The sequence below is a fragment of the Vibrio sp. Vb2131 genome (assembly GCF_033338535.1).
GTDB lineage: Bacteria > Pseudomonadota > Gammaproteobacteria > Enterobacterales > Vibrionaceae > Vibrio > Vibrio alginolyticus.
Genome location: NZ_JAWOSW010000002.1, coordinates 346029 through 403699, shown reverse-complemented (window position 1 = coordinate 403699; position 57671 = coordinate 346029). Strand labels below are relative to the sequence as shown.

At 43.4% G+C, this 57671-nt stretch carries 50 protein-coding genes and 1 riboswitch (2 of these 51 cut by a window edge); of the genes, 24 read left to right on the top strand and 26 right to left on the bottom strand.

The window, feature by feature from the left end:
- The 4 genes in view from msbA to kdsB are tightly spaced (at most 5 nt apart) and all read left to right on the top strand, a layout consistent with a single transcriptional unit that may run on beyond the window.
- Nucleotides 1–768 carry the 3' portion of a lipid A ABC transporter ATP-binding protein/permease MsbA gene (msbA, locus tag R7E38_RS03940; protein WP_213866959.1) on the top strand. It extends 981 nt beyond the left edge of the window, so only the last 768 of its 1749 coding nucleotides appear in the window; its start codon lies beyond the left edge, outside the window; the stop codon is at nt 766–768.
- Between the two features lie 5 nt (nt 769–773).
- The gene (gene lpxK / locus R7E38_RS03935) at nt 774–1781 is read left to right on the top strand and encodes a tetraacyldisaccharide 4'-kinase (RefSeq protein ID WP_065274294.1); all 1008 of its coding nucleotides are present in this window, start codon (nt 774–776) and stop codon (nt 1779–1781) included.
- On the top strand, nt 1762–1941 hold the full coding sequence (locus tag R7E38_RS03930; RefSeq protein WP_005378451.1) for a Trm112 family protein: 180 nt from the start codon (nt 1762–1764) through the stop codon (nt 1939–1941). The genes lpxK and R7E38_RS03930 overlap by 20 nt, the downstream gene beginning before the upstream one ends.
- Nucleotides 1941–2696, top strand: a complete 756-nt coding sequence (gene kdsB, locus R7E38_RS03925) for a 3-deoxy-manno-octulosonate cytidylyltransferase (protein WP_005378450.1) — start codon at nt 1941–1943, stop codon at nt 2694–2696. Before R7E38_RS03930 ends, kdsB begins: the two co-directional genes overlap by 1 nt.
- 80 nt (nt 2697–2776) lie before the next feature.
- On the opposite strand, the gene R7E38_RS03920 is transcribed toward kdsB, so the two are convergent.
- The 9 genes from R7E38_RS03920 to R7E38_RS03880 all read right to left on the bottom strand — a co-directional run bounded on the left by R7E38_RS03920 (nt 2777) and on the right by R7E38_RS03880 (nt 15762).
- On the bottom strand, nt 2777–4336 hold the full coding sequence (locus R7E38_RS03920) for a SpoVR family protein (RefSeq protein ID WP_005378449.1): 1560 nt from the start codon (nt 4334–4336) through the stop codon (nt 2777–2779).
- Between the two features lie 11 nt (nt 4337–4347).
- On the bottom strand, nt 4348–5619 hold the full coding sequence (locus R7E38_RS03915; RefSeq protein WP_005378448.1) for a YeaH/YhbH family protein: 1272 nt from the start codon (nt 5617–5619) through the stop codon (nt 4348–4350).
- A gap of 47 nt (nt 5620–5666) precedes the next feature.
- Nucleotides 5667–7601, bottom strand: coding sequence for a PrkA family serine protein kinase (locus R7E38_RS03910; RefSeq protein WP_005378447.1), 1935 nt, complete (start codon nt 7599–7601; stop codon nt 5667–5669).
- 493 nt (nt 7602–8094) lie between these two features.
- Complete coding sequence (locus R7E38_RS03905) at nt 8095–8595, bottom strand: YfbU family protein (RefSeq protein WP_005378446.1); 501 nt, start codon at nt 8593–8595, stop codon at nt 8095–8097.
- Between the two features lie 136 nt (nt 8596–8731).
- On the bottom strand, nt 8732–9397 hold the full coding sequence (locus R7E38_RS03900; protein WP_104978939.1) for an energy-coupling factor ABC transporter permease: 666 nt from the start codon (nt 9395–9397) through the stop codon (nt 8732–8734).
- Nucleotides 9398–9551: 154 nt separating this feature from the next.
- The gene (pflA, locus tag R7E38_RS03895) at nt 9552–10292 is read right to left on the bottom strand and encodes a pyruvate formate lyase 1-activating protein (protein WP_005387854.1); all 741 of its coding nucleotides are present in this window, start codon (nt 10290–10292) and stop codon (nt 9552–9554) included.
- A 211-nt stretch (nt 10293–10503) separates the two neighbouring features.
- A complete protein-coding gene (locus tag R7E38_RS03890; RefSeq protein WP_226082838.1) occupies nt 10504–11481 on the bottom strand; it encodes a lipid A deacylase LpxR family protein in 978 nt (325 codons plus the stop codon).
- Between the two features lie 153 nt (nt 11482–11634).
- Complete coding sequence (pflB, locus tag R7E38_RS03885) at nt 11635–13911, bottom strand: formate C-acetyltransferase (RefSeq protein WP_005378442.1); 2277 nt, start codon at nt 13909–13911, stop codon at nt 11635–11637.
- Nucleotides 13912–14214: 303 nt separating this feature from the next.
- Nucleotides 14215–15762 carry a DUF3360 family protein gene (locus tag R7E38_RS03880; protein ID WP_005378441.1) on the bottom strand — a complete coding sequence of 516 codons (1548 nt, stop codon included), beginning with the start codon at nt 15760–15762 and terminating at the stop codon, nt 14215–14217.
- A gap of 453 nt (nt 15763–16215) precedes the next feature.
- Here R7E38_RS03880 and R7E38_RS03875 point away from each other — a divergent pair, with 453 nt between their 5' ends.
- The 6 genes from R7E38_RS03875 to R7E38_RS03850 all read left to right on the top strand — a co-directional run bounded on the left by R7E38_RS03875 (nt 16216) and on the right by R7E38_RS03850 (nt 23961).
- Nucleotides 16216–17691: a hypothetical protein gene (locus tag R7E38_RS03875; RefSeq protein ID WP_017820023.1), complete on the top strand. Its 1476-nt coding sequence runs from the start codon at nt 16216–16218 to the stop codon at nt 17689–17691.
- Between the two features lie 264 nt (nt 17692–17955).
- On the top strand, nt 17956–18726 hold the full coding sequence (locus R7E38_RS03870) for an ABC transporter ATP-binding protein (protein ID WP_005378438.1): 771 nt from the start codon (nt 17956–17958) through the stop codon (nt 18724–18726).
- Between the two features lie 83 nt (nt 18727–18809).
- On the top strand, nt 18810–19580 hold the full coding sequence (locus tag R7E38_RS03865) for an ABC transporter substrate-binding protein (protein ID WP_005378437.1): 771 nt from the start codon (nt 18810–18812) through the stop codon (nt 19578–19580).
- A gap of 81 nt (nt 19581–19661) precedes the next feature.
- Nucleotides 19662–20402, top strand: coding sequence for an ABC transporter permease (locus R7E38_RS03860; RefSeq protein ID WP_171344556.1), 741 nt, complete (start codon nt 19662–19664; stop codon nt 20400–20402).
- A gap of 3 nt (nt 20403–20405) precedes the next feature.
- On the top strand, nt 20406–21083 hold the full coding sequence (locus R7E38_RS03855; RefSeq protein ID WP_053303243.1) for an ABC transporter permease: 678 nt from the start codon (nt 20406–20408) through the stop codon (nt 21081–21083).
- Between the two features lie 154 nt (nt 21084–21237).
- Nucleotides 21238–23961 (top strand): ImpA family metalloprotease, encoded by a 2724-nt coding sequence (locus R7E38_RS03850; RefSeq protein ID WP_226082842.1) that lies wholly within the window; start codon nt 21238–21240, stop codon nt 23959–23961.
- Nucleotides 23962–24054: 93 nt separating this feature from the next.
- Here the strand turns inward: R7E38_RS03850 and xthA are convergent, their stop codons facing one another.
- The 5 genes from xthA to dinG all read right to left on the bottom strand — a co-directional run bounded on the left by xthA (nt 24055) and on the right by dinG (nt 28538).
- Nucleotides 24055–24861, bottom strand: coding sequence for an exodeoxyribonuclease III (xthA, locus tag R7E38_RS03845; RefSeq protein ID WP_213965359.1), 807 nt, complete (start codon nt 24859–24861; stop codon nt 24055–24057).
- A 95-nt stretch (nt 24862–24956) separates the two neighbouring features.
- Nucleotides 24957–25121, bottom strand: a complete 165-nt coding sequence (gene rsmS, locus R7E38_RS03840; RefSeq protein ID WP_005378432.1) for a pleiotropic regulatory protein RsmS — start codon at nt 25119–25121, stop codon at nt 24957–24959.
- Complete coding sequence (locus R7E38_RS03835) at nt 25121–25666, bottom strand: primosomal replication protein (protein ID WP_033905048.1); 546 nt, start codon at nt 25664–25666, stop codon at nt 25121–25123. Before R7E38_RS03835 ends, rsmS begins: the two co-directional genes overlap by 1 nt.
- Nucleotides 25663–26448, bottom strand: coding sequence for a sulfite exporter TauE/SafE family protein (locus R7E38_RS03830; RefSeq protein ID WP_005387866.1), 786 nt, complete (start codon nt 26446–26448; stop codon nt 25663–25665). The genes R7E38_RS03835 and R7E38_RS03830 overlap by 4 nt, the downstream gene beginning before the upstream one ends.
- Before the next feature lie 14 nt (nt 26449–26462).
- Nucleotides 26463–28538, bottom strand: a complete 2076-nt coding sequence (gene dinG, locus R7E38_RS03825) for an ATP-dependent DNA helicase DinG (protein ID WP_226082844.1) — start codon at nt 28536–28538, stop codon at nt 26463–26465.
- A gap of 515 nt (nt 28539–29053) precedes the next feature.
- Between dinG and R7E38_RS03820 the strand changes: the two genes are divergently transcribed.
- On the top strand, nt 29054–30133 hold the full coding sequence (locus tag R7E38_RS03820; protein WP_005378424.1) for a porin: 1080 nt from the start codon (nt 29054–29056) through the stop codon (nt 30131–30133).
- Between the two features lie 76 nt (nt 30134–30209).
- Nucleotides 30210–30887: a DUF2057 family protein gene (locus tag R7E38_RS03815; RefSeq protein ID WP_017820027.1), complete on the top strand. Its 678-nt coding sequence runs from the start codon at nt 30210–30212 to the stop codon at nt 30885–30887.
- A gap of 85 nt (nt 30888–30972) precedes the next feature.
- On the opposite strand, the gene R7E38_RS03810 is transcribed toward R7E38_RS03815, so the two are convergent.
- Complete coding sequence (locus R7E38_RS03810) at nt 30973–31674, bottom strand: pseudouridine synthase (protein WP_005387874.1); 702 nt, start codon at nt 31672–31674, stop codon at nt 30973–30975.
- A gap of 311 nt (nt 31675–31985) precedes the next feature.
- On the opposite strand from R7E38_RS03810, the gene R7E38_RS03805 reads away from it, so the two are divergent.
- Nucleotides 31986–34211 (top strand): NADP-dependent isocitrate dehydrogenase, encoded by a 2226-nt coding sequence (locus R7E38_RS03805; RefSeq protein ID WP_005378404.1) that lies wholly within the window; start codon nt 31986–31988, stop codon nt 34209–34211.
- Nucleotides 34212–34394: 183 nt separating this feature from the next.
- Here the strand turns inward: R7E38_RS03805 and cspD are convergent, their stop codons facing one another.
- Nucleotides 34395–34613, bottom strand: coding sequence for a cold shock domain-containing protein CspD (gene cspD / locus R7E38_RS03800; protein ID WP_005378407.1), 219 nt, complete (start codon nt 34611–34613; stop codon nt 34395–34397).
- A 704-nt stretch (nt 34614–35317) separates the two neighbouring features.
- Between cspD and clpS the strand changes: the two genes are divergently transcribed.
- Together clpS and clpA are read left to right on the top strand one after the other, a co-directional pair.
- Entirely contained in the window at nt 35318–35638 is a 321-nt protein-coding gene (gene clpS / locus R7E38_RS03795; protein ID WP_005378419.1) for an ATP-dependent Clp protease adapter ClpS, read from the top strand.
- A 50-nt stretch (nt 35639–35688) separates the two neighbouring features.
- A complete protein-coding gene (gene clpA, locus R7E38_RS03790; RefSeq protein WP_226082845.1) occupies nt 35689–37956 on the top strand; it encodes an ATP-dependent Clp protease ATP-binding subunit ClpA in 2268 nt (755 codons plus the stop codon).
- A gap of 133 nt (nt 37957–38089) precedes the next feature.
- Here the strand turns inward: clpA and infA are convergent, their stop codons facing one another.
- The 3 genes from infA to aat all read right to left on the bottom strand — a co-directional run bounded on the left by infA (nt 38090) and on the right by aat (nt 39795).
- Nucleotides 38090–38308 (bottom strand): translation initiation factor IF-1, encoded by a 219-nt coding sequence (gene infA / locus R7E38_RS03785; protein ID WP_001040192.1) that lies wholly within the window; start codon nt 38306–38308, stop codon nt 38090–38092.
- An 81-nt stretch (nt 38309–38389) separates the two neighbouring features.
- The gene (locus tag R7E38_RS03780; protein ID WP_005378346.1) at nt 38390–39091 is read right to left on the bottom strand and encodes an arginyltransferase; all 702 of its coding nucleotides are present in this window, start codon (nt 39089–39091) and stop codon (nt 38390–38392) included.
- Nucleotides 39088–39795, bottom strand: coding sequence for a leucyl/phenylalanyl-tRNA--protein transferase (gene aat / locus R7E38_RS03775; RefSeq protein WP_005387881.1), 708 nt, complete (start codon nt 39793–39795; stop codon nt 39088–39090). The genes R7E38_RS03780 and aat overlap by 4 nt, the downstream gene beginning before the upstream one ends.
- Nucleotides 39796–39834: 39 nt before the next feature.
- Between aat and R7E38_RS03770 the strand changes: the two genes are divergently transcribed.
- Together R7E38_RS03770 and aroA are read left to right on the top strand one after the other, a co-directional pair.
- Nucleotides 39835–40311, top strand: a complete 477-nt coding sequence (locus tag R7E38_RS03770) for a glycine zipper 2TM domain-containing protein (protein ID WP_005378348.1) — start codon at nt 39835–39837, stop codon at nt 40309–40311.
- Nucleotides 40312–40600: 289 nt separating this feature from the next.
- A complete protein-coding gene (gene aroA, locus R7E38_RS03765; protein ID WP_005387883.1) occupies nt 40601–41881 on the top strand; it encodes a 3-phosphoshikimate 1-carboxyvinyltransferase in 1281 nt (426 codons plus the stop codon).
- 63 nt (nt 41882–41944) lie between these two features.
- On the opposite strand, the gene R7E38_RS03760 is transcribed toward aroA, so the two are convergent.
- The gene (locus tag R7E38_RS03760; protein ID WP_005387884.1) at nt 41945–42193 is read right to left on the bottom strand and encodes a YciN family protein; all 249 of its coding nucleotides are present in this window, start codon (nt 42191–42193) and stop codon (nt 41945–41947) included.
- A gap of 433 nt (nt 42194–42626) precedes the next feature.
- On the opposite strand from R7E38_RS03760, the gene topA reads away from it, so the two are divergent.
- The 4 genes from topA (at nt 42627) to R7E38_RS03740 (ending at nt 49443) form a co-directional block, all read left to right on the top strand.
- Complete coding sequence (gene topA, locus R7E38_RS03755; RefSeq protein ID WP_226082846.1) at nt 42627–45257, top strand: type I DNA topoisomerase; 2631 nt, start codon at nt 42627–42629, stop codon at nt 45255–45257.
- Nucleotides 45258–45865: 608 nt separating this feature from the next.
- Nucleotides 45866–47083 (top strand): glucose-1-phosphate adenylyltransferase, encoded by a 1218-nt coding sequence (glgC, locus tag R7E38_RS03750; RefSeq protein WP_017634726.1) that lies wholly within the window; start codon nt 45866–45868, stop codon nt 47081–47083.
- Nucleotides 47073–48530: a glycogen synthase GlgA gene (gene glgA, locus R7E38_RS03745; protein WP_017820031.1), complete on the top strand. Its 1458-nt coding sequence runs from the start codon at nt 47073–47075 to the stop codon at nt 48528–48530. The genes glgC and glgA overlap by 11 nt, the downstream gene beginning before the upstream one ends.
- A 109-nt stretch (nt 48531–48639) precedes the next feature.
- Complete coding sequence (locus R7E38_RS03740) at nt 48640–49443, top strand: alpha/beta fold hydrolase (RefSeq protein WP_017820032.1); 804 nt, start codon at nt 48640–48642, stop codon at nt 49441–49443.
- Between the two features lie 31 nt (nt 49444–49474).
- Here the strand turns inward: R7E38_RS03740 and R7E38_RS03735 are convergent, their stop codons facing one another.
- The 5 genes from R7E38_RS03735 to torD all read right to left on the bottom strand — a co-directional run bounded on the left by R7E38_RS03735 (nt 49475) and on the right by torD (nt 53821).
- The gene (locus R7E38_RS03735; RefSeq protein ID WP_017820033.1) at nt 49475–49795 is read right to left on the bottom strand and encodes a DUF2007 domain-containing protein; all 321 of its coding nucleotides are present in this window, start codon (nt 49793–49795) and stop codon (nt 49475–49477) included.
- A gap of 20 nt (nt 49796–49815) precedes the next feature.
- Nucleotides 49816–50502, bottom strand: a complete 687-nt coding sequence (locus R7E38_RS03730) for a TVP38/TMEM64 family protein (protein ID WP_005378366.1) — start codon at nt 50500–50502, stop codon at nt 49816–49818.
- Between the two features lie 114 nt (nt 50503–50616).
- Nucleotides 50617–51207 carry a TfoX/Sxy family DNA transformation protein gene (locus R7E38_RS03725; RefSeq protein WP_005378367.1) on the bottom strand — a complete coding sequence of 197 codons (591 nt, stop codon included), beginning with the start codon at nt 51205–51207 and terminating at the stop codon, nt 50617–50619.
- 116 nt (nt 51208–51323) lie between these two features.
- Nucleotides 51324–51413: riboswitch (cyclic di-GMP riboswitch) on the bottom strand.
- A 287-nt stretch (nt 51414–51700) separates the two neighbouring features.
- Nucleotides 51701–52705 carry an HTH-type transcriptional repressor PurR gene (gene purR, locus R7E38_RS03720; RefSeq protein WP_005378368.1) on the bottom strand — a complete coding sequence of 335 codons (1005 nt, stop codon included), beginning with the start codon at nt 52703–52705 and terminating at the stop codon, nt 51701–51703.
- Between the two features lie 468 nt (nt 52706–53173).
- A complete protein-coding gene (gene torD / locus R7E38_RS03715) occupies nt 53174–53821 on the bottom strand; it encodes a molecular chaperone TorD (protein ID WP_005378369.1) in 648 nt (215 codons plus the stop codon).
- A 266-nt stretch (nt 53822–54087) separates the two neighbouring features.
- Between torD and torR the strand changes: the two genes are divergently transcribed.
- Nucleotides 54088–54798 carry a two-component system response regulator TorR gene (torR, locus tag R7E38_RS03710; RefSeq protein ID WP_005378370.1) on the top strand — a complete coding sequence of 237 codons (711 nt, stop codon included), beginning with the start codon at nt 54088–54090 and terminating at the stop codon, nt 54796–54798.
- Nucleotides 54799–54870: 72 nt separating this feature from the next.
- On the opposite strand, the gene elyC is transcribed toward torR, so the two are convergent.
- Nucleotides 54871–55656: an envelope biogenesis factor ElyC gene (gene elyC / locus R7E38_RS03705; protein ID WP_005387893.1), complete on the bottom strand. Its 786-nt coding sequence runs from the start codon at nt 55654–55656 to the stop codon at nt 54871–54873.
- Between the two features lie 114 nt (nt 55657–55770).
- On the opposite strand from elyC, the gene cmoM reads away from it, so the two are divergent.
- Both cmoM and mukF read left to right on the top strand, forming a co-directional pair.
- Nucleotides 55771–56562, top strand: coding sequence for a tRNA uridine 5-oxyacetic acid(34) methyltransferase CmoM (gene cmoM / locus R7E38_RS03700; protein ID WP_025766915.1), 792 nt, complete (start codon nt 55771–55773; stop codon nt 56560–56562).
- A 2-nt stretch (nt 56563–56564) separates the two neighbouring features.
- Nucleotides 56565–57671, top strand: the 5' portion of a protein-coding gene (gene mukF / locus R7E38_RS03695) for a chromosome partition protein MukF (protein ID WP_017634722.1). 231 nt of this gene lie beyond the right edge of the window; only the first 1107 of its 1338 coding nucleotides appear in the window; the start codon lies at nt 56565–56567; the stop codon falls past the right edge of the window.

Sequence of the window (57671 nt, the reverse complement as noted above, 5' to 3'; positions counted from 1 at the left end):
AAAAACGAAGGTAAGTTGACAGTTAAACGCGCAAATGGCGATGTTTCAGTTAAAAACGTAAGCTTTACTTACACTGGTGCAGAAAAACCAGCATTGGAAAATGTCAGCTTCGATATTCCAAGAGGAAAAACGGTGGCGCTAGTTGGCCGTTCTGGCTCAGGTAAAAGTACCATCGCGAACTTGTTCAACCGCTTCTATGATGTTGACAGTGGATCTATCACATTAGATGGGCATGATATTCGTGATTACGAGCTAAAGAATTTACGTCAGCAATTTGCACTAGTATCGCAAAATGTTCATTTGTTTAATGACACGATAGCAAACAATATTGCGTACGCAACGGATGGTCAATATGAGCGCAGTGATATCGAGAAAGCGGCAACACTCGCGCATGCGATGGAGTTCATCGGCAAAATGGATGATGGACTTGATACCATGATTGGTGAAAATGGTGCTAGCTTGTCTGGTGGTCAACGCCAACGTGTTGCGATTGCGCGAGCTCTATTGCGTGATGCTCCAGTGCTGATTCTTGATGAGGCAACTTCGGCTTTGGATACCGAATCCGAGCGAGCTATTCAAGCTGCACTTGATGAGCTGCAAAAAGACAAAACGGTACTTGTAATAGCGCACCGCTTATCCACAATCGAGAAAGCCGATGAAATTCTTGTGGTTGATGATGGTGCCATCATTGAACGTGGCAACCACGCTGAGCTTATTGAGAAAAATGGTGCGTATGCACAATTGCACCGTATTCAGTTTGGTGAATAAGCGCGGTGATTGAAAAAATCTGGTTTGAAAACCATCCAATAAAATACCTCTTGTGGCCGCTTTTGTGGCCACTGAGTTTATTATTTGGAGCGATAAGCAAGTCAAAGCGAAAGCAATACCAAACTGGCCGCAAGCAAGCTTATAATGCGCCTATACCTGTTGTTGTGGTTGGCAATATCACTGCTGGTGGCAATGGTAAAACACCAGTTGTTGTGTGGCTTGTTGAGCAACTACAGCAAATGGGCTTTAAGCCGGGGGTTGTTTCTCGTGGTTATGGGGCAAAGGCTCCTGCCTATCCGTTAGTGCTAAAAGAAGATACGCCAGCGAAGCATTGTGGCGATGAACCTAAGTTGATTCATCGCCGTACAGGAGCACCTGTTGCGGTAGATCCTGTGCGTTCAAATGCAGTGAAAGCACTGCTAGATTTGGATGTGGATATCATAATTACGGATGATGGATTACAACATTATGCGTTAGGCCGTGATATTGAGTTAGTGATTGTGGATGGGAATCGCCGGTTTGGGAATGAAAGCCTGATTCCATTAGGTCCTTTACGTGAAGGTATTGAGCGACTTAAAGAAGTCGACTTTATCATCACCAATGGCGGTCAAGCGCATACGGGCGAAATCGCAATGGCTTTAGCACCCTCTAAAGCTATTAATCTTAAGACTAAGCAACATGTGGATGTCTCGGAGTTGAAAGATCTCGTCGCATTTGCGGGCATTGGGCATCCTCCGCGTTTTTTTCATACACTAAACTCGATGGACGCAGATGTTAAAGTCACAAAAGGTTTTGCTGACCATCAAGACTTTGATCAACAAGAATTAGAAGCATTGGCTCAACAAGGGACCAATGTGATTATGACCGAGAAAGATGCCGTCAAGTGCAGCCATTATGCGCAAGATAATTGGTGGTATCTGCCTGTATCTGCCCAGTTTGAATCAAACGATGCAGAGCAAATTTTAAATAGAATAAAAGAGGTTAAAGCGGCTTATGGATCACCGTCTACTTGAGATTGTAGCTTGCCCTGTTTGCAAAGGTAAGCTGACGTACGATAAAGATAATCAAGAGTTGATCTGCAAATTGGATCGCCTTGCTTACCCGATCAAAGAGGGTATTCCAGTTCTGCTAGAGCCTGAAGCTCGCACTATGAGCATGGATGAGGGACGCTAATGTCTTTTACGGTTGTCATCCCTTCGCGCTACGCATCGAGCCGTTTGCCTGGTAAACCGCTAGCGGATATTGGTGGTAAGCCTATGGTTCAGTGGGTTTATGAACAAGCGCTACAAGCGGGTGCGGAAGATGTCATCGTTGCAACTGATGACGAGCGTGTTGCGAAAGCGGTTTCGTCATTTGGTGGTAAAGTTTGTATGACCTCTCCCCACCACGAATCAGGTACGGAGCGTCTTGCAGAAGTTGTTGAAAAGATGGCTATTCCGTCAGACCACATTATTGTTAATGTGCAAGGGGATGAGCCTTTGATTCCGCCGTCCATCATTCGTCAGGTTGCTGATAACTTATCAGGGTGTGAAGCCCCGATGGCGACGTTAGCTGTAGAAATAGACTCGGAAGAGGAAGTGTTCAACCCGAACGCTGTTAAAGTTGTCGCAGATGAGCAAGGCTATGCGTTGTACTTTAGTCGAGCAACCATCCCTTGGGATCGCGATAACTTTGCTAAACAAGACAAAACCATTGCCAACCCATTAATGCGTCATATTGGTATTTATGCTTATCGAGCTGGTTTCATTAATACGTATGTCAACTGGGCACCAAGTGCATTAGAGCAGATTGAGTGTCTTGAGCAACTGCGAGTGCTTTGGTACGGTGAAAAAATTCATGTGGCGGTAGCGAAAGAAGCACCAGCGGCAGGGGTTGATACGCCCGAAGACCTAGAAGCCGTGCGCGCGATTGTTGCAAAGCAAGCGTAACAAATGCTCATATAGATTTAAGAATAAACAAGGCTCCTGAATTAGGAGCCTTTTTTGTTTTACTCGTATCGCGGTATTAGTTAAATGTTAGTGTCGTATTGGTTCCGTTTAGGGCAGGTCGCTAACACCTCTCGGTGACCGGTGTCTTTCACTTCTTGGAGAATGACATCAAAGCCCCATAATCGGTACACGTGCTTTAGAACTTCTTCGTAACTATCATCAAGTGGGATGCGGTTGTGAGGAACGTACTGCAACGTAAGCGATCGATCACCACGGACATCGACATTAAACACCTGAATGTTTGGCTCAAGATTAGATAAGTTATACTGAGCGGCTAAGGTTTCTCTAATGCGTTTATAACCCATCTCATCGTGTATAGCAGCGACTTCAATAAAGTTCTTATGGTCATCATCGTTGATCGCAAACAGCTTGAAATCACGCATTAATTTCGGAGAAAGGTATTGGCTAATAAAGCTTTCATCTTTGAAATTATGCATCGCGAAATGCACTGCATCTAACCAGTCGGTTCCTGCTAAATCTGGAAACCACTCCTTGTCCTCATCAGTTGGTTCTTCGCAGATACGCTTAATATCTCGGAACATGGCAAAGCCTAACGCGTAGGGGTTAATGCCATTAAAGTAAGGACTGTTATAAGGCGGCTGAGCCACGACACTGGTGTGGCTATGTAAGAACTCTAGAATGAACTTTTCAGACACCAAGCCCTCATCATAAAGATGGTTGAGTATGGTGTAGTGCCAGAACGTTGCCCAGCCTTCATTCATGACTTGCGTTTGTTTTTGCGGATAAAAATACTGACTGATCTTACGGACGATCCGAACAACTTCACGTTGCCATGGCTCTAGCAACGGCGCATGTTTTTCGAAGAAGTAGAGCAAGTTTTCCTGAGGCTCGCTTGGGAATCGCTCTTTAATGTCTTCCTCTTTCGTCTTGGCTGTTGGTACCGTGCGCCAAAGCTCATTAACTTGAGATTGTAGGTATGCTTCGCGTTCTTCTTGTCTTGCTTTTTCCTCTGTAATTGAGATTTTCTCTGGACGCTTGTAGCGGTCTACACCAAAGTTCATTAACGCGTGACAAGAGTCGAGCAGCTTTTCCACTTCTTTTACGCCATATCGTTCTTCACATTCGGCTAAGTACTTTTTGGCGAACAGCAGATAGTCGATAATAGAACTGGCGTCAGTCCACGTTTGGAATAGGTAATTACCTTTGAAAAAAGAGTTATGGCCGTAACACGCGTGTGCTATCACGAGTGCTTGCATTGTTACCGTATTTTCTTCCATCAAATAAGCAATACAAGGGTCGGAGTTAATCACAATCTCGTAGGCTAGCCCCATTTGACCATGTTTATAGTTCTGCTCTGTTTGAATGAATTTTTTACCAAATGACCAGTGGTTGTAATTGATTGGCATGCCGATGCTTGAATAGGCATCCATCATCTGTTCTGAAGTAATCACTTCTATTTGGTTAGGGTAAGTGTCTAGGCGATAATGCTCCGCGACACGCTTAATTTCTTTGTGGTATCGCTCTAACAGCTCAAATGTCCAATCTGGTCCATCTGGCAACACTTTACTGTTACGCTTCTTAGGCGCCTCTCCTGAGAGGTTTCTCGTTGCGGTATTCATCGCTAGCCTCCTTACGCCGTTTCTTTTTGGAATAGTTCACGAAAGACTGGGAAAATATCCTCCACAGAGCGAATGTTTTTCATTGCGAAATTAGGAAACTCTTCAGTGAGTTTTTCGTACTCATGCCATAGAGTTTGGTGCGAGCGCCGCGTGATCTCTATGTAAGAGTAGTACTGACAGTTTGGAAGTAATTTGTTCACTAACAGATCCCGGCATCTTGGCGAATCATCTGCCCAGTTGTCACCGTCGGATGCTTGAGCTGCATATATGTTCCACTGACCAATCGGGTATCGCTCTTTTACTATTTCATCCATTAACTTGAGCGCGCTAGATACAATGGTACCCCCGGTTTCTTGTGAATAGAAAAATTCGTGCTCGTCCACTTCCTTCGCTTGGGTATGGTGGCGGATAAAGACGACTTCGACATTCTCGTAGGTACGAGTTAAGAACAAGTACAAAAGAACATAGAAGCGTTTTGCGATGTCTTTCGTTGCCTGGTCCATCGAACCGGATACGTCCATTAGACAGAACATGACCGCTTGGCTTGATGGTACCGGGCGTTTCTCATAGTTCTTGAAGCGTAAGTCGAAGGTATCGATGAACGGCACGCTTTCGATTTTCTTGCGCAGTTCTTCAATTTCAGCCTTCAAGCGGTTCTCTTCAAACTGCTGAGCAGGTTCAATATTTTTGATGCGAGCAAGTTCGTCTTCTAACTCTTTAAGAAGTCGTTTCTTACCAGCAGTCATTGCAGTACGGCGCGCAAGAGATTGTTGCAGAGAACGTACTACGGCGATATTGGAAGGGATACCGGCAGTTTGAAAGCCTGCACGGTGCGTTTTCCATTCTGTGATTTTGGCAATTTGGTTTTTTTCTAGATTAGGCAGCTCGAGATCTTCGAACAAAATATCGAGGTACTCATCTTTTGATATTTGGAATACAAATTCGTCTTGGCCTTCTCCATCTGGACTGGCGTTCCCTTCTCCAGAGCCGCTACCTTGACCGCCACCTTTGGGACGCTCAATCTTATCACCAGTAATGAATTGGTCGTTACCGGGATGAACTCGTTCGCGAACACCACCTTTGCCTTGATGAAATATAGGCTCATTGATGTCTTTGTGAGGGATAGAGACGTCTTCGCCCGTTTCCGTATTCGTAATCGAGCGTCGATTCACTGCGTCTGCTACCGACTCTTTTATTTGCTCTTTGTGGCGCTTCAAGAAGCGCTGTCGATTAACAGCGCTCTTGTTCTTGCCATTGAGCCTTCGGTCTATAAATTGCGCCATGAAATAGCCCTCTTCATGTTTCACAAGCGACCTAACTCAATACTGGGTTAGGATGACTTACGTACTCGTAGGTACCACTCAGAAAGTAGGCGAACCTGTTTCTCGGTATAGCCTTTTTCCATCATGCGAGCGACAAAGTCGTCGTGCTTCTTCTGATCTTCAGAAGAGGTTTTCGCATTAAATGAGATAACCGGAAGTAGCTCTTCGGTATTGGAGAACATTTTCTTCTCGATTACTGTGCGCAGTTTTTCGTAGCTGGTCCAAACCGGGTTTTGACCATTGTTATTCGCTTTCGCACGAAGCACAAAGTTAACGATTTCGTTTCGGAAATCTTTCGGGTTAGAAATACCAGCTGTTTTTTCGATCTTCTCTAGCTCAGCATTCAGTGAAGAGCGATCAAATAGCTGACCAGTTTCTGGATCTCGGTACTCTTGGTCTTGAATCCAGAAGTCTGCATAGGTGACATATCGGTCGAAGATGTTTTGGCCGTATTCAGAGTAAGACTCAAGATAAGCGGTCTGAATCTCTTTACCGATAAATTCAACGTATCGAGGTACTAGGTAGCCTTTCAAGAACTCGAGATATTTCTCTGCTGTTTCAGCAGGGAACTGTTCGCGCTCAACCTGTTGTTCAATCACATAGAATAGATGTACAGGGTTGGCTGCCACTTCGGTTTGGTCGAAGTTAAATACGCGTGACAAAATCTTAAAGGCAAAACGTGTTGAGAGACCGTTCATGCCTTCATCGACACCAGCATAATCACGATACTCTTGATAGCTTTTTGCCTTTGGATCCGTATCTTTCAGCGTTTCACCGTCGTATACACGCATCTTAGAGAAGATGGACGAGTTTTCAGGCTCTTTAAGTCGAGAAAGAATACTGAATTGTGCCAGAGTCTCGAGCGTGCTTGGTGAACAAGGGGCTTGAGACAACTCACTGTTTTCAAGAAGTTTTTGGTAGATTTTGACTTCTTCTGAAACACGTAGACAGTAAGGTACTTTCACAATATAAACACGGTCCAAGAACGCTTCATTGTTCTTGTTGTTACGGAAGGTCTGCCACTCAGATTCGTTTGAGTGAGCCAGAATCATACCGTCGAATGGAATCGCAGAAAGGCCTTCTGTACCGTTGAAGTTGCCTTCTTGCGTTGCTGTTAACAGCGGGTGAAGCACTTTGATTGGTGCTTTGAACATCTCAACGAATTCCATTAAACCTTGGTTTGCTTTACACAGCGCACCGGAGTAGCTGTAAGCGTCTGGATCGTCTTGCGAATAGTGTTCAAGCTTACGAATATCGACTTTACCAACCAATGATGAGATATCTTGGTTGTTTTCATCGCCTGGTTCAGTTTTGGCAATACCGATTTGGTCAAGGATAGAAGGGCGTACTTTCACTACTTTAAATTTGGTGATATCACCACCAAACTCGTGAAGACGTTTAGCGGCCCAAGGAGACATGATCGAGCGAAGATAACGGTGCTCGATGCCATATTCTTTTTTCAAAATATCGCCATCTTCTGTGGCTTTGAATAGGCAGAATGGATGGTCATTCACTGGGCTGCGTTCGCCGTTAGCAGTAAGAACATAAATAGGCATCTGTTCCATCAGAGCCTTAAGCTTTTCTGCAAGCGAAGACTTACCGCCACCTACAGGGCCGAGTAGATAAAGAATCTGCTTACGCTCTTCTAGGCCTTGCGCCGCATGTTTTAGGTAAGACACAATTTGTTCTATGGCATCTTCCATGCCATAAAAGTCTTTAAAGGTTTCATAACGAGAGATAACACGATTCGAGAAGATTCGGCTTAGTCTCGGATCCTTTGCCGTATCGATTATCTCTGGTTCACCAATCGCCATCAGTAGGCGTTCTGCTGCATTAGCATAAGCGCTTTTGTCATCTTTACACAGGGCTAAAAACTCCTGTAACGACATCTCTTCATCTTTTGCAGCTTCATATCTTGATTGATAGTGGTCGAAAATACTCATGTCGCTTTCCCCTTTAATAGTCAGTCTACCGACGAACGTTGATTCAGGCTTTCCACCAACAGTTATGCTCGTTGTTGTTTGAATATACGTCCTGTTATCACATTTGGTTCGTACAGAATGTAAGATTGGCGACACCAAAGACTTTGCTTTATGGACGGTTTTTTCGTTACAACGGTGAGCGGTGGATATGAATTTTTCAATCACAGCCTTTCTCTACTTAAGCCTAGTCGGGGATTTGCAATTTTGCTTAACAATTATGAATTTATTGTAAAAGTGACATTTGAATCACTCTTTTATTAAGGACGAATTTATGTCGTGAATAGGTGCAATAGAAATCAAATATTTGGCAAAGACAGAAGAGTCTCAGTGATTCGTTGTTCTACATTGAGCAAGGTAAGTGAAAGAGGTAGGAAGAGAGCAAAGTCTTAGATAAGTTTGTGACAGGGTAAATAACAAGGAGAGCGGGCGCTCTCCTCATTCTTAGACGACCATTTTATGCGCTGAAGATTTGCGCTAGTTCGTTTTCACATAAATGATACTGACGAGGGCAGTTACGCCAAGTTTGCAGCATACGGCGGTATTTATCTAGCATCGGCATTTGGCTGTTAAAGTGATGATCTGCCTTGTCAAACTGAGGGTACAAACCTTCAGAATCGATGAGAAAACGTACGTAATGTACTTGTTGCGCTTCTGAAGCGATATCAAATCCCAAGAACTTCAAGCGGCGCTGATCTACGTTGCTGCGGTCTTCATCGTCTAGCATGTTGTAAGATTCTTGCATCGCATGATACATCTCCATAACGTCGATGATCTCACGACATTCTGCTTCTGAGAGGCAGCCGAAATCTTTGTTCAACTCTCGCATTTGTAGTTCATAACCACGTTCAACGATCGTTTGTAAGCGTTTGTATTTGGCCGCATTACTTGGATCAAGTTGAGACATAAGGTTGTATTGGTTTGATAGAATCAAACGTTGAGCGTTTGACATTTCCATGGTGACCTCACTAGATATCTAATACATTTTTAATGTGCTTAGGTTAACGCTTAAGACATGAGTGAAACATGATCTCAACACATATTTAATACTAAAAAATGGCAAGAACTGTCACTTTTGACCAGTTTGAAAACACTTATTTATGGTAATGATTGTATATGTAGTCTCGGTCTGAAAATACTCTCAGCCACTCTGGCTTGAATACGGTTAAAACCGCCAGTGCCATACCATTTAATAGACCTTCTGGAAAGGCGAGCAACGGCACAAAAACAAAGTAGTTATGTTGAATGGTTTCCCAATCGTAGTGACCAACTGATAGGTGATAAAAAGAGTTAATGATGAGGTGCAGACTTCCTGTTATCGCGCCATTGAAAAATCCAGCAACGAAGATGAAAACAAAAATGTTTCGTGGCAAGTAGTGGTAACTCAGAAGAAACACTAAGTAACTAATGAAAATCGGAATTAGGGCAGATAGAACTAACGACGTGGGTAAGAGTAGCAAGGACACATCATGTAGTAGGTGGTTGACCAACATAGCGGGAATGCTGAGTATAAATGCCATGCGCCAACCATACATCATCGTCAGCGTTGTTAGTGCAAGAAAATGAATCTGTAATCCTTCTTTTACACCTGCTTGAGCGGCCCATAAAATACTGAAAAAGAAGAGCGTTGCAAAAACGAGGTGCTGAAATCCTTTTTCTTTTTCCAGTTTGGGCCAAACGACTTTTTTCCAATCTGGTAGGCAGTAGACTACTACTATCCAAATTGAGACAACAAGAGAGCCTAAGTTAAACAAATCCATGTTACTTCCTTCCTATGCGAACATGACGCAATCATTTCTATCGTTCTTTTTATACCTAAATGACCGCAGAGAAACTCACTGATAAGGCTTAGATATAATCAAAAAAATACCAGCAATAAGCTGGTATTTTAAAGAGGTTAGTCTTGCGGTTCACTTAGTATTTTACGTTATCGTTGTATTGAGCAAGAATGGATTGAATTTCATCCATGGTTTCTTTCGGTGGCGGGTTTACGCCTTCGAGTGGGTATTCTAAGCCTAACGCTTCCCACTTATGAGCCCCTAATTTGTGGTAAGGAAGTAACTCGACCTTTTCGATGTTATCCATGTCTTTAATAAATTCACCAAGCATGTGTGCTGCTTCTGGGTCATCTGTGTAACCAGGCACGACGACATAGCGAATCCATGTTTTCTTTCCGATTTTTTGCAAGTAACGAGCAAAGTCCAATGTGCGTCGGTTGGATACACCGATGAGATCTTGGTGCACTTCGTCTTTCATGTGTTTGATGTCAAGCATGACTAAGTCTGTTGCATCCAGTACTTCATCGATAACATCAGTGTGCTTACGAACATAACCGTTAGTATCTAGACATGTATGAATGCCTTCGGTTTTAGCTGCGCGGAAAAAATCACGTACGAATTCCGGTTGAAGCATCGCTTCGCCGCCAGAACAAGTAACGCCACCACCTGATGCATTCATGAAGTGGCGGTAACTTTTCGCTTCGGAAATGATTTCTTCAACCGTGACTTCTTTGCCATCATGCGTGTCCCAAGTATCGCGGTTATGGCAATACTTACAGCGCATTAAACAACCTTGCAAGAAGACGATAAATCGAATACCAGGTCCGTCTACGGTACCACATGACTCAAATGAGTGAATACGACCAGCTGTTGACATCTTTTGCTCTCATTACTAGTAAATTCTAGCTGTTATTTTATTACAAAAAGCAGGGTTAAAACAGCTTTGTCGGTACTAAAGGCAAGGTTATTTGAAGAAAGAAAATAGATGGAGCCAATCTACATAAACGCTTGAACACGAGGTGGTTAATACCTACCCCGAGAACTTGCCGTGTATCTAGATTGACTTCGATGCTGGGATAATCCAGTTTTTAGAAAAAGGCGAACACGGAGAACGAGCCTGTCCCATAAACATCGGTTTGGGCTTCTTCATAATCCGGTGTTTTAATTGTAAAGGTGATGCTTGCACCGTAATTTTGGTTGTACCAAGATACTCCCGCGACGGCACTTGCTTGCCAATTTTGCAGTGTGACGTCGTATGGCGCTGACGGTTCAGGAATGCCAGGACGATCTCCTTCGATAGTCATGTCATTAAAGCGGTAACGACCTTCAAACCCGGTGAACAAGAACCAACTCGACGTGTTCTGAGCGATCATACTTGCTGAGAAAGGGCTTTCGACACTGATATTGGCGGCTCCGATGCTATTCGCTAGGTTTGTACCCCAACGAAACATGACGCCTTGAGAGACATCACTACGGAAGTTACCCGCATTGATGTCGTTAATGTTGGTGATCTCCCATTGTGTTTTTTGTTCTTCGCTGCGCATCAATTTGTTAAATACGCGGTAACCAAGGCTGAACGCAACTTTATCTTCAATCTGGTAATCCCAACCTTGAGGGTCCGTCGATCCTGTTATGCCGTGAACGATTTCTTGCGCCTTTTTTGATAGCGAACTTTCACCCGTAGCTCCTATGGTGAAATTGTACCGTACAGCTTTGTCACTCGTTAGGGAAAGGTAGTTGATTTCGGTGTGTAGGTAACCGGCATATGGGCGATCATTGATTAGTGGATAATCGGCTTCAATGTCGCTTGGAGTCCACATTTTGTGGCCAAGAACCAACTCTATTTTATCGATATTGGCGTGCTCTGAGTTAGCTAGACTCAGCCATTTCCATTGGCTTTCTTGTATCAGTTGGTCTGTCGCGTACGAAAGGAATACACCATTCGTATAGTCTTGATCGACGCCAAAAATACCATCGTTGTCGATGGTAAAAGAAACCGTAGACTTAGTGGATGCTATTGCAACTGGAGAAAGAAGGGTAAGAATAATTAATTTACTAAATCTCATAGACTTTATTTGCTAACTTTTTTCGCATCATACGTAAGAATGCGGGCAAAAGTCTTTCGCGATATCACAACTTTCATTCAAGAAATAAAAAAAGGCTGATGCTACTTAGCATCAGCCTTTGTTGTATTACTAGAACGTTATTTCGCTATAGTCTTATAGAGACTCAGTGAATGTACGTGCGATTACGTCAGCTTGTTGCTCTGCAGTTAGAGAGTTGAAGCGAACAGCGTAACCAGATACACGGATTGTTAGCTGAGGGTATTTCTCTGGGTGCTTAACTGCGTCTTCTAGAGTTTCACGGTTAAGAACGTTCACGTTTAGGTGTTGGCCACCTTCGATACCCGCTTCGTGGTGGAAGTAACCATCCATCAGACCAGCAAGGTTAGCGCGTTGTGAACCCTCATCTTTACCTAGTGCGTTAGGTACGATAGAGAATGTGTAAGAGATACCATCTTGTGCGTCAGCAAACGGCAGTTTAGCAACTGAAGTTAGTGATGCTACAGCACCTTTCTCGTCACGACCGTGCATTGGGTTTGCACCTGGAGCAAATGGAGCACCAGCACGACGACCGTCAGGCGTGTTACCAGTTTTCTTACCGTAAACCACGTTTGAAGTGATAGTAAGAATTGACTGAGTAGGGATTGCATCACGGTAAGTCTTAAGCTTACGGATTTTGCCCATAAATACAGAAACAAGTTCACATGCAATGTCATCAACGCGTGGGTCGTTGTTACCGAATTTAGGGTAATCGCCTTCGATTTCGAAGTCGATTGCTAGACCGTCTTCGTCACGAATTGGCTTAACTTTTGCGTATTTAATTGCAGATAGTGAGTCAGCTGCAACAGATAGACCAGCAATACCACAAGCCATAGTACGCTTAACGTCACGGTCGTGTAGAGCCATTAGCGCCGCTTCGTAGCTGTACTTATCGTGCATGAAGTGGATAGCGTTTAGTGCAGTCACATATTGTTTCGCTAGCCAATCCATGAAGTGGTCCATTTTCTCCCACAGTTCATCGTAGTTAAGAACATCGCCTTCGATCTTAGGCATTTGCGGGCCAACTTGGATTTTTAGCTTCTCATCCACACCACCGTTGATGGTGTAAAGCATTGTTTTCGCAAGGTTCGCACGAGCACCGAAGAACTGCATTTGCTTACCAACAACCATTGGAGATACACAACATGCGATCGCGTAGTCGTCAGAGTTCATGTCTGGACGCATTAGGTCGTCATTTTCGTACTGAATAGAAGAAGTATCGATAGATACTTTCGCACAGAACTTCTTGAAGCCTTCAGGTAGTTGCTCAGACCAAAGAACAGTGATGTTTGGCTCTGGAGAAGGACCCATAGTGTATAGTGAGTTTAGGAAACGGAAGTTTGTACGAGTAACTAGCGTACGACCGTCAAGACCCATACCACCCATAGACTCAGTTGCCCAGATAGGGTCGCCAGAGAATAGATCATCGTACTCAGGAGTACGTAGGAAACGAACCATACGTAGTTTCATTACGAAGTGGTCGATCATTTCCTGAGCTTGTTCTTCAGTTAGCTTACCAGCCGCGATATCACGTTCGATGAAGATGTCTAGGAACGTAGAAGTACGACCTAGAGACATAGCCGCACCGTTTTGAGATTTAACAGCAGCTAGGTAACCGAAGTAAGTCCACTGAATAGCTTCTTGCGCAGTTTCAGCAGGACGAGAAATATCACAACCGTATTTTGCAGCCATTTCTTTGATTTGACCTAGAGCACGGTGTTGCTCTGCGATCTCTTCACGAAGCTGCATTGTCATTTGTAGGTCTTCGCCGTTCTCAAAACGCTCTTGTAGAGAAGAGAACTGCGCGAATTTATCCTTCATTAGGAAGTCAATACCGTATAGAGCAACACGACGGTAGTCACCGATGATACGACCACGACCGTATGCATCTGGAAGACCAGTCAGTACGCCAGATTTACGACACGCCATGATTTGAGGAGTGTAGATATCGAAAACGCCTTGGTTGTGAGTTTTACGGTATTCTGTGTAGATTTTTTTAACTTGTGGGTCTAGCTCGCGGTCGTAGGCTTTGCATGAACCTTCAACCATGCGGATACCACCGTTAGGGATGATCGCACGTTTTAGAGGAGCGTCAGTTTGAAGACCTACGATAGTTTCTAGGTCTTTTTCGATGTAGCCTGCATCGTGAGCAGTGATGGTAGAGATAACTGAAGTATCAAAATCAACAGGAGCGTGAGTCGCGTTCTCTTGTTTGATGCCTTCCATTACCTTAGCCCAAAGCTTGTTAGTCGCTTCAGTACCTTCAGAAACTAGGAAAGATTCGTCGCCTTCGTACGGAGTGTAGTTCTTCTGAATGAAATCACGAACGTTTACTTCGTTTTGCCAGTCGCCTGCAGCAAAACCTTCCCAAGCTTTAGCAAATTGCTCTGCCATGACATACCTACCTTTTTAGTAGAAAAAAATACGTACTGCTTCGCCGTTGAGCCAGCTATCCCCAGATAAAAGAGGGGAACAGTACACTCTTATGAATAACAATATTTATAGTCTTAAATTTACGTATTCGATTTACAAAACTATAAATATTGTCACTAGTTTTAACGTTTCTCTTTTTAAGCAACAGTTAGAGGTTAAACTAAAATTTTTTTGCAAACCTTAAACTAAATCAATAAATTCTCAAAAATCTCGATAAAAATGGGGTAGCGACGAGCGCTACCCACAAATTTCTGGACTGCTAGCTTATAGCCAAGCTTGGATGCCATACTGGCCTTCAAGCATACCAACTGCAAGCATAGCAACTAAACAGATAACAAGTACGCTTACTGGGATCACAATCTTGTCTACAAATGATAGGCGAGACGCGCGCTCTTTATCTCCAATTAAACCGTTGTTATCTAAAAGCATAGTTAGTGCCCAAGCTAGAACTGGATTAACAACGGCAGAACCAAAGATACAAATGCCTGCTGCTTGTGAGTCTTTCGAGTCCTTCACCATCTGCATGCCAGCTTCAAGCAGTGGTAGAGATACACCAACGAGAAGAGCAACGCGCATAACTGGAGGCCATACTGCAACGTCCATAGGAAAACCAAGGATTGCAACAATAATACATAGAGAGCCTAGTAAGATGGCGCCAGCAGGAATAGGGCGTTTCGCGATTGCAGCAGGGATCATGTAAGTCCCCCAAGATGATGTGATGTTACCACCACCCACTGCAGTACCGACCATTTGGCGAACGGAACACATTGTCATTGTGTCATCAACGTCCATCAGCACTTTCTCACTCTTACGTGGGTAGTTCATCTCTTGGAAGATACGGTGACCCAAGAAGTCAGGTGACCACATTGCTACCGCAAGAATGGCGAATGGTAGTGAAGCGATGAAGTGTTCCATATTAGGAAGACCAAGCATCCAACCTTCTTCTGTTGAACCCCACCAGTAGATTGGATTTAGGTTTGGAAGGCCTGTCTCGGTTACGAATTTAATATCGAAGCCTGCGCCAAGAGCAAGTGCGATTGCAAGCCCAGTGAAGGCACAAACAGGGATCGCTAGCCAGCGTTTGTTCACTTTAGCAAGGAACGCGTATAAGCCAATGGTAACCGCAAGAACAATTAGACCGATGTAACCCATGCTACCAGCGGCAACCGTATCGGATTGCAAACCAACAGCCCAAGCTTGAATAGAGTTAATTTGGCTCATGGTTCCGGTTAAACCTAGGAAAATAAGAAGGCCACCAGCCGTACCTTCAGAGGTGAGGTTAACCAGTTTTGACCCACCTTTTAAGAGGCTCAAAATCAAACCAAACACACCAATGAGAATTGCTAATGCAAGAGGATGAGCACCAGCAAGAGCGATGGTACCAATAAGAGGGATCATTGGGCCGTGGTTGCCTGCTAGGTTGGCTTTAGGGTTAATAAAACCAGAGGCAAGTACACAGAAAAGAAGTGCAGGGATGAGCATTTCTACACGCGCAACTTCGATAGCAAAGTCCTTGCCTAAGTTTACGTGGTCCCATGCTGCAGTAAGACCTTCAGCCCAAGACATCATTACCGCAGAGTACATTGCGATAATACCGATAGTACCAGCAAGCGCTGGAACAAGGTCTTCAAGCTCAAAGCGGAAGTCACGACCTGGCAAGTTCAAGCCAAAACGACGTGGCTTCATAATTTGTAGTTCGTGGTCTAGGTAGTCTGAACGGCTTGCGAACTCAGATGCTGGACGATGAAGCTCACGGTAGCTCTTGGTCTCGATATCTGAATCAGAGTGCGTTTTGTTAACTGCGTCTGACATAGATTCCTCATATATTTAAAAGTTATGAATTCTTCATTCAATTGTGTTAATCCGCATCCTGCGGCACGCTTATGCTAGCTATTGTTAGATTTGTTACACGTCGACACTGTGCCTAAGCATAGCTAATAACTTATTGTGTTGAGGCACAAAAAAAGCCTCATCTTTTGGCAGGAGTCTAGCAAGATAGCCATTTAGGGTGATTGATTTAGATCACTTTAAGAATGGTTGTGAAATAAAACTACAGAAAGTTTCTGGCATGCGAATGAGATGCGGAGATCTTGTGTAATTTCATTACACAAGTTGCATAAAATTAGAACTTTTTGTCCTTTTGCACGAGATGCAGATTAAATGTCAATATTCACGGTGATTATATAAAGCTGGCTTTATTCTTGCTTTGGACAGAGCAAAGACAATTTTTTGGCTAATCATTGCCGCTCAGTTTAGGAAAAAGACATGAAACAGCTTAAAGTACTGCCACTAGTGGCAATCATCTCAGGGTTAATGGTCGGTTGCGGCGGCGGTGGCGGCGGTGGCGGTGGTGCAGCGCCGAAAACTGCGTTTACTTTTGATTTTGCTATACCAGCAACAATGACTGAAAGTGAAGCAACTACGAAAGGTTGTACTGTATATGACCACAAAACTGAGCTGAACGGCGATAAAACGGTTTTAACCTACAGTGCAGCGTCAAAAGAGCAAGTGACCAACTATGTTATCGGTTACTACTCTGATGCCGATGGCAAAAGATCCGGAGACATTATCAAACCTACCACTGATAACTTTAAGTTTTATCTTGAAGATATCCCTGACGGCGGCTTTGTAACGTTTCAAGCAATAGAATTTAACGGCAAAGAAGCTCGCGTAAACACGTTTTCAAAAGAGTTCTTGCAAGATAAGAAACTACGTAATGCTACTTTTGCACTAAACCGAGACTCTTTGAACAAATGCTTTACTGGCGGTAACTTAGCAAGCAATAAGTTTACTAACTTAGATTACCGAAACGCTGAATCAGGTGGCGGAGATTACAACTTTGTCTCGCAAACCGATATTTTCACGTCTCCGAACCCTGATATGTTGCCTACTGATGAACTGATGGGGCTTAAAGGTGAACCAACGGCATTGTTTCAGTATGAATCAGGTTCAAGCGACAAAGCGCTTTACCAGTATGGTATTGGTTCGTGGGGAACTGGTGAGATAGCCTTAGTTAGAGCGGATAATACGTCAAACATTTATTCGTCTTCTGACTATACTTACGACTCGCTCAACATTGGCTTTGTTACTAACGGCTTTGCATATGACGCGTTGAAGCTGGATAAAACGGCCGTTGAATATAATCGCCCTAGTGCAACGAATAAAGAAACTTGGGTATACATGGCGTTCTCAGAGAATCAAGTTAATGGTTGGGAGTCTCTACTTAACGAAACGATCTCTGACGGATGGGATATTGACGTTGATCCGAGTGCTTACTTAAATATTGATAACCTGCCGAACACAAAACCAAGTGTATCAACGCAAGGAAGTGCAGAGTCCGTGATTGATCTGGACATGGGCTTAACATCGTCTACTGAAGGCTTTACTCGTGTCGCTTACTTTGCAACTTCAGGCGACTACAGGGTCACACATCGCATTTTCACAACAAGTGATAGTGATTCTGTTGTTGTTCCAGAATTGCATTACTACAACTTCCCAACATCGGCCGTTAACGGTTTGAAAGTTTCAGCTTCGGACGATTTTAATCGCACTGCTTTGGTAGTGAATGAAGATAGTAATATTGATTCTAAAGTTTTCATGAGCTTCTTCTCCAATGGTGAAGCGTCAGAGCCTGAACTAGATGAAGACCTAGATGGCATCATTACTTCTGAAAAAGAAGGCTTAGAAAATGAGGTGACATTACGTACTTCAAACTCGTTGGTAGTCAGTCGTTTTAATTAATTCATTGCGACCTCGAATAGGTTTCAATTAACACTTTTGTAAATTTATTAAGCCCCTTTGAAAGGGGCTTTTTTATATTTAATATTCAACTTTTGAAGAATATGTTGCTATATATTGCATATTAATTTGTCTATCGTATCTTTCTATTCGAATTATTTAGGTTAATAATTTGTTGCAAGTTTCAGAGGGCGATGCTAATTTGTTCCGAATTAGAGAGGGCGGAGTCCCTTAATTGCAGTGACAAAAACACAGGGAGTAGGGCGCATGAATGATGTACCAGCGCTAGATATAAAAGACCTGCACAAAACATTTGGACAAAATGAAGTTTTAAAAGGCATTTCACTTGCCGCGCACAAAGGAGATGTTATCTCCATCATTGGCTCTTCCGGCTCAGGTAAGAGTACCTTTCTCAGATGTATCAACTTGCTAGAAACGCCTACCGCGGGCGAAATTTGGGTAAATGGTGAATTAATCCAAATGAAGAACAACAGAGCAGGTGAATCTGTTCCTGCTAATGAAAAGCAAGTCCAACGTATTCGTTCACGCCTGGCAATGGTTTTCCAAGGTTTCAACCTCTGGTCTCACCTAACCGTACTAGAAAACGTGATTGAGGCGCCTGTTCATGTCTTAGGCGTGCCAAAAGCTCAAGCGATTGAAAATGCAGAAGTCTTGCTTAAGAAAGTAGGCTTGTATGAGCGTAAAGATTATTACCCTGGGCACTTATCTGGCGGCCAGCAGCAACGTGCAGCTATTGCCCGTGCGCTAGCAGTTGACCCAGAGGTGATGTTGTTTGACGAGCCAACTTCTGCGCTTGACCCAGAACTTGTAGGAGAAGTTCTGGGGGTAATGAGAGATTTGGCAGATGAAGGGCGAACTATGCTGGTGGTCACGCACGAAATGGCGTTTGCGCGTGACGTATCAAACCATGTGATGTTTTTACATCAAGGCTTAGTGGAAGAACAGGGAAATCCAGCTAAGCTATTTACAAACCCGGATTCAGAACGATTACAGCAGTTTATCTCATCCATTTACTAATATTTGTTAGGCGGCAGACTATTGCCTCCTAAGCCAACACAACAAACAAAACGAAATAAAATAGCAATCACAGGAGTATGGAAATGAAAAAGTGGTTATTAGCAGCAACGATTGCTGCAACGGCAGTATCAGGTGTTGCCCAAGCGAAAGAATGGAAAACAGTTCGCTTTGGTATCGAAGGCGCTTACCCTCCGTTTAGCTGGACAGAAACTGATGGCTCAATAAAAGGCTTTGACGTAGACATGGCAAATGCACTCTGTGAAGAGATGCAAGTGAAGTGCAAAATCGTCGCTCAAGATTGGGATGGTATTATTCCTTCTCTGCTTGCACGTAAGTACGATGCCATCATCGCAGCAATGTCTATCACTGAAGAGCGCAAGAAAAAAGTCGATTTCACTGGCAAGTACGCACAAATTCCAAATAAATTTATCGCTAAGAAAGGTGCGGGTCTAGATTTTGATAATCTTAAAGATGTCAAAATTGGCGTGCAACGTGCGACGACACATGACAAGTACTTAACTGACAACTACGGCGATGATGTTGAAATTGTGCGTTATGGCTCTTTTGATGAAGCGTATCTTGATCTAGAAAATGGTCGAATTGCTGCTGTTTTAGGTGATGCTTCTGCTCTAGAAGAGGGTGTGATCAACAAAGCAGGTGGCGAAGCTTATGAGTTTGTTGGACCATCGTTAACCGATCCAAAATGGTTTGGCGAAGGTATGGGTATCGCTGTTCGTAAACAAGACAAAGATCTAACGAAGAAACTCGACGCAGCAATTATTTCACTACGTGAGAAAGGTGTTTACCAAGAAATTGCTGGTAAATACTTTAACTACGATGTGTACGGTGAATAAACCGTAATTAAGCGACCGTTGGCTTGTTCCTAGAAGTAGTCAACGGTCGATTTTTTGAGTTTAGGGATTAGGAACTCACCTATGCTAGATTTACAAGGATACGAAGCTTCGATTTTGAAAGGAGCTTTAGTAACAATAGAAGTTGCAGTGCTTTCACTCATTCTCGCCATGGTCTTAGGCATGCTTGGCGCATTAGCTAAGTTAGCACCTTACAAATGGGCAAGGGCGATTGCCACTCTTTACACCACCGTCATTCGCGGCATTCCAGATTTGGTTCTGATGATGCTAATTTTCTTTGGTGGACAAATACTTTTAAATAACAGCCTTTACTCCATCAACGAAACGCTCAACGAGTGGTTTGCCTCGAGTGATCCAAACCATGAATGGACGTCTTACTTACCTGATTATATTGATGTCAGCCCATTTATAGCTGGTGTACTCACGATTGGTTTTATCTTTGGCGCCTACATGGCGGAGACTTTTCGTGGAGCGATCATGGCGGTGGACAAGGGTGAATTAGAAGCGGCGAAAGCTTATGGGATGAGTTCTGCTTTATCGTTTAGAAGAATCTTACTTCCTCAGATGATTCGTCATGCATTACCTGGATTTGGTAATAACTGGTTAGTGTTACTTAAGACCACAGCGTTAGTTTCCATTATTGGTCTGGATGACATGGTGAGAATGAGCTCATTGGCAGCAGGTACAACGAAAATGCCGTTCACCTTTTACATGGCTGTCGCGATCATCTTTCTATTTTTTACCAGCGTTTCGACCGGGCTACTCAAGCTTGTTGAGCGTAAGTTCAGTATTCATGCGAGGTAAGTTATGGACTTTTCTTTGATTATTGAAAGCTTTCCAACTTATCTTCAGGGACTTTGGACAACAGTTTGGTTAGTGGGATTAGCGTTGGTTATTGGCTTGTGTGTCTCTATCCCATTAGCCGTGGCACGCAATAGTACCAATTACGCTCTAAGCTTACCTTCTTGGGGATTCATTTACTTTTTCCGTGGAACGCCGCTACTGGTTCAGCTGTATTTGATTTACTACGGCATGGATCAGTTTTTCCCTGTGAAAGATACCTTGTGGGAGAACGCTTGGTTCTGTGCTTTGGTCGCTTTTATTCTGAATACATCGGCTTACACCGCAGAAATTATTCGTGGTGCGATTAATGGTTTGCCGAAAGGTGAGGTGGAAGCTGCGAAAGCCTATGGCATGAGTAAGTTTATGACATACAGACGTATTATCTTGCCGAGTGCATTGCGTCGAGCATTACCAGCTTATTCCAACGAGGTCATATTTATGCTGCACGGAAGTGCAGTCGCGGGCATCGTTACCATCATGGATTTAACTGGTGCTGCGCGTCTAGTTAACTCGCGCTACTATGCACCATTTGAGTCTTTCCTGACGGCGGGGCTGTTCTACATGGCACTGACGTTTATGATTTTGTGGTGTTTCAAAGTGGCAGAGAGGCGTTTCTTAGCTTATCTACGTCCTTTAAGCTAATTATCAATAGAGGCAATAGCACCGGAATGGGTGCTATTGCTTTTGATAATTTTGTTATCTTCATTCCTATTTTTCCAGCCGATATAAAAGACTCTTTCTTATTATTCATTAACTTACATTAACATTCGGTAAACTCATTGTTTAGTAAGTAAAAATGAAAAAAACAATTCTATCGTTGGGCATTGCCGCCTTAGCCACAGGATGTGGTGGGGGAGAGGGAGAATCACAACCTAATGCTCAAGTAAAACCAACGCCAGCTCCAGTTCAACAAGCTCTGGAAACTGGTAATGCACTGCTCGTTTCTGACCCGAGCGATTTCATTCGTAAAAGTCATCAAGTTGTGCAAGCTCACAAGATGCAGTCGAATACGATCAAATCTGCAATTGCGAAAAGCCTTTCAGGTCTTTATTGGGATCCAACCCATGATGCCGCGATCTTGGCACCTCAGTATGGCTTCAACGACACCATCTTGATGACCAATAAGGCCATGGCAAGCGGTTACAAAGATCAAGCTCTGTCAATTGGCGTTGCCGGGGAAAAGTCTAATGGTCAACGTTACGCACTATTAGGTAGTAACCCATTTAGAACGGCACAACGTTTTCCCGACTCTTCCAACGCGGCGATGACGCAATGGTTAAGTAACCTGGTCACTTGGTTGTCGGGTGGAGTTACTTCAAACGTCGTCATCGCGCAAATGGATCAGTCTTATTACTTTCCGGATGAGCAAGCGACTCGGAATTGGCTGAAAGACAATGTTTCACAAGAGCTGGCGTTTAACGAGGCCAACCTATGCGATGGTTCGAAGCTACTTAGCTGCTTGCAAACCAATACTCCAAACTTATTGATCTTGTCACAGCATCTGCAATCTGGAGATACCAACAAACCAGTACTCGAAGCTTTGGAATACGCTGAGCAAGCCCAAATTCCTGTTCTATACCTGCATTGGGATGGAGGACTAACTGATCTTGGCCAAGACATTTTGGAAAAATTCCATGTTGATTATGTGGGAGATAACTATTGGCGTAAGTTAGGCTTGGTCGACTGGGAACCTTCATCGTTGATGAACGTTGTGCCGGATTCTGTTATTACACAACAAGCGTTGTTGTCTCGTTTTGAATCTCAAAACTTCAACGTTGACTTGTCACTGTGTGATGACAAATCCTGCCCTGACACTGCGAATATGGACAGTCAATTTTATGCAGGGGCAAACAGCATTCGCCATTGGTTGCAAAAGCTTGATGAACAAAAAGTAGATTTGTTTAATCAAAACGGCTACCAATACGAAAAACTCATGGTATTGCTGGCTGATCATTATCGTCAAACGGTTGTCTTCCCGATGGACAAACAATCAACCCAAACGACCGAATTCCTAAAGTCGTACTTTGCCGATTACGTGCAATACAACAGCCGAAGCGTAAACCCAAAACAACCAAATATGGGGAACTTCAGCCGTAGTGAGTTTAGCCCTGACATAAAGAGAATCAGTGCAACGATTAATATGGAATCAAAGCGTAACTTCCGTTCGGCTGGTGTGTATGCGCTTCCTGGGGAAACCTTTACGGTTAAACGTAATGACAGCAATGATGTGGCGACTAAGATTGTCATCAACACTTTAAGAAGTGGTGCAACTCATGAGTTCAGCAAAGATGGATACACGCGACCAAAACTGCTGACTTCATTCGGCTATGAAGTGAAGCCGGGTGAAACCATCACGCTGACTTCTCCTTATGGTGGTCCAGTACAGGTTCACTTTGACAAAAATGATGTTCCGGTTGAACTGAAATTTAATCATGTGGCACAGCATCCAGTTTGGAGAAGTGAGAAGGACAACGACGCTTTTATTCAACAGTTAGAAGCCAATTTATTCGATTGGGCTGAGCTGATCACTCCTGGGTTTGAAGTACACTCAAAGCGCGACAAAATGTTGGAGTCGGTCAACGATGAAATGTGGTCTACCCCTTCGGAAATGGCGCTTGCAACAGAAGAATATGTTCACAACTACCCGCATGTGCTGGCAGGTTTCCAAGGGCCGGGCATAGATGAAGTGCCTGAAATTATTCAATACGCCCAAAACCAAGGTTGGGAAATCGCCAATATTGATATAGTGAAGCACATGAACGCTGACCAAGCGACGTGTGGTTATGGTTGTTCGGGTAACCCTTACGATGCTTATTGGTCATTCAGTCCACTCGGTCACGGTGATTTACATGAGCTTGGCCATGGTTTAGAAAAAGGTCGATTCCGATTTTCAGGCTGGGAAGGGCATTCAACGACCAATTACTACTCGTATTACAGTAAGTCTCGTTTCTTCCAGAATACGGGGAAAGTTTCAACCTGCCAAAGCTTGGATTTCAAAGGCCAGTTTGAATTATTGCAAGCTAGCCGAACTCAAGCAGATCCAAACGCATACATGGCAGCGCAAAATCAAACCAGTTGGAGTTGGGGCGCTCGTGTTTACATTCAAATGATGATGGCGGCGCAGCATGAAGGTGTGCTTAAAAATGGTTGGCATTTATTGGCGCGCTTGCACCTGATTGAACGTGAGTTTAACCGCTTAAAATCGGACGATGCGCTTTGGGATGAGAGACGATTGAGTATTGGTTTCGCCAACTACTCTCGGGAAGAAGCAAATAGCATCTCGAACAACGACTGGTTGCTTATTGCTCTGAGCTACATTTCTCAGCGAGATATGACTAACTATCTCGATATGTGGGGGTTCTCGTTCACAGAAAAAGCGAAACAGCAGGTTGTGGCGCTGAATCTACCGCCGATGCCGCTCACTTACTTTGCAAGTAGTAATACAGGCTACTGTCTGAACGAATTTGCTCAAACACCGATAACTATTGATGGTCAAACGGTTTGGCCGCTGAATCAGTGATTAACTGGTAATTTGTATGAAAAAGGGAGACAGAGTCTCCCTTTTTATTGGACTAAGCTTAGCGTTGAGTCTCGCTTATAGCTTTGCAGTATATTACTTAAATGTTGACCAGATTGGTGCGTGATCTGAAGGCTTCTCGATACCACGAAGCTCATAGTCGATACCAGATTCAATACACTTTTCCGCTAGAGAAGGGGTTGCCAAAATGACATCAATTCGTAGGCCACGGTTATCATCAAAACCGCGAGAACGGTAGTCAAACCACGAAAATTGATCGTTCACCTCTGGGTATAGCTTACGGAAGGTGTCCACAAAGCCCCAGTCTAGTAAGGTTTTCAACCATTCGCGCTCTTCAGGTTGGAATGAACATTTACCTGTTTTTAGCCAACGTTTACGGTTTGGTTCGCCGATACCGATATCTGCATCAATAGGGCTGATGTTGATGTCACCCATAACAATCAATTGCTCGTCGTTATTGTGATGATCGTTTAGGTAGGTCATCAGATCTTTATAGAATTGGCGCTTGTATGGGAATTTGGTTTCGTGGTTGATGTTATCCCCTTGAGGGAAATAGCCGTTTAGCACAGTGACCTTTTCGCCGTTTTCATTTAAAAACGTTGCCATGATCATGCGCTTTTGATGTTCCTCGTTATCCGTCGGGAACCCTTTTTGTACGTGTAGAGGCTCTTGCTTACAAAGCATTGCTACGCCGTAATGTGCTTTTTGACCATGGAAATACACTTTGTAGCCCATGGCTTCGACAGCTTCAATCGGGAATGCTTCATCGTGAACTTTAATTTCCTGAAGACCAATCACATCAGGTTGGTGTTTGTCGATTAGCGCTTGGAGTTGGTGCAGTCGCGCACGTAGTCCATTGATGTTAAAGCTGATTACTTTCATTATTTATCCTTTTGGGGGCGTACTTTTTTATGAATAGTATCATTGTGTAAGAGCACTGAAAATGAGTCTTGGTGAAAGGATTGAAACGCTCTGAGCTACTTTGCTTTTAATTTGTTTTCTAAGTCGTTTTGCACGATCTTTAAAGCGTTAAGCGCAACTTCTGGATCTATCTCATTGCTCTCAAGCAAATAGATTAAATCGACAGCCAGTTTGATCTCTTCAGGTGCGTCATCTAAAGGCGAGGTTGGTTGGTCAGCCATTATTGATGTTTTTCCCTATGTGTAATTTGGTTCTCTAGCTTAAGAAGTGCTGCTTCACAACGCGCTAAACGTTGCTCGGTTGCTAGTAATACTTTTTGAGCGTCGGCACGCATAAAACTCGGAGCGCTTTCGACAGCACGTTCTTTTTCTAACACCATCTCGCGCAAGCGTCTTGCCCACTCTTGGTGTTGAGCGAGTTCCTGATAAAGCACGTTGATAGGCTTGCGGAAATAGCTGCTATGTTTGATTTCATTCTTACGAATTTTAGTGGTAGAAATCTCGCGTTGAATTGCACCGATTTGCGCCACTAACCGTTCAGTGAGGTACTCAGCACGCAAAGCGGTGAGCTTACCTTCATTTTGCTCACGCACAATCGCATCCAGCGTGGCTTTTGCTTCTTTTACGCAAGGAGTAAGTAAGCGAGAGCGGCAACCAAATAAACGCTCATCAAAAAGCGGAACATGATGTTCGCCTCTTTGACGGTCAAGAACAGCGGCTTGCTTCGCCATTTGTTCTAGATTTTCCTGGAGTTGAGAAATGTTCATGACAAACCTACAAACCATGCGTCATAAGCCAATTTAATAGCTAGTATGCTGACGACAGTAACAAATACAGGACGAATGAATTTAGAACCAAATCTAATAGCGGAGTGCGCGCCAACAAAAGCACCAGCCATTAAACATACTCCCATTGTTAAGCCTAGCACCCAGTTGATATGTCCGAGGAATGCAAAAGTGATCAAAGAGGTAAAGTTACTGGTAAAGTTCATTGCTTTTGCTAAGCCAGAGGCGAGCAAGATATTCAGCCGGTACAGCGCCATTGAACTTACTGTCCAAAAAGCCCCAGTTCCAGGCCCTGCGAGTCCGTCGTAGAATCCTATGGATAAGCCTTGCATGTACTGTTTTTTATGAAGTTTTGGGCAAGGCTCGGGTATTGGACTTTGATGAGCAGAGTGGGGTGTTTTATGAAAAACGGTATACAACGCTGCCGCCAAAATAACAAGCGGCAATCCTTTTTCCAGCCAATCCGTACTAATCGCATCTACAAATAGCGTACCTAATGTCGCTCCGACGAGTGTTGCCACGAATGCACGCCTCCAGCATTGAGGTTTGAATAGACGTTTTTTGTAGTACGTAAATGCTGCAGTAGAAGAAGCAAAGGTAGCGGCAAGTTTATTGGTGCCTAGTGCAATATGAGGCGGCAAGCCTAGCGAAAGTAGAGCAGGTACGGTAAGCATGCCACCACCACCGGCAACTGCATCAATAAATCCTGCGACAAAAGCGACAAGCGCCAACACCAACAGCATGGTTGGCTCAATCATTTCCATAAATGGTGATTCTTCTAATATTCTATTTTACGTTTAAATGGAGGTAGTGAGTCGATTAAGGCTTGTCCGTATCGCTTAGTGACTAGGCGTCGATCAAGAATCGTTACTCTACCAGAATCTCTCTCTTTACGCAGTAAGCGACCTACGCTCTGGATCAGCTTTTTGCTTGCGTCTGGTACAGTTATTTGCATAAACGGGTTTCCTCCTTTTTTCTCAATGTATTCGGAATGAGCCTGCTCAACAGGGGAGGTTGGAACGCCAAATGGAATTTTTGTAATCACCAAGTTTTCAAGTAATTCGCCAGGTAAGTCTAGCCCCTCAGAGAAACTGCCAGTACCAAATAAGACGCTGGTTTTATTTGATTCTATTAACTTTTTATGTTTTTTTAGAATTTCTTGACGTGAGCTTTCACCTTGAACTTGCAACGCCCAGCCTTTTTTTATGAACTCCGAAGAGAGTGCCTTCGCGACTTGGTTCATCTGCCAATAGGATGAGAATAATACTAAGTTGGCTTTCTTGTCTTCCAAGTACTTAGGCAAGATCTCAATAAGATATTCAGTAAATTGAGGCGCTGGTGGTTCATATTTCATCGCAGGGATGAGTAATTCTGCCTGGTTTTGGTAATCGAATGGTGACGCAAGCGCTAAAAACTGAGTGCCTGATTCTGGTTTTCCATCAATACCAACCTGATGGCAAAAGTAATGGAAAGAGTTTAATGCACGCATCGTTGCGGAAACCAAAATGGCGCCAATACATCTGCTCCAAATCTGTTGGTCGAGTTGCCATCCAATTTCAAGTGGCGAAACACTCACAATGAAATCACCCTCGCGATCGGGGTGGGTTTCTAACCAGCGAGCTAAAGGCGCACCTTTTTCACGAGTTGGTTCAGCCATTAAATGCCATACTTGCGCTAGGTTTTCTAACCTTTGAATGTAGAAACCGAGCTCTGCAAGCGCTGGTTCAGCCAACCTTGTCGCAAGCTCCCCGTCTTTTACTCTTTCCGCAATAAGGTCGGCAATTTTTGCCACACTCTGATTTGCTTTTTTACTGAACTGTTTTAGTTCTTTGGATTGGTTCTCTAGCCACTCAGGTAGTTCACCGTGTTCGAAGCGGTAGATACCCTCTTCAAATTGAGCTGGGTCGAACTGTTTGGGCAATTGAGTCAGTGCCGGTATCAAGTTCTGAACCGCGTCTTGAAGGTCGTTGCGAAATCGAGCTACGCGTTTCTCGTCTGCGAGTGATGAAAACTTACTAATCGACTGATTTAACTTCTCAAGCCATGCTGCCGCGCCTTTTAAACTCGCAGATGCTGAAGCATGGTCACGAGCGACGTGAGGTAAGTGATGTGCCTCGTCGAAGACGTATATCGTATTTTCTGGCTCAGGTAAAATCACGCCGCCACCTAAATCTGCGTCTGCCATGACGAGAGAGTGGTTAGCAATGATGACATCGTTTTTATCCAACTCTGAGCGCGCTTTTTGGAATGGGCAGCCGCGGTGGCCTGGTAAACTGTTATTGCAACTGTGTTTATCACTGACAATCAGTTGCCAAAGCTTATCGTCGATGGGTTTAGGCCAAGAATCACGGTCACCGTCCCATTTACCTTGCGCAAGAGAGCGATGCATTGTTTCTAACAGCTCTATATCTTTTTGCTTAGGTTTGGTTTCAAACATGGCTAACTGGCCACCATCAGCACCGCTAGTAGTAGCGAGCTTTTCTGCACAACAATAGCGTTGACGGCCTTTTGCCAAAATAAAAGAAAACTCTCGGTCGGTAATCCGACGAAAAAGAGGGAGGTCTTTATTTATGAGCTGCTCTTGCAGAGCGACGGTCGCCGTTGAGATAACCACTTTTCTATTGTTATGTACAGCCACGGGAATGGTCGCCATTAGATAGGAGAGCGATTTACCAATTCCAGTCCCTGCTTCTGCAACGAGTATTCGGTTAGATTTGTGATACTGACCGCACAGCGTTTTTGCAATCTCTGCAACAAGGTAGTTTTGTGCTCTTCTAGGCACAAAGTTATCAAGTTGATCTTGAAGGTTTTGATAGCTATTACGAATCGATTTTTGAATGTTACTGGTCAGCATACGGGCCTCAAATGCGTTGGAGGCGAATAGTAGCACACATCACTAGTTGTACAGTAGTTCACAAAACGGAATGCTTTTATAAGGAATGTAGATCTCCTTCACAAAAAAATATTGAACCTTATCTTAATGAAATTAATTTCATTATATGAAAAATATAAAACTCCAACTTGGTCTGATTTGTGGGTTTTTATTCTTTTTTTTGTTTTTTTAAATTTACTTATTGGATTAAAAAACCATTTGTTAATGATTTTGTAAATTACAAATAATAATGGAGATTGGTTAGATGTTCGTCGAATAAATAAAGGTAAACTTATCAAGTTGTTGTTTTATAATGGTATTTTGTTTTTTTTACATTGGTATTTAGAAAATTTGACAGCCAGAATAATCTTTTGCACTCTTAGCTCCAGATTTTGAGGAGGTGCTGTATAACGTTTTGTTAACGCTCTACCTCAAACATATAAAAAAAGGGAACCGGACAAGGATATCCCGAACTAAGAAAAGGCAGTGGATTAATTATGAAAAAAACTCTATTAGCACTAGCTGTAGTTGCGTCTGCAACTTCAGTGAACGCAGCTGAAGTATTCAAATCTGAAGAAGGTTCTGTAGATTTCTACGGTCAGCTACGTCCAACTCTTCTATTCACAGAAAAAACTGATCACACAGCAGAGCTAAACACTAGCTCTTCTCGTACTGGTGTGAACGCGGTTTACGTTGTTGACGAAAGCCTAAAAGTTCTGGGTGAAGTTGAAATCGGTGTTGCTCTAGGTGACAACTACGACGCAGGTGCTGATTCAAGCGAGCGTACAGATGACTCTGTATACGTACGTCGCCACATCATCGGTTTTGATATGGGTGATATGGGTACTCTTCGCTTCGGTAAAGAAGGTACTTGGGCTGATGACGTATACTTCGCAGATTACTCTTACTTCTTCGGTGGTAACGCAGCGGAAACTGCATACGGTCACGCTTGGAACAACGATTCTCAAATCAAATACGCTTACGAAAATGACGCGTTCTGGCTAAAAGCTGGTTACGCGCTAGGCGAAAAAGATTCTAACGAAGAAGTACTAGAAGTATTCGTTGGTAAATCTTTCAACGACCTATCTCTACACGCTGGTGTACTTACTGCGAACAACGACATCAACGTAACTAAAGAGAAAAAACTAGTTCTTAATGGTGTAGAGCAAACAGTTTCTCACACAGAGCGTACTGATAACGAAAACCTATCTTTTGAAGTAACTGCTGAGTACGCACTAAACGAGCACACTCTAGGTGCTACGTACTACTACAACGAAAACGAAGATAAGCTAGGTAAATCAACAGTTGATTCACACTACATCGTTGTAGCTGGTATGTTCGCTGTTGCTCCTAAAACAACTCTATACTCTGGTTACGAGTACCTAGCTCAGTCTACTGACGAAGCAGGTAAAGTAGACGCAGACTCTTCTTGGTTCTACGCTGGTGTTGAATACAAGTTCTCTAAATGGGCACGTGTATTCGCAGAAGCGGGTTACACTTTCGAAGGTACTGACTTCGACAACAAAGACACAGATGACGCAACTAACTTCGGTGTTGGTGCTCGTTTCTACTGGTAATCAATACCCAGTTTGATATTGTAAGACCCAGCTATATGCTGGGTCTTTTACTATGAAGATAAGGATGAAAAATTCTATGCAGTTATCATTAAAAGTGGCAATGGCACTGTCTATTTTTGCCAGTACAAACCTCTACGCTGCAACGACTTTAGTGGTTCCAGAAGACGTGAAGTTATTGGCCGTCAACATGGAGAAGCCAGATCTAGAAGGTGGTCTTTTTTCTAGTGAGAAGACAATCGAACTACCTGACGGAACGAATCAAATTGTCTTCAAATATCAACCTACATTCGAAATTAACGAAAACCTTAAGACGGTTTACAGTGATGTAATCGTTGCTAAATTTGATGCTGAAAACGAAAAGCTAACGTTTGAACTGCCAGAGTTTAAAACTCTTCGCCAAGCGCAAAACAACATCTCGCCTCTAGATTGGCAATTACTGGATACCAAAGGCCAACCTATTGCTTTGGTCGAAGATGTATTAGAGTCAGATGGTGTTCAAATTGGTCGTAATTACCCTCAAGAAACTCGTAACTACAATATTGCTGGCGGTATCGCGAGTGTTGCTGTTAGCTATGTAACTGTGAATCAGCATCAACAATCAGTAAGTGATATCGAGCCTCGAGTTGAGACTAGTGATACCCGTTCAACAGCCGCATCGAACGACAGCCCAATGGTTGATGTATTAAAGACGATGTACCAGAAAGCGTCTCCGGCGGAAAAAGAGGCCTTTAAAAACTGGCTTGCTGAGCAGTAATCCCTTAGTTCATTAGATAGGGCTTAACTGAAAAAGTACGAATCTAAAAAGCAGGCTTTAAGCCTGCTTTTATCTTTTCTGCTTATTAGAGAGAGATTTCTCTCCATTCACCAGGCATTAGGTCGTTAAGGACGATATCACCCATCGAATGACGAATGAGGCGCAAGGTAGGGAAGCCAATGTGCGCAGTCATGCGACGCACCTGACGATTTCTTCCTTCAATAATGGTAATGGCTAACCAAGTTGTAGGGATATTTGCTCGAAAACGAACAGGAGGCGTTCTGTCCCAGACTTGTGGTTCTGGAATAACTTCAACTTCGGCTGGTAGAGTCATACCATCTTTTAGCTCTACTCCCTTTCTCAATTTTTCAAGATCTTGCTCCTGAGGAGCGCCATCAACTTGAACCCAATAAGTCTTCGGCGATTTTGACTTTGGCTGCGTTAGCTTCGCCTGCAAGATGCCATCGTTAGTGAGTACCATCAAACCTTCGCTGTCTCGGTCCAATCGGCCAGCCGCATAGACATTTTTGATTGGGATATAGTCCGCTAACGTTTTGCGACCATCGCCATCGGTAAATTGACTGAGCGTATCGTAAGGCTTATTGAAAATAATGACTTTACGATCTTTAGGGGCCACTTTTGGCTTTTGGCTTTTTGTTGGGCGATTAGGGCGGCGGTCTTGCTGAGTACGAGTCTTCGAGCCATTGCGAGCTCCTGAGTGTTTAAAATGGCCCGTTTTAGACTGGTTACGACTGCGACCTTTTTCCTGACCTGTACGAGATGACATGTTAACTACCCTGCAAAAATGTAAATGAACTGTGTTTGAAAGTTTTAAGTTTTCTCATGATCGGATATGATTTGCGCGCCTAAAACTAACAAACGCGCACAGAATGATAGACTAATTCGTGTTATTTGTTTAATTATATCAGTGCACTCATGGATTCAGAGCTTAGAGCTTCAAACTACAACAAAGAGTGCGAACCGCATGTGGCGTTAGTGAGGAGACATGTACTGCTAACGCGCAGCAATGCGTCAATTAAACCAACTCAGACGCTGAGTTGATCAGCCAACAAGTTGATTAAAAAATAGGGAAATTTCATGCCTACAGAAAAACCTACAATTATCTACACCATCACTGATGAAGCGCCGGCGCTAGCAACTTATTCATTACTACCAATCATTCAATCATTCACAGCATCGTCTGGCATCAATGTAGATACTCGTGATATTTCACTAGCAGGTCGAATTATCGCTAACTTCCCAGAGCATCTAAAAGAAGAACAGCGCATTGGCGATGCGTTGACTGAGCTTGGTGAACTAGCTCAAACTCCAGAAGCAAATATCATCAAGCTACCTAACATTTCAGCTTCAGTTCCTCAGCTTAAAGCGGCGATTAAAGAGCTTCAGGCGAAAGGTTACGATTTACCAAACTACCCAGAAGAGCCGAGCACGTACGAAGAGAAAGCGATTAAAGCGGCTTACGACAAAATCAAAGGTAGTGCGGTTAACCCAGTACTTCGTGAAGGTAACTCAGACCGTCGTGCTCCGACTTCGGTTAAGAACTACGCGAAGAAAAACCCACACTCAATGGGTGCATGGTCAGCAGAATCTAAGTCTCATGTTGCGAGCATGTCAGACAATGACTTCTTTGGTAGCGAAAAGTCTACAACTATCTCTGGTGCAACAGAGGTCAAAATCGAGTTTGTCGGTAATGATGGTACAGTTAAAGAGCTTAAGTCTGCGTTCCCATTACTAGATAAAGAAGTCATTGATACTTCAGTAATGAAGAAGAAGGCGTTGGTTGAATTTTTCGAGAAAGAGATTGCTGAAGCGAAAGCGCAAGACGTGCTGCTGTCTCTTCATATGAAAGCGACGATGATGAAAGTTTCTGACCCTGTCATTTTCGGCCATGCCGTAAAAGTTTACTACAAAGACGTTTTCGATAAGTACGGTAAGCTGTTTGAAGAGCTAGGCGTTGATGTAAACAATGGCATCGGTGATGTTTACTCAAAAATTGAGTCTCTACCTGAAGCGCAAAAAGCAGAAATTGAAGCGGCCATTCAAGCGGTTTACCAAACTCAACCAGAACTTGCGATGGTTGACTCTGATCGTGGTATCACAAACTTACATGTACCAAGTGACATTATTGTAGATGCTTCTATGCCAGCAATGCTTCGCTCTTCGGGTCAAATGTGGGGACCAGATGGTAAACAAAAAGACACCAAAGCGATGATTCCAGATCGTAGCTACGCAGGTATTTACCAAGCGGTTATTGATTTCTGTAAAGAGCACGGCGCATTTGATCCAACCACTATGGGTAGCGTACCTAACGTTGGTCTAATGGCTCAGAAAGCTGAAGAGTATGGTTCTCACGACAAGACATTCATTCTAGACGCTGCGGGTACTGTTCGCGTTGTTGATGCTTCAGGTAACGTACTGTTAGAGCAAGCGGTTGAAGAAGGTGATATCTTCCGTATGTGTCAGGTTAAAGACGCACCAATCCAAGATTGGGTTAAACTAGCAGTGACTCGCGCACGTGCAACAGGTGTTCCAGCTGTATTCTGGCTAGACGAAAACCGCGCGCACGATGCTGAGCTCATCAAGAAAGTAAACGCCTACCTACCAGATCACGATACTGACGGTCTAGAGATTAAGATCCTATCTCCTGTTGAAGCTTGTAAGTACTCACTAGAGCGTATGAAAGCGGGCCTAGATACTATCTCTGTTACAGGTAATGTTCTTCGTGACTACCTAACAGACTTGTTCCCAATTCTAGAGTTAGGTACGTCTGCTAAGATGCTATCTATTGTTCCATTGATGAATGGTGGTGGTCTATTTGAAACAGGCGCTGGTGGTTCTGCTCCTAAGCACGTTCAACAAGTAGAAAAAGAGAATCACCTTCGTTGGGATTCTTTGGGCGAGTTCCTAGCGCTTGCAGCTTCGTTAGAGCATTTAAGTGTAGCGACAAACAATCCTAAGGCTCAGGTTCTCGCAGATACACTAGATAAAGCGACCGGTGAGTTTTTAGACACCAATAAATCTCCGTCACGCAAAGTGGGTGAGCTAGATAACCGTGGAAGCCACTTCTATCTTGCACTTTACTGGGCGAAAGCGCTTTCAGAGCAAACGGATGATGCGGATCTTGCTGCTGAATTTGCACCAATTGCAAAAGCGCTGTCAGAGCAGGAAGAAACGATCGTTGCTGAGCTAAATAATGCGCAAGGCGTGAAAGGTGAGCTAGGAGGTTACTACTTACTAGACGATGCATTGGTTTCTAAATTGATGCGTCCAAGCGAAACCTTTAACGCAATCATTAACAAGTAAGTTAGTGTAAAAACACGTCGTTTTCGGCGTGTTTCCTATCCTGTAAGTGCGCTGTAAGTGTTCCTTTTGTAACACGTGCTCTAAATAGTAAGAAACCCGCTATCTTGGCGGGTTTATTTTTCTCTTCAAAACATCAACGTGGCGTTTCGAGAGCAATATTTTTATATTTCGACAGCGCTCTAATTATTTGGCTTGGCCTTCAAGAGGCACGACGCTACTCGCGTGACAGCCTTTGGGACCTTTTTCAATCTCGTAAGAGACTTGTTGGCCTGCTTTCAGTGTACGATAACCGTCCATCTGGATAGTTGAGTAGTGGGCAAAGATATCTCCCTCTTCTTCATCTGAACAAATAAACCCAAATCCTTTGGCATTGTTAAACCACTTTACTGTACCTGTAGCCATGCTTTACATCCCTCATGCATTTTTTACTGATGTTGTTACTGCAACCAAGTTATACCTTTAACTTGGTACTACCATTGTCAGCGAATGCCAACAAACGTCAAATCAATGATAAGTCACATTCATCAAACCACTTAAAGAAGAGAGGTTTCAAAATGATGATTTATGCATCGACACTTTCCACTGTAGTCAATGAATTTCGACAGTCAATAGCAGTGAGCAACAAACAGAAACATAATTGAAAACAAATCACTTTTGAGATTAACAAATTTGCAAACAGTTTTTCGTATATACGCAGAAGTTTAGTCAATTTGCCTATGAAGTGGCTCATACTGAAAAAGCCATACTGTCCGTGTTGCTTATGGGAGAAGAATCCTCTGACTGAATAAAAAATGAAGTTTTCGTGATAATTACCGTATTCTCAATGAGGAAGTGTGATCCAGATAGAAGATGATGGGGTGGTTTGCAATAGTCCGAGAGCAATAAATAGAAAGTTCTTTTATAAGAAAAAATGTGTAACTTATCGACAAGCATCTTTTATTTGCGCCGTATCAAGACGTGCATTAGTCTCTATATTAGGTAGCAACTTTTATCGATCAAAGATCGAATTCGGTGCCATAACTCACTACACCGCGCTGCATGCTTGTGGTAGATTGTTTTTATAGGTCGAAAACATCAACCCTTTGATACGATATCTTTAGATTGCCATGAGTAAAAATTTTGAATGGGTCACTCCGGACTCTGATCTTCTGGAGCGAGAAAGTACGAAAGTCCAGCCACCTAAGCTGTACAATGTCGTACTCAATAATGATGACTATACACCTATGGATTTCGTCATAGAGGTGCTTGAGCGATTTTTCTCACATGATATTGATAAAGCAACTCAAATCATGCTTCAGGTCCACTATGAAGGAAAGGCAATCTGCGGCACATACAGCGCAGAAATTGCCGAAACAAAAGTAGCGCAAGTTACGATGTACGCAAGGGAAAATGAACATCCGCTACTTTGCACTATGGAGCAAGCGTAAACAAAGAAGACTTGCTCGAACAACCCCAGTTGTTTTTTCGGGAGGTACTTATGCTAAATAAAGAACTAGAGTCAAGCCTTAACGGTGCATTTGCTCGGGCGCGCGACAAACGCCACGAGTTTATGACTGTCGAACACCTCCTACTTGCATTGTTGGAAAATGATGCAGCTAAGGAAGCCCTTCTAGCTTGTAAGGCGGATCTTGACGCTTTACGCAACGAACTCGATATTTTCATCGATCAAACTACGCCTCTTATCCCAGATAGTGATGAGACGCGTGAAACGCAGCCGACTTTGAGTTTTCAACGTGTACTACAACGCGCCGTCTTTCATGTACAGTCGTCTGGTCGTAATGAAGTAACAGGCGCCAACGTGCTTGTTGCTATCTTCAGTGAACAAGAGTCGCATGCCGCTTACTTACTGAAGAAAAATGACATCTCCCGATTAGATATTGTTAACTTCATCTCCCACGGTATTACTAAAGCATCAGGTGCAGGTGAGGATTCATCATCAGACTCGTTTAGCTCAGAAAGTGTTGAAGAGCCTAATTCTGAAGAACGCCTAGAAAGCTTTGCGACGAATCTTAATCAAGTCGCTAAAGATGGAAACATCGACCCACTCATTGGACGTGATAAAGAGTTAGAGCGCACTATTCAGGTACTTTGTCGACGCCGCAAGAATAATCCACTACTAGTGGGTGAGGCAGGGGTTGGTAAAACAGCCATTGCGGAAGGTCTTGCATGGCGAATTGTCGAAGGGCAGGTCCCTGAGGTTATTCAAAACAGCGTGATTTATTCACTAGATATTGGTTCTTTGCTCGCTGGTACCAAATATCGCGGTGATTTTGAAAAGCGCTTCAAGGCGATTTTGAAACAACTTGAAAAAGAAGAAGATGCCATTTTGTTCATCGATGAAATACATACCATCATCGGTGCAGGCGCGGCATCTGGTGGTCAAGTCGATGCAGCAAATCTTATTAAGCCTCTTTTAAGTAGCGGTAAGTTGCGTTGTATTGGTTCGACGACATACCAAGAATACAGCAACATTTTCGAGAAAGAGCGTGCGTTGTCTCGCCGCTTCCAAAAGATAGACGTTGTAGAGCCCTCATTGGATGATACAACTAAAATCTTGATGGGCTTGAAGCCGAAGTACGAAGCTCACCATGAAGTACGTTATACCAATAAAGCACTGCGTGCCGCGGTAGAACTGTCGGCTAAATACATTAATGAACGCCATCTACCAGATAAGGCCATTGATGTCATTGATGAAGCTGGTGCTCGTAGTCGTCTTGCTCCTGCAAGCCGTCGTAAAAAAACGGTCGGAGTGGCTGATATCGAATCAATGGTTGCCAAAATGGCGCGAATTCCAGAGAAGTCGGTTTCTTCTTCAGATAAAGACATTTTGAAAAACTTAGATAGCAAAATGAAGATGTTGGTATTCGGTCAAGATAATGCGATTGATGCATTATCCGAGGCGATCAAGCTGACACGTGCAGGTTTAGGTGTAGACAACAAACCTGTTGGTTCATTCTTGTTTGCAGGCCCAACAGGGGTTGGTAAAACAGAGGTGACGGTGCAGTTATCTAAGCTTCTAGGTATCGAGCTACTTCGTTTTGATATGTCTGAGTATGGTGAGCGTCACTCCGTAAGTCGCTTAATTGGTGCGCCTCCTGGTTATGTCGGTTATGACCAAGGTGGTTTGCTAACCGATGCTGTTATTAAGCACCCACACTCAGTCGTATTACTTGATGAGATTGAAAAAGCGCACCCTGATATCTTTAACCTGTTGTTGCAAGTCATGGATAACGGTACGCTAACGGACAACAATGGTCGCAAAGCAGACTTCCGTAATGTCATTCTTGTTATGACAACTAACGCAGGTGTGGCGGAAACCGAGAAGAAATCAATTGGTTTGATTCAACAAGACAACAGTCACGATGCAATGGCGGAAATTAAGAAGGTGTTTACTCCTGAGTTCCGTAACCGTCTTGATAACATCATCTGGTTTAACAGCCTTGATGAAAGCGTTATCCATCAAGTGGTTGATAAGTTCATTGTTGAACTGCAAGTGCAACTTGATACGAGAGGAGTTTCAATGGAAGTATCGCAAGACGCTCGCCATTGGTTAGCACATAAAGGTTATGACAAAGCTATGGGGGCTCGCCCAATGGGGCGTGTTATCCAAGAACAGCTTAAGAAGCCTTTGGCTAACGAACTGTTGTTTGGATCTTTAGTTGACGGCGGTACAGTGAAAGTAACGCTGGTCAACGATACGCTTGAGTTTGAATACTTAAGTGAGAAAGAGACAGCGATGCATTAATCGTTAGTCGGTAACAAACGCAAAAGCGCACGAGAAGATCGTGCGCTTTTTTATCTGAACTAAATCGGAAAAAATTGTGCAATAAAAAACGGAGCAGCTTGCTCCGTTTTTTATTGCATCCGAAAATCAGAGATTAACGAGCGCGGAAGACGATGCGGCCTTTTGACAGGTCGTATGGAGTCATCTCTACAGTTACTTTGTCACCCGTTAGGATACGGATGTAGTTCTTACGCATCTTGCCAGAGATGTGAGCAGTCACAACGTGACCGTTTTCAAGTTCAACACGGAACATAGTGTTTGGTAGAGTGTCAAGGACTGTGCCTTGCATCTCGATTACGTCTTCTTTAGCCATTTAATCCTCTTTAGAAATTAGGCAATATTAGCGGGCTATATTCTGCCGCTAAATAGTAATTATGTAAAGTTGAGGCGTATTCTACCCTCGCCAACGCTGATTTACTAGCCTTTGGTGGCGTTGAAAGCGTGTTTTGTAGCTCATTGCTGGGCACTCATCAATCTGATATCCCAAATATAGCCACTGTTGTTTGTTTTCTTGGCAGTATTTAATTTGATAAAGCACCGCTAATGTCCCAAGAGATAACTCGTAGTCAGGGTCAAAGAAAGTATAAAAAGCACTCGAGCATTGTGGCATCAAATCTGTCACTGCAATGGCGAGCAATTGATCTGATTCATCGTAAATGTGTAAAAACGACGTTGTCAGCCAGCTGGTTTGAGCAAATCGAGCAAACTCATCACGCTTTGGTGGGTACATAGTGCCGTTTTTATGCCGTTTGCAGATGTACCGACTGTAAAGCTCAAACCATTCCTCATCCATTTCAGGTTTCATTTCCCAGCGTAAAGACTGTGCTTTATTAAGCAGCCTCTTCTGACTTTTTGATAGTCTAACGTCTGGAATCGAGACTCGAATTGGCTGGCAAGCGGTGCAATGCTCGCAATGCGGTTTATATATGGTATCTCCGCTACGACGAAAACCGTTAGCCATGAGCAACTGGTAATTTTCTTCAGTATGCAGCCTTTCATCAAGCGCCACCGCAACCCGCTCTTGCCGTTCAGGCAAATAACTACAAGGGTGATTATTCGTCAACCCTATTCGAATATGTTGTATATCCGTACTCATACTGAATCCTGCAAAACTTGGGGCTGATAGGCATCAAATAGTGTTTGCTTTTCTCTTAAAGATAGTAGTTTTTGCATAAATTCGTCACGCTCAAGTTCAAATGCGCCAAGTGATGCCAAGTGAGAATTCATAACTTGGCAATCGATTAATTGACCTTGCTTTGACGCCAAATGGTTGCATAAGTACCACAATGCAATTTTGGATGCGTTATCTTTTAGACTAAACATCGACTCTCCGCAAAAAAGTTGGCCCACGCAAATGCCATATAGTCCGCCAATCAGGTTGTTGTCATGCCATACTTCTACAGAGTGACAGTGACCAAGTTTGGCTAACTCAATGTAGGAAGCTTGCATTTCCTCGTTGAGCCATGTTTCCTCTGCAGGGCGTGTTGAAGAACATAGTCTAATCACTTCTTCTGTCGCGAAATTGAGTGTTACTTTATAGTTATGTTTACGCTGAAATTTTTTGAGACTTTTAGATGGCTTAAACTGTAATGGGTCAAACACGGCGCGCGGAGAAGGGCTCCACCATAAAATAGGTTCACCAGGACCATACCAAGGGAAAATGCCTTGATAGTAACCATTGAGGATTCTCATGGGGTTTAAGTCACCACCAAAAGCCAGCAAACCATTGGGGTCGCTGAGTGCTTTATAGGGTGAGGGAAAGTTGAACGTTTCATCGAGTTCAGTTAAATAAATAGCCATAAGAAGTCGTTACCAACATTGGAGTCAGAGGAGTTTATGATGACCTGGTTAAGAAATATCGTAAAAGTATGGCTTGGGATCATACTGTTTTTACCACTTGTCGCCAACGCAGCCTATGAAAGAAATGTTGCCAAGCCAGTTAATGAAGTAGTTTACGGGAAGATTGACTCTGTCCGTTATATTACTCAACAAGAGGTTGTTCAATCGAAAAGTAACGGTTGGAAGACACTACTTGGTGCCACTATCGGTGGTTTAGTCGGTAATCAATTTGGTGGCGGTACGGGAAGAGAAGTCGCGACGGCAGTGGGTGCGCTTGCTGGTGCCGCAGTTGCTCAAAACCAAAGTAATTACCAATACACGGTTGAATATAAGTTAGTTGAGCTACTCATCAAAGTGAAGGGTGATAAGCTAATTAATGTCATCCAAGATGTTGATAAAAATATGTTATTTAGTCGAGGGGATGAAGTTCGTATTTTATATTTTGATGATGGAGTCAGGGTTGATATCACTTATTAACCCTAGGTTGTTTTAGTCTAACGAAGCCTAATCAGGCATGTACAGTCGGGCTGGCTTATCGTCAAATAAAGTCGAAATAGTTTGCTGTTTCGCCGTGCTTCTTTCGCTCTGATTTACATCGCTGGCAATGCCTTTAATTCTGTATCTTTAGGCTACTTGAGGATATTCATAAATTAGCGCCGATTTACTCTGGTTTTGTCGTGTTTTTTTGGGTAGTCTGAATTCACGAAGAATTGTTTAGCCCTCATAAAAATCGTATGTTGAGGGCACAAAGGATTATCAACTTTTAATGGAAAGCCTAACGTTACAACCTATCAATAAAATTCAAGGGGAAGTGAACCTTCCTGGCTCTAAAAGCGTTTCTAATCGAGCTCTTTTACTTGCTGCTCTTGCTAAAGGCAGAACTCGCCTTACTAATCTCCTCGACAGTGATGATATTCGTCATATGCTGAATGCGCTGACTAAACTAGGCGTTCAATACCAACTTTCCGAAGATAAAACAGAATGTCTCGTTGAAGGCCTTGGGCGTCCGTTTTCTGTCTCAGAGCCGGTAGAGTTATTTCTCGGCAATGCTGGCACTGCGATGCGACCATTAGCTGCGGCTCTTTGTCTTGGAGAAGGGGAGTATGTACTGACGGGCGAACCTCGTATGAAAGAGCGTCCAATTGGTCACCTTGTCACGGCACTGAAAGATGCTGGTGCGAACGTTGAGTACATGGAAAACGAGAACTTTCCACCTCTCAAAATAATTGGTACTGGCCTAAAAGCAGGTACAGTTTCTATCGATGGGTCCATTTCAAGTCAGTTCTTGACCGCTTTCTTAATGTCTGCGCCATTGGCTGAAGGTGAAATTCGCATCAACATCGAAGGCGATTTGGTTTCTAAGCCTTATATCGATATCACCCTGCATATTATGAAGCAGTTTGGGGTCGATGTGATCAACAACGACTATCAAGAGTTTGTGATTCCAGCCGGTCAGCAATACATCGCTCCAGGTGATTTCTTGGTTGAAGGTGACGCGTCTTCTGCTTCTTACTTCTTGGCGGCGGCAGCCATCAAAGGCGGAGAAGTTAAAGTAACGGGTATCGGTAAAAACAGCATTCAAGGTGATATTCAATTTGCTGATGCGCTTGAAAAAATGGGTGCAGAAATTGAATGGGGTGATGACTACGTAATTTCACGTGTTGGTCAATTAAAAGGCATTGATATGGATTACAACCATATCCCTGATGCTGCAATGACCATCGCGACAACAGCGTTATTTGCCGAAGGCACTACCGCTATTCGTAACGTTTATAACTGGCGTGTAAAAGAAACAGACCGTTTGTCAGCTATGGCGACTGAGTTACGTAAAGTTGGTGCGGAAGTGGAAGAAGGGGAAGACTACATCATCGTCAAACCTGTTTCTCAGTTAAAGCATGCAGCGATTGATACTTACGATGATCATCGAATGGCGATGTGTTTTTCGCTGGTGGCACTTAGTGATACGCCTGTGACGATTAACGATCCAAAGTGTACGTCGAAAACGTTCCCTGACTACTTCGACAAACTTAAGGCTTTAAGTTGCTAAATATTCTGACCTAAAACAGGAAAGCCAGAGTGAATAACACTCTGGCTTTTTTGTTTCCCAATACTATTTAACCAGCGTAAATTCCTTAGAAAGGTGATGCGCTAAGTATTTGAACATATTGAATACTGCAGTCGTATTTGAAGTTGGTAAACCTTTGTCATCAAGGAAGTATTCACCTTTAAAAACTAAAACACCTTCTTTTTCTTCTACGCTTGTTGCTCGCATCCCCTCGATGTAATCATCGTGCTCTTGGATGATTTGGTTAGCGATCAAAAGAAGGTCGAACTCTTCGATAAACGTTCTATCAGACATATTCTTTCTACCATCCTATTCAGTTAAGAACGCTGAGTATACCTACAACTAAAATGGGTTTGCATGATTAATTCAGTCAATCGTTCAGTAAGACTAAACAGATCAATTTTTAGAGTATAAGCATGATGCGGAGGAAGATGGCAGAGCATTGAACCAAACTATTTTGTGATGGGTAACAAAATTTATTGCATTGGATTAGCGGATGCTAAGTTTGCCTGTTTAGATATGCCGCTCAATACCTTTCAGAACCCTGTCTCTTTGAAGTATAAAGACGATGAATTGTCAACCAATCGGATCTGAATTTCAAAAAAGCAGTTGATCTTCTTTTCATCTCGCACAATAGTAAAAAAGAAGCAATGAAATAGAACATTATGCGGGTGGCCTTTAAACAAGGTTTCTACCCGCATTATTATGAAGGACGTTAGAGTCAGTTATGGGTAAATCACTCGTTATAGTGGAGTCACCAGCCAAGGCAAAGACGATAAATAAGTACCTTGGTAAAGACTTTATTGTTAAGTCTAGTGTTGGTCATGTGCGTGATCTGCCTACGGCCGGTCAAAGCACTGGTGAGAAAAAAGCCGCCGCCATCTCAACTAAAGGGATGAGTCCGGAAGAGAAAGCGCGCGTTAAAAAAGAGAAAGACCGCAAAGCGTTGATCAAAAAGATGGGGATTAACCCATATCATGACTGGGAAGCGAATTACCAAATCCTTCCAGGCAAAGAAAAAGTTGTCAACGAACTACAAAAACTCGCCAAAGACGCAGATTGCGTTTATCTCGCAACCGATTTGGACCGCGAAGGAGAAGCAATCGCATGGCACCTTCGTGAGATCATCGGTGGCGATGAAGAGCGATACAAACGTGTAGTTTTTAACGAAATTACGAAAAACGCGATCCAACAAGCTTTCCAGACACCTGGCGAGCTGAACATGGATGGTGTAAATGCCCAACAAGCACGTCGCTTCATGGACCGTGTCGTTGGTTTTATGGTTTCACCTTTACTTTGGAAAAAAGTGGCTCGTGGTTTATCTGCTGGTCGCGTGCAGTCTGTTGCGGTGAAACTGTTAGTTGAGCGCGAGCGTGAGATTAACGCGTTTGTACCAGAAGAATTCTGGGACATTCATGCGAATACGAAAACGAAAGACAAAGCGGACTTTAAACTGCTTGTTGCTCAGAAAGACGGTTCTGCGTTTAAGCCAGTTAATGAGGCAGAAACCAAAGCAGCGATGTCTGTACTTGAGAATGCAAGTTACGAAGTATGTAAGCGTGAAGACCGCCCTACAAAGAGCAAGCCCTCAGCACCTTACATCACCTCTACGCTTCAACAGGCAGCAAGTACACGTCTGGGCTACGGCGTGAAAAAGACCATGATGCTAGCTCAGCGCCTCTATGAGGCCGGTTACATCACTTATATGCGTACTGACTCGACTAACCTAAGTGCCGAGGCTGTGGACGCTGTACGTGACTTTATTGGTGCTGAGTTTGGTGATAAGTACCTACCAGCGAAACCATTGACGTACGGTAGCAAAGAAGGAGCACAGGAAGCGCACGAAGCGATCCGTCCTTCAAATGTGGGTGTTAAGGCGGAAGACCTGCAAGGTGTCGATGCTGATGCGCACAAACTTTACGCTTTGATTTGGAATCAGTTTGTAGCGTGTCAAATGACGCCAGCAGAATACGATTCAACAACCATTAGCGTAAAAGCGGCAGAATACACGCTTAAAGCGAAAGGCCGTATCCTTAAATTTGACGGCTGGACTCGTGTACAGCGTCCAATGGGCAAAAACGAGGATACAATCCTTCCAGCGGTACAACTTGGCGATAAGCTAAGCTTAGAGTCACTTGACCCTAAACAGCACTTTACAAAGCCACCTGCGCGCTACACTGAAGCAGCACTGGTTAAAGAGCTGGAGAAACGAGGCATTGGTCGTCCGTCGACTTACGCATCGATCATTTCTACGATTCAAGATCGTGGCTACGTGAAAGTTGATCAGCGCCGTTTCTACGCTGAAAAAATGGGTGAAATTGTTACTGACCGCCTTGATGACAGCTTTAACGATTTGATGAACTACGACTTTACTGCGCGTATGGAACAGAAATTGGACCAAATCGCTGAAGGTGAAGTGAACTGGAAAGCTGTGTTAGACAACTTCTTTGCTGATTTTACTGGCGATCTTGAAAAAGCGGAGCTAGATGAGTCAGAAGGCGGTATGAAGTTAAATCACATCGTCATGACGGATATCGAGTGTCCGACGTGTAGCCGTCCAATGGGCATCCGTACTGCTTCGACAGGTGTGTTCTTAGGCTGTTCAGGTTACGCGTTACCACCAAAAGAGCGTTGTAAGACAACCATCAACTTGGGTGACGAAGAAGGTATTATTAACGTTCTAGAAGAAGACGTTGAAACCGCAGCTCTGCGCGCTAAAAAGCGTTGTCCGATCTGTGAAACAGCGATGGACGCATACCTGATTGATGACAAGCGTAAGATGCATGTTTGTGGTAATAACCCGAATTGTGAAGGCTACCTTGTTGAATACGGCGAGTTCAAAGTAAAAGGCTACGATGGTCCAGTTGTTGAATGTGACAAATGTGGCTCTGATATGGTGCTTAAGAACGGTCGCTTTGGTAAATACATGGATTGTACGAGCGAAACGTGTAAGAACACTCGTAAGATCTTGAAGAATGGCGAAGTCGCGCCCCCGAAAGAAGATCCTGTTCATTTCCCCGAGTTGCCATGTGAAAACTCAGATGCGTATTTCGTACTTCGTGATGGTGCTTCAGGTCTATTTATGGCGGCAAGCAACTTCCCGAAATCGCGCGAGACACGTGCTCCTTTGGTTGCTGAACTGGCACGTTTTGAAGAGCGTTTACCTGAGAAGTTCAAATACCTAGCGACCGCACCGCAAGAAGATCCTGATGGTCGTCCTGCAGTCGTACGCTTTAGTCGCAAAACAAAAGAGAACTACGTTCGTTCGGAAGAGAATGGCAAACCATCTGGTTGGACAGCGCTCTTTGTTGACGGTAAGTGGGAAGTCACTGATAAGCGTAAAAAAGCGAAAGCATAAAAACGTACGATCTAAGTAATGTAAAAAGGCAGCGATATCGCTGCCTTTTTTGCGTTTTGTTTTTGCGTAAAGGCCACTGTGTTGTTCGTATAGATCTTTGCTGCTTTGACTGAGTTTTGCTGACGCAAGAAGATCCCTGCATCAATATTTCGTAGTCGCTGATGTATTTTTTATGTAAAAAATATCCGTTGTAACTTTCATTTTGCATTCACATATTTGTTATACATTGGGCTAAAAAATCGGCGGTGTAGTGAATCCGTTCGTAAATTGTTTTCACAATGTAATCGTTTGCTTTTCCATGTGTGATCTAGATATCGTCTTGAGTACGCAAGAGCTGTATGGTACACAGAATGGCGTATTAAAAATTGTAATTTAGAACCCGCTTAGATAATTTATTACAAAAATTAGTGCAACTGTGTGCATTGTTTGCGTCAAAAAATAAGGAAAGAGTGGACGTTGCATACTGGAAGTGCCGTAGCTTTTTTATCCGTGTTGTAAGAGTTCACAGAAACTCAGAGACGGTTGCTAAATGTATTCGCTTGACTCCCCGAGTATGACTCATTCAAGCGAGTACCAAATCCAAGCTATAACGATATGGAGAACAACAAATGGCTGGTGTTTTGGGAATGATTCTTGCTGGCGGTGAAGGCTCTCGTTTGAGACCTTTAACGGAATCTCGCAGTAAACCTTCGGTACCGTTTGGTGGTAGTTATCGATTGATCGATTTTGCTCTAAACAATTTTGTTAATGCGGATCTGATGCGCATTTACGTCCTAACCCAATTTAAATCTCAATCTTTATTCCATCACTTAAAAAAGGGGTGGAACATCAACGGCATTACAGACCGCTTTATCGATCCTATTCCCGCTCAAATGCGTACTGGTAAACGTTGGTACGAAGGGACGGCGGACGCGATCTATCAAAACCTGCGTTTTATGGAGTTAGAGGAACCAGAGCAAGTTTGTATTTTTGGCTCTGACCATATCTATAAGATGGATATCAAACAAATGCTGAACTTCCACTCAGAAAAGCAGGCTTCTCTGACGGTATCTGCATTGCGCATGCCACTAAAAGAGGCGTCGCAATTTGGGGTTATCGAAGTGGATAGCGAAGGCCGTATGATTGGCTTTGAAGAAAAACCAGCAAATCCGAAGTCGATTCCTGGTGACCCTGATTACGCTTTAGTTTCAATGGGTAACTATGTTTTTGAAGCTCAGGTACTGTTCTCAGAGTTGGTCGAAGATGCGGATAATGAAGCTTCATCACATGATTTTGGAAAGGACATCATTCCAAAGATGTTCCCTAGAGGTGATGTGTTCGTGTATGACTTCAGTACCAACAAAATCAGTGGCGAAAAAGAAGAGGTGTACTGGCGTGATGTCGGAACTATTGATGCGTACTGGCAAGCGCATATGGATCTGCTAGAAAAAGATGCACCATTTTCGCTGTACAACCGTAAATGGCCATTGCATACCTACTACCCACCATTGCCACCTGCGACATTTACCGACTCTGATAATGGTCGTGTGCAGATAATCGATAGTTTAGTGTGTAATGGCAGCTATGTTAGAGGCTCAAGAATCGAAAAGTCGGTGCTTGGTTTTCGCAGTAATATTGCTTCTGCTTGCGATATCAGCGAATGTATACTTCTTGGTGACGTAAAAATTGGCGAAGGATGTGTTTTACGTCGTGTGATTGTCGACAAGGATGCCGATATTGCTCCTGGTACTCAGATTGGTGTGAATCTTCAAGAAGATAAAAAACACTTCCACGTGTCTGAGGAGGGCATTGTTGTTATTCCGAAAGGAGCTCGAGTTGGCTACTAACAACTTATCTATTCTGTTTGTAGCTTCTGAGGTTGAAGGCCTCATTAAAAGTGGTGGCTTGGCAGATGTTGCCAAGGCACTACCGGAAGCCCTTCAAAACCTACAGCAAGACGTAAGAATTACCATCCCTGCGTACAGCAGTATTGATAAACTCGCAGACGCAGAAGTTGTATTAGAAACAGAATTAACATCATGGCCGCATACGGAGTATCGAGTTTTGCGGCTCATGTTAGGTCAAAATCCTGTTTACCTGATTGATTGTCCGCCGTATTTCAATCGACCATCAATGTATGCGGAGAACAACCAAGCGTATACTGATAACGGCGAGCGCTTTGCGTTTTTTAGTGCAGCATGTCTCGATATGTTACCCAAGCTCGCCTTTCAACCTAATATCATACACGCGAACGATTGGCACACAGGTCTTGTTCCATTTTTGCTCAAGCACAGGTATGGCAATGATCCGTTTTTTGCTCATACTAAAAGCGTCATTTCAATTCACAATGCGGTCTTTAAAGGCGTATTTAGTTATGAAGATGTGCAGTGTTTGCCAGAGTTTCATTGTAGAAACGTTCCCGATGCTGCGGTGAGTGCAACGCATATTACGATGCTTAAAGCTGGTGTAATGAATGCAGATAAGATAAACGCGGTTAGCCCTACGTACGCAGAGGAACTAAAAACAGAGCTTGGCAGTCACGGCATGGCTTGGGAGTTTCAGCAACGTGCGCAGGACTTAGTCGGCATCTTGAATGGTTGTGATTACAGCGCTTGGAATCCGGAAACTGATACCTACTTGCCGGTTAATTACTGCGCCGACCAGCAAAGTATGTCGCAAGGGAAGAAAGCTTGTAAAAAAGCATTACAACAACGACTAAATTTGCCCGAAAAAAATGTAGCTATGTTCGGTATGGTTTGTCGGTTGACCCAGCAGAAAGGCGTTCATTACTTGTTGCCTGCTTTGGCCGACTTTTTGAAGCACGATGTTCAGCTAGTTGTCGTTGGGACCGGAGACCCTGTTCTTGCCGCTCAGTTACGAGAGGTTGCCGCGCAGTTTTCTAGCAAATTTGCCTTTGTAGAAGCGTATGACAATGAACTTGCGCATATCGTTGAAGCTGGTTCTGATTTCTTCTTGATGCCTTCTGAGTTTGAACCATGTGGCTTAAACCAAATCTATAGTATGGCTTATGGGACATTACCGATAGTACGCGGTGTTGGTGGCTTAAAGGACAGCGTTAGCGATTATGATGTAAACCCATCTGAAGCAACGGGGTTTGTTTTTTTCGAACCGACACCGCAGGCATTGTTGTTAACGATGCTAAGGGCACTGTTGCTCTACGCTCAAAACGAGCCTGAAGTGAATAAAGTACAGTTGCACGCGATGCAACAAGACTTTTGTTGGCAAAAGGCCGCAGAATCTTATTTGCAGCTTTACCACTCAGCGTTAGTTTGACTTAAAATTGTAACGAAAGGCACCGAATGAGGTGCCTTTATTATCTTGAGTAAGGGGAGTGTGGTAGGATGGCTTTTTACTCAATAGCACGATCTTTTTGATACTCAATATGACCCAGCCGCTACTTTTTCATAAAACCTATTTGCACCCTACTAGTAATGAGTGGGTTGTATTTGTGCACGGTGCTGGTGGTAGCTCTTCTATCTGGTTCAAGCAAATTAAAGCTTACAAGCAACACTTTAACTTATTGCTGATCGATTTAAGAGGCCATGGAAAGTCAAATCAGTTACTTAAAGAGCTCATTGCTAGCCGTTATACCTTTACGGAAGTTACCCAAGATATTTTGAAAGTATTGGACCATTTAAAGATCCAATCCGCTCATTTTGTCGGTATGTCGCTTGGTACTATTATTGTTCGAAACCTTGCTGAATTGTCATCAGAGCGCGTACGTTCGATGGTGCTCGGCGGTGCTGTCACAAGGCTTAACACTCGTTCTCAGATATTGGTGAAATTAGGTAATTTTTGTAAGCATATCCTACCGTACATGTGGCTCTACAAACTGTTCGCTTATATTGTTATGCCTCAAAGAAGCCAACGAGAATCTCGCCACCTTTTTATTCGCGAAGCCAAGAAGCTTTGCCAAAAAGAATTTAAACGTTGGTTTATTCTTGCCGCTGATGTAAATCCGTTAATGAAATATTTTAAAGATCGAGAGTTACCCATTCCGACTCTTTACTTAATGGGCGACAGGGATTACATGTTTATTAAACCTGTCAAAGAAATGGTTGCAGCACATAAGCTCAGCATTCTACGAGAAATCCCGAATTGTGGTCATGTATGCAATGTAGAGCGTCCAGAAGACTTCAATCAACACTCCATCGAGTTTATTAAACAGCAAGCTGTATGTGCTTAAAACTGAGTGCATCCACTGAATAGGAGAGCCGCTATAGCTCTCCTAGTTGATATCCACATTGCCAACATGCACCAAATTGCCCTTCGTTTATTTCATGACATTTTGGGCATTGCCAATCTTGATACTCATGCCTATCGGATTGTTTTCGATATGCTTTTACTATTTCTTCAGCTTTCATCTTTTGTGCCGTGTCAAAAAGCCACACATAAGGATCGGTATCATCACCAAACGGCAGTTCTCCTTTTAAGCCGAAAATACCTTCTCCGCGAACTTCACAGTAAATTTGTTCCACTTTAAGCAGCTCACATACAATGTGTGCTTCTGCTGGGTTTTTAGCGATAAATATTTTCATCAAAATACCCACTTCACCAATTACGAGTTTTGCTGACTTGGTGTCGGCCTTACTTTATTCATAACCCATTTAGTGATGATTGGAAATAGTCCCAATAGCGCAAAAGACGCTAATACTGCGGGTGAAACAATGCCCGATAGGCTTTCAATTGTTGCTAATTGAGTACCTGCATTCAGATATACGGCTGTGCCTGGCAGCATACCTATTTGGCTAGTGAGATAAAATCGACCTACAGACATCGGTGTTAAGCCCATCAGTAAGTTGATTAGAAAGAAAGGGAATACAGGGATTAGACGCAAGGAAAATAGATAAAAAGCTCCGTCTTTTTCGACACCTTGATTAATTGCGTTGAGTTTATTTCCGAATTTGTTTTGTACCCAGTCACGCAATAAGTATCGGCTGCTCAAGAAGGCCAGTGTTGCCCCCATAGTGCTAGCGAAAGAAACCAGTAGCAAGCTTGTCCAAAAACCAAATAAGGCTGCACCAAGTAAGGTGACTACTGCCGCTCCTGGGATAGAAAAAGCGGTAATTGCAATGTAGGTAAAAAAGTAAATCGCAGCCGAGAATACAAAATTCTGATCGATGTATGTAGTTAGTGCTTCTTGTTGGGCTTTTGCATTCTCTAAGGTTAAATACTGGCCAAAGTTAATACCTAAAAAGACGATAGCCGCTAGTAGGATGAGACCTAAAATCAGTTTCTTATTCATAATTTTGATTCCAATTTGGGATATATGTAATAAGACAGTAGGAAAACCGAAAAAATTTCACAAAAAAACCGCAGATTAGACTGCGGTTTTACAAGATAGTTTTTAGGCCGACTTTTATTGGAGGCCGTTCATCAACTCATCTCGGCGAGCTTGAGGTACCACACTCCAATGAGTGCCGTTGATAGCACCTTCTAGTGCCCATAGCAACTCAATGTTGACGGTTGCAGAGTGCGTATCTCTTATCGCTTTATAGGCGTTAAGCGCACCTTCCTCTTCAAGCTTCTCTACGGATTCGATGCCGGCTTTTTTTAGCATGCGCTCGGTAGCCAGTCGTAAGTTAGGCAAATCTTTCAAACGGTTAGGCTTTGTACTTGCTTGCTGTTCTTTCTCAAGCTTTGCCTTTTTCAATGATTGATTCGCTACTTCGATTAAGCGTTCGCTTGATTCCCATAAATCGCTGGAAATAGCGTAGTACTTTGTAACGACTGGGAAGCCACGTTTTTTATAAACGTAAGGCTTTAGCCCTTGTTTCTCGAAGTCAGATGAAGTTTTTTGGTCTGCTCTGATATGAAGCTGATTGTTTACCACTAGTGCAAACATTGTTTCATCAGCGAATAGTCCGAAGCCACCAAACATTGAGCGCGACTTGATATTACCAAGTGCCTCAAATAGCTTCATAGAGTCTTTGAGTATCGGTTTATCCATGTTTTGTTATCTCGGTGTAATTAATATTACGCCACCAAAAGTCAGGTCCGAGAGAGTAGCAAACATGCGTAAAAACAATGTCATTACAGAGTAAAGTCATTGCTTACACACTTGCCATCGGTAACCCCGCTACCTTCCATATCGTAATATGGTTCAGGCCGGAGGCTTTGCGTCCCACTCTTTCGAATGGTTTGCCCTGTGCGTGACACAATGAGCATACTTCTTATATTGAATTAACATCACGGTTTAGCGTTAAAAGTGTGATTTTGGTTCAATAAAAATGATAGATTGAATGCTCTATTTTGCATATGGAAAGGTGCAAATTGGCCTTTGAAAAGGAGTTCTTAATATATATTACATTTATATAAAACAGGGAGTTAACGTTAGTCAATTGTTATTAGAGCAGTGTGAAGTATTAGAGAATGCTTAATTTTCCCAAAAAAATAAGCGCCCCTGTAGAGCGCTTATTTAACACGGTTAAATACAGTGAAATTTAGTTCATTTTTTTCACAGTATTTCGAATTACAAGCTCAGGTTGCATTTCGAAAATTCGTTTTTCGTGTTCTTTATCTTTGATACGCTCAAGTAGAATTTCGAATGCATTTTTACCAACACGACGTTTAGGTTGGTGGATAGTCGTTAGCGGTGGAGAGAAGTATTCCGCAAGCTCGATGTTGTCGTAGCCGATCACTGAAATATCTTCAGGAATTTTGATCCCGTTTTGTTGCAAGCGGCTCATTAGGCCTAGAGCCATTGTGTCGTTAAAACAGAATACCGCCGTCGGGCGCTTGTCCATTGCGGTAATTTTATCTGCAACTAATACGGCCGTATCACATTCAAAGTTACCTTCAAGGATCCAGTCTTCATTTACAGCTAGGTTCGCTTCGCTCATTGCGCGACGGAAACCTGCAATGCGCTCTTGGCAAGCAAGCTTTTCAAAATGACCGCTTAGACAAGCGATATCCGTATGACCATTGTCAATCAGATGTTTGGTTGCAATGTAGCCACCTTCTTCTGAGTTATCCATGATCTTGTCTGCTTGTGAGCTCTCTGGGCCCCAATCCATGACCACTTTAGGAATGTCCGCATGACGGTCAAGCATCTCTTTTAGTTCTTCGGTTAAGTCAGAACACATCACAAGGATGCCATCAACGCGCTTTTCAGCCAGCATACGAATGTAATCGCGTTGTTTTTCGTAAATCCCGCCTGTGTTACATAAAATCAGAGTATAGCCTTGGCGGTAACAGTAGCTCTCAACGCCATCAATCACTTCTGAGAAAAATAGGTTAGTTGATTGAGTTACTAACATGCCAATCGTACGAGTTGAGTTGCATTTTAGGCTGCGTGCAACGGCACTTGGCGCGTAATTCAGCTCGTCAACGGCTTTCATTACTTTTTCTTGCGTTGCTTCTGCAACGAAACGCGTTTTATTGATAACGTGCGAAACTGTCGTAGTGGAAACGCCGGCTAAGCGAGCAACGTCTTTTATCGTGGCCATAAATGGTGTCCTGTATCGAGCTACTGAAATATGTCGTATTGGATGTACCTGATGCTCTAATGGTTTCACACCTAGCAATCTAAAATTGGCGCTAAGTGTCTCGGCAGCGGTTGATCCAAGTGCGACAAAAGGGTGCGTAGCAGCATCGGTCGATGAATTTTATCTTTTTTCTATCTGATGAGAAATTGCCATCAACCTGTTAAGAAAACACAAAAACCGCTATATTTCAGCGGTTTACATATAAATCATATTTAATCGTTTGCGCTCACATTTTAGCCCTATGTGGACTGACTAGCAATGTTTTCAGCAAGAGATTTGTGTATTTGAAGTCACATTTTGACTGCTAAATAACCAAGCGTCTTTGCGCTAAGTTAAGGCAAACGAATATTATACCCAAGTTACTTACAATTGGTCACTTTCAGGCATACAGGAAGCCCGATAGGCAGGCTCCCTAAAAATAGGCGGTAATTATTCACCAAGAAGGTAGGCGCTGTCTAGTTTACAAAATGCAACTAATAGTTTCGCGACACTCGAGTAAAATCCAAATTCGTCGAATTTTTTACATTTGTCTGAAAACTGAGGTAACCAAGACATCAATTGTTGCTGGATAAAGTCGTTTTGTTTAACGAAGGCTTCTTCCATGTGTTTTTCTTGTTCAAGCTCGTTTGAGCGGATAATCATGTTCCCGAGAAAGTCGAGCTCAACGGCTAAGTGATCCGCAGGTTCCTTTAGGTTTTCGTCTACTTGAACGCCAAATTCAGCCATCAACTTTTCCATTTCCTCAGCTGGCTTGTCATTCAGTAAACCTGATTCACCAATGTACATGGATGCGTAAGGAAGAGCGCCGTATTTTTCTGTCTTCAAAAACAGTTCACAAAAGTCAGCTGCAAGCTCTAGTTGTGCATCTTCACGATCTTGTAACCGATTCAATGCATCAACTAGGCTATCAACAGCTGGTTTCAGCGACTCATTTTCACCTAAACCTGCGAGAAAACTGCGAATTTCAACACTGTGATAGGCTTCCAATTCTTTCTCTGTTAGTTCTTTTGCGAACAAGCTCGAAAACCACCAGTAAATTTCAGCGCGTTTTTCATTAAAAGCTTTCACTTCTTGCATTTTGGGCTCCTGAATGATGCTTCAAGTCATGCATCACAAAGTCAATTAGGGATATCCCCTAAGTGTAATCAATTAAAATGAATAGCAGTAACTATAATTGTTATGTTTTATGGTCAAAAATGACCGTTTATTAATAGCAATGGGCAAGCTTGTTTTGAATCAATAAAAACGCTAAATCTTGCGTTTTAATGTATCTATGACTAGAAATGTTACTAGTTATGAATAGAATACGTCTTGGATAATAAGAAGACAGAAAAGTGGTGTAAATGAGCTATCACGTATTAGTCGTAGAAGATGATGTTGTAACTCGTAGTAAGCTTGCGGGATATTTCCAAAATGAGGGCTACCAAGTCAGCGAAGCAGAGAGTGGCGCAGAAATGCGTGAAGTTTTGCAAGCGGGCGATGTAGACCTGATCATGCTGGATATTAACCTGCCTGGTGAAGACGGCCTGATGCTTACTCGTGAGTTACGTAGCCAATCGGATATTGGTATCATATTAGTAACAGGACGCACGGATAGCATTGATAAAATCGTAGGCCTAGAAATGGGTGCTGACGATTATGTGACAAAACCTTTTGAACTGAGAGAGCTGTTAGTTCGCGTTAAAAACTTGCTGTGGCGTATTTCAGCGGCGCGCAGTGGCAGCTCGAAAGCGAATGAAACCAGTGAAGAGCACATTGTGCGCTTTGGGGAGTGGACATTCGACATTCAACGTCGCGCACTTAGCCGCAACGGTGAGCCAGTAAAACTAACTAAAGCAGAGTATGAACTTTTGGTGGCATTATCGTCTTATCCTAACCAGGTGTTAAGTCGTGAGCGTATTTTGAACATGATCAGCCATCGAGTGGATGCGCCGAATGACCGCACCATTGATGTTCTTATTCGACGTATGCGCGCAAAAATGGAGTTCGATCCTAAGAACCCACAGATTTTTGTAACGGTACACGGCGAAGGCTATATGTTTGCTGGTGACTAGTTGGAACATAACTCAATCGTAAAAAGAAAAAGGAGAGCTTCGGCTCTCCTTTTTTGTGGCTTCAAGATAATACTAGTTTGCTTCAACCATTGGTGTTTGGCCGACAGTATCACGCAACCTTTGCCAAATACTGCCCAAGTACTCATGCCAATAAAGCTCTGTTTGTTCTAAGTAACGCGCTTTAGGTGAGTATTTATCCCAAGGTTGACTTATCTCGCTAATAGCTAAGAAGTTGGTCGGGGCTGGGATTGGTTTAATGCCTGCTGCGTTGAACTCATACAATGCACGGCTCATGTGACTCGCAGAAGTGACTAACACAATCTCCTTTTGTTGAACGAATGCAGCCGCTTGACGCGCCTCTTCCCACGTATCTTTCGCATCTTCTAATAAAATGATATCGGATTTCGCGACTCCCAACGCAAGGGCAACGTTCGCCATCATTCGCGCGTGGCTAATTTCAGATCCGCCAGCATAGCCGGATAAGATTAATTTCGCGCCTGGATACATTCTTAAAATACGAATGCCCTCAGTTAAGCGCATTAATGCTGCACGGCTTAACTGCGAGGTGGGTGGAATTTCGTCATCGATAACATGACCATTCCCTAAAACCATCACGTAGTCGATGGTGCCAGAAACTGGCAAAAAGGCTTTATGCTCTCGCTCTAACGGCATAAGAAGCTTGGTTGAAACAGGTTGGAAGGCAACAAGAAAAATGCCAACAAAAGAGAATAGAACAACGAAGCAGCCAGTTTTACGTTTTGTAGTAAAACTAATGAGAGCAAGACCCAACAAGCCTATCAGCAGCAATGCCGGAAGGGGCATAAGCATGGCTGACACTACTTTTTTCAGCTCAAACATACATAAATAGTCCGAAAAAACATCAATTGATAATAAAAATGAGGGTATCCCTCTTTATTCCTGCTTTCCTTGTGCCAGAATAGCGGCACAATCCGTTATGATAACTCAGCAGAAGTGACAGAAGACCGCAATTTCGACGATATCGCCCACAAATTTGCAAAAAATATTTACGGCTCCGATAAAGGGGAGATCCGCCAAATCATTGTGTGGGAAGATTTTCTACAGATTCTAAGTGAATTAGATGCTGACCAGCAACCCCTAGAAGTGTTGGACGCTGGTGGTGGTTTGGCACAAATGTCGCAAAAGCTTGCTAAGCTCGGACATCGAATCGCTTTATGTGATCTATCTTCGGAAATGCTGCAGTTGGCTAAGCAGGATATTGAAAAAAACGGTTTGCTTGAGCAGTATCGCCTGATTCATTCGCCTGTCCAATCCATCGGTGAACATATGGATGGACAGGTCGATCTGGTTATGTTCCACGCTGTGATGGAGTGGCTGGTTGATCCTAAGGCCGCACTTGAAACAGTTCTTGAACAAGTAAAACCGGGAGGTATCGCATCAGTCATGTTCTACAACCACCACGGTTTAGTCTATAAAAACGTGGTTTGTGGCAACATTCCTCATATATTAGACGGCATGCCTCACCGAAAAAGATTTAAACTACAGCCGCAAAAAGGCTTAAAACCTGAAGAAGTCTACCAGTGGATAGAAAATTCAGGTTTTAATATTTGTGGCAAATCTGGTATTCGCTCATTTAGTGATTACATAGGCAATATGGAATACATGGGTGATTACGAGTTTGAAGATGTGTTGGCGCTAGAAAAACAACTTTGTCGACAAGAGCCATACCTCTCATTAGGCCGCTACATTCATGTGTGGGCTAAAAAGAACGATAAACAGGAATAACAATGAGTGAGATGACTCTCAATGCTGCAGAGCAACCAATCGATGAGCTGGTTGGCTGGGTTAAGCAGCACGATTTCTCGTTGAACCTGACCACAGAGCGATTGGCATTTTTGATAGCCATTGCCGTACTGAGTAATGAAAGGTTCGATGAAGAACTGGGTGAAGGTGAACTGCATGATGCATTTGCCATCGTCACTCGACTATTTGATGAGACCGGCGAAGCCTCCGCTTTTCGTGCGAACAATGCGATCAACGAGATGGTTAAGCAGCGTCTTATGAGCCGTTTTGTCAGTGAGATTACTGACGGAGCGAGCATTTACCGCTTGTCGCCATTAGCGATAGGAATAACCGACTACTACGTGCGTCATCGTGAGTTCTCAAAACTGCGTCTATCTATCCAGCTATCCATGGTAGCGGATGAAATGGCGAAAGCGATTGAGGCAGCACAAAAAGGTGGCACACCGGGTCACTGGAAGAAAAACGTATACGGTGTTTTAAAATATTCTGTAGGCGAAATCTTCGATCAAATTGACCTCAACCAACGTGTTATGGATGAGCAGCAACAGTCAGTGAAACAACAGATTGCTGACCTGCTTAACAAAGACTGGCGCGAAGCGATCAACAACTGTGAAGCACTTCTGTCAGAAACATCAAGCACGTTGCGTGAACTTCAAGATACGCTGCAAGCCGCCAGTGATGAACTGCAAACTCAGATCCTCGATATTCAAGAAATTGTTTACGGTGACCCTGAGCTGGAGTTTATCGAAGAAGCCTTGTTTGGTCTGCAAATGAAGCTGGACCGAATCACAAGCTGGGGCCAGCAAGCGATCGACCTTTGGATTGGTTATGACCGACACGTGCACAAGTTTATTCGTACTGCAATCGATATGGATAAGAACCGTGCGTTTAGCTCGCGTCTGCGTCAATCCGTCAAAGATTACTTCGATGCGCCTTGGTATCTGACTTATGCAGATGCGGAGAGGCTTTCTGACCTTCGTGATGAGGCCCTAGTACTGCGTGATGACGAGGTCACGGGTCAAGTTCCGATGGAAGTAGAATACGAAGAGTTTCAACAAGTCAATGATGAGCTGTCTGAACGAATTGGTGAC

Bases quoted from the DNA above. Each gene is read 5' to 3' on its own strand.
- R7E38_RS03930 (WP_005378451.1), top strand. From the start codon at position 1,762: ATGGATCACCGTCTACTTGAGATTGTAGCTTGCCCTGTTTGCAAAGGT.
- kdsB (WP_005378450.1), top strand. From the start codon at position 1,941: ATGTCTTTTACGGTTGTCATCCCTTCGCGCTACGCATCGAGCCGTTTG.
- R7E38_RS03920 (WP_005378449.1), bottom strand. From the start codon at position 4,336: ATGAATACCGCAACGAGAAACCTCTCAGGAGAGGCGCCTAAGAAGCGT.
- R7E38_RS03915 (WP_005378448.1), bottom strand. From the start codon at position 5,619: ATGGCGCAATTTATAGACCGAAGGCTCAATGGCAAGAACAAGAGCGCT.
- R7E38_RS03910 (WP_005378447.1), bottom strand. From the start codon at position 7,601: ATGAGTATTTTCGACCACTATCAATCAAGATATGAAGCTGCAAAAGAT.
- R7E38_RS03905 (WP_005378446.1), bottom strand. From the start codon at position 8,595: ATGGAAATGTCAAACGCTCAACGTTTGATTCTATCAAACCAATACAAC.
- R7E38_RS03900 (WP_104978939.1), bottom strand. From the start codon at position 9,397: ATGGATTTGTTTAACTTAGGCTCTCTTGTTGTCTCAATTTGGATAGTA.
- pflA (WP_005387854.1), bottom strand. From the start codon at position 10,292: ATGTCAACAGCTGGTCGTATTCACTCATTTGAGTCATGTGGTACCGTA.
- R7E38_RS03890 (WP_226082838.1), bottom strand. From the start codon at position 11,481: ATGAGATTTAGTAAATTAATTATTCTTACCCTTCTTTCTCCAGTTGCA.
- pflB (WP_005378442.1), bottom strand. From the start codon at position 13,911: ATGGCAGAGCAATTTGCTAAAGCTTGGGAAGGTTTTGCTGCAGGCGAC.
- R7E38_RS03880 (WP_005378441.1), bottom strand. From the start codon at position 15,762: ATGTCAGACGCAGTTAACAAAACGCACTCTGATTCAGATATCGAGACC.
- R7E38_RS03875 (WP_017820023.1), top strand. From the start codon at position 16,216: ATGAAACAGCTTAAAGTACTGCCACTAGTGGCAATCATCTCAGGGTTA.
- R7E38_RS03870 (WP_005378438.1), top strand. From the start codon at position 17,956: ATGAATGATGTACCAGCGCTAGATATAAAAGACCTGCACAAAACATTT.
- R7E38_RS03865 (WP_005378437.1), top strand. From the start codon at position 18,810: ATGAAAAAGTGGTTATTAGCAGCAACGATTGCTGCAACGGCAGTATCA.
- R7E38_RS03860 (WP_171344556.1), top strand. From the start codon at position 19,662: ATGCTAGATTTACAAGGATACGAAGCTTCGATTTTGAAAGGAGCTTTA.
- R7E38_RS03855 (WP_053303243.1), top strand. From the start codon at position 20,406: ATGGACTTTTCTTTGATTATTGAAAGCTTTCCAACTTATCTTCAGGGA.
- R7E38_RS03850 (WP_226082842.1), top strand. From the start codon at position 21,238: ATGAAAAAAACAATTCTATCGTTGGGCATTGCCGCCTTAGCCACAGGA.
- xthA (WP_213965359.1), bottom strand. From the start codon at position 24,861: ATGAAAGTAATCAGCTTTAACATCAATGGACTACGTGCGCGACTGCAC.
- rsmS (WP_005378432.1), bottom strand. From the start codon at position 25,121: ATGGCTGACCAACCAACCTCGCCTTTAGATGACGCACCTGAAGAGATC.
- R7E38_RS03835 (WP_033905048.1), bottom strand. From the start codon at position 25,666: ATGAACATTTCTCAACTCCAGGAAAATCTAGAACAAATGGCGAAGCAA.
- R7E38_RS03830 (WP_005387866.1), bottom strand. From the start codon at position 26,448: ATGGAAATGATTGAGCCAACCATGCTGTTGGTGTTGGCGCTTGTCGCT.
- dinG (WP_226082844.1), bottom strand. From the start codon at position 28,538: ATGCTGACCAGTAACATTCAAAAATCGATTCGTAATAGCTATCAAAAC.
- R7E38_RS03820 (WP_005378424.1), top strand. From the start codon at position 29,054: ATGAAAAAAACTCTATTAGCACTAGCTGTAGTTGCGTCTGCAACTTCA.
- R7E38_RS03815 (WP_017820027.1), top strand. From the start codon at position 30,210: ATGCAGTTATCATTAAAAGTGGCAATGGCACTGTCTATTTTTGCCAGT.
- R7E38_RS03810 (WP_005387874.1), bottom strand. From the start codon at position 31,674: ATGTCATCTCGTACAGGTCAGGAAAAAGGTCGCAGTCGTAACCAGTCT.
- R7E38_RS03805 (WP_005378404.1), top strand. From the start codon at position 31,986: ATGCCTACAGAAAAACCTACAATTATCTACACCATCACTGATGAAGCG.
- cspD (WP_005378407.1), bottom strand. From the start codon at position 34,613: ATGGCTACAGGTACAGTAAAGTGGTTTAACAATGCCAAAGGATTTGGG.
- clpS (WP_005378419.1), top strand. From the start codon at position 35,318: ATGAGTAAAAATTTTGAATGGGTCACTCCGGACTCTGATCTTCTGGAG.
- clpA (WP_226082845.1), top strand. From the start codon at position 35,689: ATGCTAAATAAAGAACTAGAGTCAAGCCTTAACGGTGCATTTGCTCGG.
- infA (WP_001040192.1), bottom strand. From the start codon at position 38,308: ATGGCTAAAGAAGACGTAATCGAGATGCAAGGCACAGTCCTTGACACT.
- R7E38_RS03780 (WP_005378346.1), bottom strand. From the start codon at position 39,091: ATGAGTACGGATATACAACATATTCGAATAGGGTTGACGAATAATCAC.
- aat (WP_005387881.1), bottom strand. From the start codon at position 39,795: ATGGCTATTTATTTAACTGAACTCGATGAAACGTTCAACTTTCCCTCA.
- R7E38_RS03770 (WP_005378348.1), top strand. From the start codon at position 39,835: ATGACCTGGTTAAGAAATATCGTAAAAGTATGGCTTGGGATCATACTG.
- aroA (WP_005387883.1), top strand. From the start codon at position 40,601: ATGGAAAGCCTAACGTTACAACCTATCAATAAAATTCAAGGGGAAGTG.
- R7E38_RS03760 (WP_005387884.1), bottom strand. From the start codon at position 42,193: ATGTCTGATAGAACGTTTATCGAAGAGTTCGACCTTCTTTTGATCGCT.
- topA (WP_226082846.1), top strand. From the start codon at position 42,627: ATGGGTAAATCACTCGTTATAGTGGAGTCACCAGCCAAGGCAAAGACG.
- glgC (WP_017634726.1), top strand. From the start codon at position 45,866: ATGGCTGGTGTTTTGGGAATGATTCTTGCTGGCGGTGAAGGCTCTCGT.
- R7E38_RS03740 (WP_017820032.1), top strand. From the start codon at position 48,640: ATGACCCAGCCGCTACTTTTTCATAAAACCTATTTGCACCCTACTAGT.
- R7E38_RS03735 (WP_017820033.1), bottom strand. From the start codon at position 49,795: ATGAAAATATTTATCGCTAAAAACCCAGCAGAAGCACACATTGTATGT.
- R7E38_RS03730 (WP_005378366.1), bottom strand. From the start codon at position 50,502: ATGAATAAGAAACTGATTTTAGGTCTCATCCTACTAGCGGCTATCGTC.
- R7E38_RS03725 (WP_005378367.1), bottom strand. From the start codon at position 51,207: ATGGATAAACCGATACTCAAAGACTCTATGAAGCTATTTGAGGCACTT.
- purR (WP_005378368.1), bottom strand. From the start codon at position 52,705: ATGGCCACGATAAAAGACGTTGCTCGCTTAGCCGGCGTTTCCACTACG.
- torD (WP_005378369.1), bottom strand. From the start codon at position 53,821: ATGCAAGAAGTGAAAGCTTTTAATGAAAAACGCGCTGAAATTTACTGG.
- torR (WP_005378370.1), top strand. From the start codon at position 54,088: ATGAGCTATCACGTATTAGTCGTAGAAGATGATGTTGTAACTCGTAGT.
- elyC (WP_005387893.1), bottom strand. From the start codon at position 55,656: ATGTTTGAGCTGAAAAAAGTAGTGTCAGCCATGCTTATGCCCCTTCCG.